Source organism: Mesorhizobium sp. L103C105A0, assembly GCF_000502215.1.
GTDB lineage: Bacteria > Pseudomonadota > Alphaproteobacteria > Rhizobiales > Rhizobiaceae > Mesorhizobium.
Genome location: NZ_AYXF01000007.1, coordinates 113,700 through 169,234, shown reverse-complemented (window position 1 = coordinate 169,234; position 55,535 = coordinate 113,700). Strand labels below are relative to the sequence as shown.

Annotated in this window: 57 protein-coding genes (1 of these 57 only partly in view); 39 read left to right on the top strand and 18 right to left on the bottom strand. The window is 63.3% G+C overall.

What is annotated here, in order from left to right; genetic code table 11:
• The 3 genes from X727_RS144325 to X727_RS144335 form a co-directional block, all read left to right on the top strand.
• A protein-coding gene (locus tag X727_RS144325; protein WP_023745432.1) for an ABC transporter permease crosses the window boundary here: on the top strand, positions 1 to 2,430 show its 3' portion. Its footprint begins 120 nt before the window's first position; 2,430 of the gene's 2,550 nt are visible here — the last part of the coding sequence; the start codon falls outside the window, past its left edge; it ends in the stop codon at positions 2,428 to 2,430.
• Positions 2,431 to 2,669: 239 nt separating this feature from the next.
• A complete protein-coding gene (locus tag X727_RS144330) occupies positions 2,670 to 3,410 on the top strand; it encodes a Bax inhibitor-1/YccA family protein (protein ID WP_023671726.1) in 741 nt (246 codons plus the stop codon).
• Positions 3,411 to 3,527: 117 nt separating this feature from the next.
• A complete protein-coding gene (locus X727_RS144335; RefSeq protein WP_023834705.1) occupies positions 3,528 to 4,118 on the top strand; it encodes a GNAT family N-acetyltransferase in 591 nt (196 codons plus the stop codon).
• Positions 4,119 to 4,227: 109 nt separating this feature from the next.
• On the opposite strand, the gene X727_RS144340 is transcribed toward X727_RS144335, so the two are convergent.
• The 3 genes from X727_RS144340 to acnA form a co-directional block, all read right to left on the bottom strand.
• Positions 4,228 to 4,614, bottom strand: coding sequence for a DUF2794 domain-containing protein (locus X727_RS144340; protein WP_023683844.1), 387 nt, complete (start codon positions 4,612 to 4,614; stop codon positions 4,228 to 4,230).
• Positions 4,615 to 5,197: 583 nt separating this feature from the next.
• Complete coding sequence (locus X727_RS144345) at positions 5,198 to 5,977, bottom strand: thioredoxin family protein (RefSeq protein ID WP_023834704.1); 780 nt, start codon at positions 5,975 to 5,977, stop codon at positions 5,198 to 5,200.
• A gap of 455 nt (positions 5,978 to 6,432) precedes the next feature.
• On the bottom strand, positions 6,433 to 9,123 hold the full coding sequence (gene acnA, locus X727_RS144350; RefSeq protein ID WP_023726027.1) for an aconitate hydratase AcnA: 2,691 nt from the start codon (positions 9,121 to 9,123) through the stop codon (positions 6,433 to 6,435).
• A gap of 285 nt (positions 9,124 to 9,408) precedes the next feature.
• On the opposite strand from acnA, the gene ccmA reads away from it, so the two are divergent.
• The 4 genes from ccmA to X727_RS144370 all read left to right on the top strand — a co-directional run bounded on the left by ccmA (position 9,409) and on the right by X727_RS144370 (position 11,813).
• Positions 9,409 to 10,014 carry a heme ABC exporter ATP-binding protein CcmA gene (gene ccmA, locus X727_RS144355; RefSeq protein WP_023834703.1) on the top strand — a complete coding sequence of 202 codons (606 nt, stop codon included), beginning with the start codon at positions 9,409 to 9,411 and terminating at the stop codon, positions 10,012 to 10,014.
• A 229-nt stretch (positions 10,015 to 10,243) separates the two neighbouring features.
• The gene (gene ccmB, locus X727_RS144360) at positions 10,244 to 10,909 is read left to right on the top strand and encodes a heme exporter protein CcmB (RefSeq protein WP_023828742.1); all 666 of its coding nucleotides are present in this window, start codon (positions 10,244 to 10,246) and stop codon (positions 10,907 to 10,909) included.
• Between the two features lie 122 nt (positions 10,910 to 11,031).
• On the top strand, positions 11,032 to 11,235 hold the full coding sequence (ccmD, locus tag X727_RS144365) for a heme exporter protein CcmD (RefSeq protein ID WP_023834702.1): 204 nt from the start codon (positions 11,032 to 11,034) through the stop codon (positions 11,233 to 11,235).
• Complete coding sequence (locus tag X727_RS144370) at positions 11,232 to 11,813, top strand: DsbE family thiol:disulfide interchange protein (RefSeq protein WP_023834701.1); 582 nt, start codon at positions 11,232 to 11,234, stop codon at positions 11,811 to 11,813. Before ccmD ends, X727_RS144370 begins: the two co-directional genes overlap by 4 nt.
• Positions 11,814 to 11,992: 179 nt before the next feature.
• Here X727_RS144370 and X727_RS1000000168590 read toward each other — a convergent pair whose 3' ends face one another.
• On the bottom strand, positions 11,993 to 12,160 hold the full coding sequence (locus X727_RS1000000168590) for a hypothetical protein (RefSeq protein WP_023742107.1): 168 nt from the start codon (positions 12,158 to 12,160) through the stop codon (positions 11,993 to 11,995).
• Positions 12,161 to 12,445: 285 nt separating this feature from the next.
• On the opposite strand from X727_RS1000000168590, the gene X727_RS144375 reads away from it, so the two are divergent.
• Both X727_RS144375 and X727_RS144380 read left to right on the top strand, forming a co-directional pair.
• Positions 12,446 to 13,366 (top strand): SMP-30/gluconolactonase/LRE family protein, encoded by a 921-nt coding sequence (locus X727_RS144375; RefSeq protein ID WP_023671738.1) that lies wholly within the window; start codon positions 12,446 to 12,448, stop codon positions 13,364 to 13,366.
• A 162-nt stretch (positions 13,367 to 13,528) separates the two neighbouring features.
• Positions 13,529 to 13,735: a 4-oxalocrotonate tautomerase family protein gene (locus tag X727_RS144380; RefSeq protein WP_023683852.1), complete on the top strand. Its 207-nt coding sequence runs from the start codon at positions 13,529 to 13,531 to the stop codon at positions 13,733 to 13,735.
• Positions 13,736 to 13,818: 83 nt separating this feature from the next.
• Here X727_RS144380 and X727_RS144385 read toward each other — a convergent pair whose 3' ends face one another.
• The 8 genes from X727_RS144385 to X727_RS144420 form a co-directional block, all read right to left on the bottom strand.
• Positions 13,819 to 14,367: an NADPH-dependent FMN reductase gene (locus X727_RS144385; RefSeq protein ID WP_023834700.1), complete on the bottom strand. Its 549-nt coding sequence runs from the start codon at positions 14,365 to 14,367 to the stop codon at positions 13,819 to 13,821.
• A 59-nt stretch (positions 14,368 to 14,426) separates the two neighbouring features.
• Positions 14,427 to 15,047, bottom strand: a complete 621-nt coding sequence (locus tag X727_RS144390; RefSeq protein WP_023834699.1) for a pyridoxamine 5'-phosphate oxidase family protein — start codon at positions 15,045 to 15,047, stop codon at positions 14,427 to 14,429.
• 67 nt (positions 15,048 to 15,114) lie between these two features.
• Complete coding sequence (locus tag X727_RS144395) at positions 15,115 to 15,786, bottom strand: septation protein A (protein ID WP_023745428.1); 672 nt, start codon at positions 15,784 to 15,786, stop codon at positions 15,115 to 15,117.
• A gap of 61 nt (positions 15,787 to 15,847) precedes the next feature.
• On the bottom strand, positions 15,848 to 17,830 hold the full coding sequence (gene ftsY, locus X727_RS144400) for a signal recognition particle-docking protein FtsY (RefSeq protein ID WP_023834698.1): 1,983 nt from the start codon (positions 17,828 to 17,830) through the stop codon (positions 15,848 to 15,850).
• Positions 17,831 to 17,842: 12 nt separating this feature from the next.
• The gene (gene mtaB, locus X727_RS144405) at positions 17,843 to 19,162 is read right to left on the bottom strand and encodes a tRNA (N(6)-L-threonylcarbamoyladenosine(37)-C(2))-methylthiotransferase MtaB (RefSeq protein ID WP_031204470.1); all 1,320 of its coding nucleotides are present in this window, start codon (positions 19,160 to 19,162) and stop codon (positions 17,843 to 17,845) included.
• On the bottom strand, positions 19,162 to 20,046 hold the full coding sequence (gene dapF, locus X727_RS144410; RefSeq protein ID WP_023834696.1) for a diaminopimelate epimerase: 885 nt from the start codon (positions 20,044 to 20,046) through the stop codon (positions 19,162 to 19,164). The genes mtaB and dapF overlap by 1 nt, the downstream gene beginning before the upstream one ends.
• A 72-nt stretch (positions 20,047 to 20,118) precedes the next feature.
• Positions 20,119 to 20,280: a DUF1328 family protein gene (locus X727_RS1000000166770; protein ID WP_023683859.1), complete on the bottom strand. Its 162-nt coding sequence runs from the start codon at positions 20,278 to 20,280 to the stop codon at positions 20,119 to 20,121.
• Between the two features lie 100 nt (positions 20,281 to 20,380).
• Positions 20,381 to 20,947 (bottom strand): hypothetical protein, encoded by a 567-nt coding sequence (locus tag X727_RS144420; RefSeq protein ID WP_023834695.1) that lies wholly within the window; start codon positions 20,945 to 20,947, stop codon positions 20,381 to 20,383.
• Positions 20,948 to 21,377: 430 nt separating this feature from the next.
• Between X727_RS144420 and X727_RS144425 the strand changes: the two genes are divergently transcribed.
• Both X727_RS144425 and zapE read left to right on the top strand, forming a co-directional pair.
• On the top strand, positions 21,378 to 21,917 hold the full coding sequence (locus X727_RS144425; protein ID WP_023687689.1) for a protease inhibitor Inh/omp19 family protein: 540 nt from the start codon (positions 21,378 to 21,380) through the stop codon (positions 21,915 to 21,917).
• Positions 21,918 to 22,105: 188 nt separating this feature from the next.
• Entirely contained in the window at positions 22,106 to 23,290 is a 1,185-nt protein-coding gene (zapE, locus tag X727_RS144430; protein ID WP_023834694.1) for a cell division protein ZapE, read from the top strand.
• A gap of 266 nt (positions 23,291 to 23,556) precedes the next feature.
• On the opposite strand, the gene X727_RS01000000164935 is transcribed toward zapE, so the two are convergent.
• Positions 23,557 to 23,925, bottom strand: a complete 369-nt coding sequence (locus tag X727_RS01000000164935) for a GNAT family N-acetyltransferase (RefSeq protein ID WP_245264522.1) — start codon at positions 23,923 to 23,925, stop codon at positions 23,557 to 23,559.
• Positions 23,926 to 24,159: 234 nt separating this feature from the next.
• Here X727_RS01000000164935 and mdh point away from each other — a divergent pair, with 234 nt between their 5' ends.
• The 12 genes from mdh to lpdA all read left to right on the top strand — a co-directional run bounded on the left by mdh (position 24,160) and on the right by lpdA (position 36,709).
• A complete protein-coding gene (gene mdh, locus X727_RS144435; RefSeq protein ID WP_023670541.1) occupies positions 24,160 to 25,128 on the top strand; it encodes a malate dehydrogenase in 969 nt (322 codons plus the stop codon).
• A gap of 33 nt (positions 25,129 to 25,161) precedes the next feature.
• Positions 25,162 to 26,355 (top strand): ADP-forming succinate--CoA ligase subunit beta, encoded by a 1,194-nt coding sequence (gene sucC, locus X727_RS144440; RefSeq protein ID WP_023834693.1) that lies wholly within the window; start codon positions 25,162 to 25,164, stop codon positions 26,353 to 26,355.
• A gap of 4 nt (positions 26,356 to 26,359) precedes the next feature.
• The gene (locus tag X727_RS1000000168045; protein WP_155923599.1) at positions 26,360 to 26,920 is read left to right on the top strand and encodes a hypothetical protein; all 561 of its coding nucleotides are present in this window, start codon (positions 26,360 to 26,362) and stop codon (positions 26,918 to 26,920) included.
• Positions 26,921 to 26,953: 33 nt separating this feature from the next.
• Positions 26,954 to 27,325: a cupin domain-containing protein gene (locus tag X727_RS144445; protein WP_023694516.1), complete on the top strand. Its 372-nt coding sequence runs from the start codon at positions 26,954 to 26,956 to the stop codon at positions 27,323 to 27,325.
• Positions 27,326 to 27,328: 3 nt separating this feature from the next.
• Entirely contained in the window at positions 27,329 to 27,820 is a 492-nt protein-coding gene (locus tag X727_RS144450; RefSeq protein ID WP_023834691.1) for a DUF1579 family protein, read from the top strand.
• Between the two features lie 12 nt (positions 27,821 to 27,832).
• Positions 27,833 to 28,738 (top strand): succinate--CoA ligase subunit alpha, encoded by a 906-nt coding sequence (gene sucD, locus X727_RS144455; RefSeq protein ID WP_023699237.1) that lies wholly within the window; start codon positions 27,833 to 27,835, stop codon positions 28,736 to 28,738.
• 128 nt (positions 28,739 to 28,866) lie between these two features.
• Entirely contained in the window at positions 28,867 to 31,929 is a 3,063-nt protein-coding gene (locus X727_RS144460) for a 2-oxoglutarate dehydrogenase E1 component (protein WP_023834690.1), read from the top strand.
• Positions 31,930 to 31,977: 48 nt separating this feature from the next.
• Complete coding sequence (odhB, locus tag X727_RS144465) at positions 31,978 to 33,270, top strand: 2-oxoglutarate dehydrogenase complex dihydrolipoyllysine-residue succinyltransferase (RefSeq protein WP_023742114.1); 1,293 nt, start codon at positions 31,978 to 31,980, stop codon at positions 33,268 to 33,270.
• A gap of 16 nt (positions 33,271 to 33,286) precedes the next feature.
• A complete protein-coding gene (locus tag X727_RS144470) occupies positions 33,287 to 34,024 on the top strand; it encodes a DUF4241 domain-containing protein (protein ID WP_031195599.1) in 738 nt (245 codons plus the stop codon).
• A complete protein-coding gene (locus X727_RS144475) occupies positions 34,021 to 34,527 on the top strand; it encodes a hypothetical protein (protein WP_023834689.1) in 507 nt (168 codons plus the stop codon). Before X727_RS144470 ends, X727_RS144475 begins: the two co-directional genes overlap by 4 nt.
• A complete protein-coding gene (locus tag X727_RS144480; RefSeq protein WP_023834688.1) occupies positions 34,524 to 35,279 on the top strand; it encodes an SDR family oxidoreductase in 756 nt (251 codons plus the stop codon). Before X727_RS144475 ends, X727_RS144480 begins: the two co-directional genes overlap by 4 nt.
• Before the next feature lie 23 nt (positions 35,280 to 35,302).
• Positions 35,303 to 36,709 (top strand): dihydrolipoyl dehydrogenase, encoded by a 1,407-nt coding sequence (lpdA, locus tag X727_RS144485; RefSeq protein WP_023702623.1) that lies wholly within the window; start codon positions 35,303 to 35,305, stop codon positions 36,707 to 36,709.
• Between the two features lie 848 nt (positions 36,710 to 37,557).
• Here lpdA and X727_RS144490 read toward each other — a convergent pair.
• On the bottom strand, positions 37,558 to 38,622 hold the full coding sequence (locus X727_RS144490; protein WP_023683873.1) for a TraB/GumN family protein: 1,065 nt from the start codon (positions 38,620 to 38,622) through the stop codon (positions 37,558 to 37,560).
• Between the two features lie 74 nt (positions 38,623 to 38,696).
• Positions 38,697 to 39,635 (bottom strand): tyrosine recombinase XerC, encoded by a 939-nt coding sequence (locus X727_RS144495; protein WP_023834687.1) that lies wholly within the window; start codon positions 39,633 to 39,635, stop codon positions 38,697 to 38,699.
• 96 nt (positions 39,636 to 39,731) lie between these two features.
• Here X727_RS144495 and rimM point away from each other — a divergent pair, with 96 nt between their 5' ends.
• Together rimM and trmD are read left to right on the top strand one after the other, a co-directional pair.
• Entirely contained in the window at positions 39,732 to 40,331 is a 600-nt protein-coding gene (gene rimM / locus X727_RS144500) for a ribosome maturation factor RimM (protein ID WP_023730247.1), read from the top strand.
• The gene (gene trmD / locus X727_RS144505; RefSeq protein WP_023698365.1) at positions 40,328 to 41,026 is read left to right on the top strand and encodes a tRNA (guanosine(37)-N1)-methyltransferase TrmD; all 699 of its coding nucleotides are present in this window, start codon (positions 40,328 to 40,330) and stop codon (positions 41,024 to 41,026) included. Before rimM ends, trmD begins: the two co-directional genes overlap by 4 nt.
• On the opposite strand, the gene X727_RS144510 is transcribed toward trmD, so the two are convergent.
• Positions 41,008 to 41,760: a sulfite exporter TauE/SafE family protein gene (locus tag X727_RS144510; RefSeq protein ID WP_023683874.1), complete on the bottom strand. Its 753-nt coding sequence runs from the start codon at positions 41,758 to 41,760 to the stop codon at positions 41,008 to 41,010. The genes trmD and X727_RS144510 overlap by 19 nt on opposite strands.
• A 326-nt stretch (positions 41,761 to 42,086) precedes the next feature.
• Here X727_RS144510 and rplS point away from each other — a divergent pair, with 326 nt between their 5' ends.
• From rplS to leuC, 7 genes are all read left to right on the top strand, one after another.
• Positions 42,087 to 42,647 (top strand): 50S ribosomal protein L19, encoded by a 561-nt coding sequence (gene rplS, locus X727_RS144515; protein ID WP_023670525.1) that lies wholly within the window; start codon positions 42,087 to 42,089, stop codon positions 42,645 to 42,647.
• 154 nt (positions 42,648 to 42,801) lie between these two features.
• Positions 42,802 to 43,230 (top strand): organic hydroperoxide resistance protein, encoded by a 429-nt coding sequence (locus X727_RS144520; protein WP_023694503.1) that lies wholly within the window; start codon positions 42,802 to 42,804, stop codon positions 43,228 to 43,230.
• Positions 43,227 to 43,724 carry a MarR family transcriptional regulator gene (locus tag X727_RS144525; protein WP_023683877.1) on the top strand — a complete coding sequence of 166 codons (498 nt, stop codon included), beginning with the start codon at positions 43,227 to 43,229 and terminating at the stop codon, positions 43,722 to 43,724. The genes X727_RS144520 and X727_RS144525 overlap by 4 nt, the downstream gene beginning before the upstream one ends.
• Before the next feature lie 237 nt (positions 43,725 to 43,961).
• Positions 43,962 to 44,762 carry a transporter substrate-binding domain-containing protein gene (locus X727_RS144530; RefSeq protein ID WP_023834686.1) on the top strand — a complete coding sequence of 267 codons (801 nt, stop codon included), beginning with the start codon at positions 43,962 to 43,964 and terminating at the stop codon, positions 44,760 to 44,762.
• A gap of 169 nt (positions 44,763 to 44,931) precedes the next feature.
• Positions 44,932 to 45,747, top strand: coding sequence for an amino acid ABC transporter permease (locus X727_RS144535; RefSeq protein WP_023698366.1), 816 nt, complete (start codon positions 44,932 to 44,934; stop codon positions 45,745 to 45,747).
• Positions 45,748 to 45,805: 58 nt separating this feature from the next.
• Positions 45,806 to 46,441 carry a class I SAM-dependent methyltransferase gene (locus X727_RS144540; protein ID WP_023730242.1) on the top strand — a complete coding sequence of 212 codons (636 nt, stop codon included), beginning with the start codon at positions 45,806 to 45,808 and terminating at the stop codon, positions 46,439 to 46,441.
• A gap of 276 nt (positions 46,442 to 46,717) precedes the next feature.
• Positions 46,718 to 48,127 carry a 3-isopropylmalate dehydratase large subunit gene (leuC, locus tag X727_RS144545; protein WP_023710214.1) on the top strand — a complete coding sequence of 470 codons (1,410 nt, stop codon included), beginning with the start codon at positions 46,718 to 46,720 and terminating at the stop codon, positions 48,125 to 48,127.
• A gap of 108 nt (positions 48,128 to 48,235) precedes the next feature.
• Here leuC and X727_RS144550 read toward each other — a convergent pair whose 3' ends face one another.
• Positions 48,236 to 48,547 (bottom strand): hypothetical protein, encoded by a 312-nt coding sequence (locus X727_RS144550; RefSeq protein WP_023670517.1) that lies wholly within the window; start codon positions 48,545 to 48,547, stop codon positions 48,236 to 48,238.
• Positions 48,548 to 48,709: 162 nt separating this feature from the next.
• Here X727_RS144550 and X727_RS144555 point away from each other — a divergent pair, with 162 nt between their 5' ends.
• Positions 48,710 to 49,906 (top strand): GGDEF domain-containing protein, encoded by a 1,197-nt coding sequence (locus X727_RS144555; RefSeq protein ID WP_023834685.1) that lies wholly within the window; start codon positions 48,710 to 48,712, stop codon positions 49,904 to 49,906.
• A 37-nt stretch (positions 49,907 to 49,943) separates the two neighbouring features.
• Here the strand turns inward: X727_RS144555 and X727_RS144560 are convergent, their stop codons facing one another.
• Positions 49,944 to 50,315 carry a hypothetical protein gene (locus X727_RS144560; protein WP_023834684.1) on the bottom strand — a complete coding sequence of 124 codons (372 nt, stop codon included), beginning with the start codon at positions 50,313 to 50,315 and terminating at the stop codon, positions 49,944 to 49,946.
• Between the two features lie 253 nt (positions 50,316 to 50,568).
• Here X727_RS144560 and X727_RS144565 point away from each other — a divergent pair, with 253 nt between their 5' ends.
• The 6 genes from X727_RS144565 to X727_RS144590 all read left to right on the top strand — a co-directional run bounded on the left by X727_RS144565 (position 50,569) and on the right by X727_RS144590 (position 55,531).
• Entirely contained in the window at positions 50,569 to 51,039 is a 471-nt protein-coding gene (locus tag X727_RS144565) for a hypothetical protein (protein ID WP_023834683.1), read from the top strand.
• A 241-nt stretch (positions 51,040 to 51,280) separates the two neighbouring features.
• Complete coding sequence (gene sdhC, locus X727_RS144570) at positions 51,281 to 51,700, top strand: succinate dehydrogenase, cytochrome b556 subunit (RefSeq protein ID WP_023747372.1); 420 nt, start codon at positions 51,281 to 51,283, stop codon at positions 51,698 to 51,700.
• A complete protein-coding gene (sdhD, locus tag X727_RS144575) occupies positions 51,700 to 52,098 on the top strand; it encodes a succinate dehydrogenase, hydrophobic membrane anchor protein (protein ID WP_023683885.1) in 399 nt (132 codons plus the stop codon). Before sdhC ends, sdhD begins: the two co-directional genes overlap by 1 nt.
• Position 52,099: 1 nt before the next feature.
• The gene (gene sdhA / locus X727_RS144580) at positions 52,100 to 53,929 is read left to right on the top strand and encodes a succinate dehydrogenase flavoprotein subunit (protein ID WP_023834682.1); all 1,830 of its coding nucleotides are present in this window, start codon (positions 52,100 to 52,102) and stop codon (positions 53,927 to 53,929) included.
• A gap of 40 nt (positions 53,930 to 53,969) precedes the next feature.
• Positions 53,970 to 54,749 carry a succinate dehydrogenase iron-sulfur subunit gene (locus X727_RS144585; RefSeq protein ID WP_023670510.1) on the top strand — a complete coding sequence of 260 codons (780 nt, stop codon included), beginning with the start codon at positions 53,970 to 53,972 and terminating at the stop codon, positions 54,747 to 54,749.
• Positions 54,750 to 54,901: 152 nt separating this feature from the next.
• Positions 54,902 to 55,531 carry a DUF480 domain-containing protein gene (locus tag X727_RS144590; protein ID WP_023683887.1) on the top strand — a complete coding sequence of 210 codons (630 nt, stop codon included), beginning with the start codon at positions 54,902 to 54,904 and terminating at the stop codon, positions 55,529 to 55,531.
• Positions 55,532 to 55,535 lie beyond the last annotated feature (4 nt).

Below are 55,535 nucleotides of genomic sequence, written 5' to 3'. Positions count from 1 at the left end.
GGGGTCAATTCGGTGGCGCAGGCGATCACCGCAGGCGTTGCCGACCAGGGCCAGACGCTGCTTGGCGGCGACTTGCGCTTCCAGCTTAACCAGCGCGATGCGACGCCAGCCGAAAGCACCTTCCTCGACCGCCTCGGCACTGTGTCGCACAGCGCCAATATGCGCTCGATGGCGCGGCTGGATGACGGCTCCGACCAGGCGCTGGTCGAGGCCAAGGCCGTCGACGACGCCTATCCGCTCTATGGCGCGATCGAGACCGCGCCGCGGCTTGGCAGAAAGGATTTGTTCGGCGAGAAATCAGGCGTCTTTGGCGCCGCCGCGCCCGACCTGTTGTTCGACCGGCTGAATGTGAAGATCGGTGACCGGCTGAAGGTCGGCAGCGCGACATTCGAATTGCGGGCCAGGCTGGTGAGCGAACCGGATGCGGTGTCGGACGGTTTCGGCTTCGCGCCGCGGCTGATGGTCTCGACCGCGGGGCTTGCCGCCTCTGGGCTGATCCAGCCAGGCAGCCTGGTCGAGAATGCCTACAAGGTTCGGCTGCCGGCCGGCGCCGGCGAGGCCGATCTCAAGACCATCCAGGATCGGGCGGCGAGCGATTTCCCTGAAGCCGGCTGGTCGATCCGCACGCGTTCCAATGCGGCGCCGGCGCTGTCGGCCAACATCGAGCGCTTCTCGCAATTCCTGACGCTGGTCGGGCTGACGGCGCTGGTCGTCGGTGGCGTCGGCGTTGCCAATGCGGTGCGCGCCTATCTCGACGGCAAGCGCGGCGTCATCGCCACCTTCAAGAGCCTTGGCGCCTCGGGCGGCTTCGTCTTCACCGTCTATCTCGTGCAGATCCTGATGATCGCCGGCCTCGGCATCGCGCTTGGCCTCATCCTCGGCGCCGCCATGCCGTTTGCTGCCAGCGCTGCGCTCCAGTCGGTCATTCCGGTGCCGGCTAAAGGCGGCTTCTATCCCGGTGCGCTGGCTCTTGCCGCGCTGTTCGGGCTGCTGGTGACGCTTGCCTTCGCGCTGTTGCCGCTCGGCCGCGCCCGCGATGTGCCGGCGACCGCTTTGTTTCGCGAAATGGGGTTCGAGGGCCGCGGCTTTCCACGCCTGCCCTATCTTGCCACGGCGGTCGGCATCGCGCTCGCTTTGGCGGCGCTCGCCATCCTGTTTTCCGGCGACCGGCGCATCGCCTTGATCTTCGTCGGCGCGACGGTCTTTGCCTTTCTGGTGTTGCGCCTGGTCGGTGCGCTGGTGCAGTGGGTGGCGCGCAAAAGCCCGCGTGTGCGCTCGGTCGCGCTCAGGCTCGCCATCGGCAACATCCACCGGCCCGGCGCGCTGACGCCGTCCGTCGTGCTGTCGCTGGGCCTCGGGCTGACGCTTTTGGTGACGCTGGCGCTGATCGACGGCAATCTCAGGCAGCAGATCTCCGGCAGTCTGCCGGAACGGGCGCCGAATTTCTTCTTCGTCGACATCCAGAATAGCGAGGTCGATGCCTTCTCGACACTGATCGGCAAAGAGGCGCCGAAGGGAACGCTGGTCAAGGTGCCGATGCTGCGCGGCCGGGTGATGGCGCTGAACGGCGTTAGTGTCGACAAGGCCAATGTGCCATCGGAAGGCGCATGGGTGCTGCGCGGCGATCGCGGCCTGACCTACGACGCCAAACAGCCGGCCAATGCGACATTGACCGAGGGCAGCTGGTGGCCGGAGAACTACAGCGGCGAACCGCTGGTCTCGTTCTCCAACGATGAAGGCAAGGCGCTCGGCCTGAAGCTCGGCGATACCGTCACCGTCAATGTGCTCGGACGCAATGTAGCGGCCAGGATCGCCAATTTCCGAGAGGTGCAATGGGAGACGATGGGCATCAATTTCGTCATGGTGTTCTCGCCCAGCACCTTTGCCGGCGCCCCGCATGGCTGGCTGGCGACGCTGACCGAAAAGGATGCCACGGCAGCAGAGGATGCCCGCCTGCTCAACGCCGTCACCCGCGCCTTCCCGGCGGTGACGACAGTTCGGGTCAAGGACGCGCTCGACGTCGTCAACCGGCTGGTCGGCCAGCTCGGCACGGCGATCCGGGCCGCGGCCGGCGTGGCGATGATCGCTTCGGTTCTGGTGCTGGCCGGCGCGCTCGCCGCGGGAAATCGCGCCCGCATCCACGATGCCGTGGTGCTGAAGACGTTGGGCGCCACGAGGCGCACGCTGATCGCGGCGTTTTCGCTGGAATACATGCTGATCGGCCTGGCCACCGCGGTGTTTGCGTTGGCTGCCGGCGGCATCGCCGCCTGGTACATCGTTGCCCGCATCATGACGTTGCCGTCGCATTTCATGCCGGAGGTGGCAGTGGCGACCTTGGTGTTTGCGCTGGTGATCACGGTCGGCATCGGCCTTGCCGGCACCTGGCGGGTGCTCGGGCACAAGGCGGCGCCGGTGCTGCGCGACCTCTAGGCCCAAAACGGCAAGGTTGGCCGAATCTGCCGTTTCCGATTAAATCTTGGTAATGTGCAGTCATGGAAGCCCAAGAAAACCGGCTTCCGGAGATTCACCAAGCGTTGCAGCCCGTTACGGTCTTGTTCTTGACGTCAAGAACCATCATATTTCGCCACAGGCATGCTGGAGCCCCGCCAGCGGCGCCCAGGTCCGAAAGGGCCTGACACCGTACGGGGCAGAAGCAACAGAGGATTCCAATGGCTGAGCCCATTCGCAACTACCAGACTTCGGCCGTGCCGGGCGCGCGCGCCGACATCGACCAAGGCCTGCGCACTTACATGCTCAAGGTCTACAATTTGATGGGGCTTGGCCTCCTCATCACCGGCGTCGCCGCCTGGGGCGCTTTCCAGCTCGCCGTCACCGGCGACGGACAGCTGACCGCTTTCGGCACGCTGATCTATGCCAGCGCCTTCCGCTGGGTGGTCATCCTGGCTCCGCTCGCCGCCGTCTTCTTCCTGTCGTTCAGGATCCAGTCGATGAGCGTGGCCGCGGCGCAAACCACCTTCTGGGTCTATTCGGGCCTGGTCGGCCTGTCGCTGTCGACCATCTTCCTGGTCTACACCGGCGCCTCGATCACTCAGACCTTCTTTGCCACGGCGGCCGCCTTCGGCGCGCTGTCGCTCTACGGCTACACGACCAAGCGCGACCTTTCGGCGTTCGGCTCGTTCCTGGTCATGGGCGTGGTCGGCCTGGTGATCGCCATGCTGATCAACATCTTCCTGCAATCGTCGGCGCTCGGCTTCGCCATCTCGGCGATCGGCGTGCTGATCTTCGCCGGGCTCACCGCCTATGACACGCAGACCATCAAGGAAATGTACTACGAAGGCGATCAGGCCGACGTTGCCGGCCGCAAGGCGATCATGGGCGCGTTGAGGCTATATCTCGACTTCATCAACCTGTTCATGTTCCTGCTGCAGTTCATGGGCGATCGCCGCTAGGCGGTCTTCCCATCAGGCAACTGGACCAGCTGATATCAAGAGGGCGGCCAACGGCCGCCCTTTTCTTTTGTGCCGGCCTTTGCTGTCATGGAGGCAGATGAATCGTCTGCATAAATCATGAGCACTATTTGCATCCGCGCGGCCTTGGAAGGCGACCTCGGCCGAATCACCGAGATCTACGGCGATGCCGTGACGCATGGCACCGCGAGCTATGAGCTGGAGCCGCCCAGCCGCACTGAGATGGGTGGGCGCTTCGACAGCCTGACGGCGGGGGGCTTTCCCTATCTGGTGGCGGAACGAGATGGCGCGCTGCTCGGCTACGCCTATGCCGGCGCGTTCCGGCCGCGCCCGGCCTACCGCTTCATCGTAGAGGATTCCGTCTATGTCGCGCCTGATGCGAAGGGCCAGGGCGTCGGGCTGCTGCTGATGCAGGCGCTGATTGAAGCCTGCCGTATGGCGGGCTTTCGCCAGATCGTCGCGGTGATCGGCGACGGCCATGCAGACAGCGCCTCGGTGCGGCTGCATGAAAAGCTCGGCTTTCGCCATTCCGGTCGCCTGGAAGGCTCCGGCTACAAGCATGGGCGCTGGCTTGACACGGTGTTCATGCAGCTGTCGCTGAATGGCGGCGTAACGGTTCCGCCCGATCCGCATTCGCTGCCGGAGCGGAAGTTTCGTGAGAGCCTGAGGAGGGGAATTGAGGAGAACTGAAGAGAACTGAAGAATTGAGGATCCGAATAGCTGAGAACAAACCCGCGGTATTTCGACCGTTACATCCTCTTTTTTCAATTCTTCAGCTCTTCAATTCCCCAATTTTCAATTAGGCCTGGACAATCTTCAGCTTAGCATCGAAGACGTTGAGCACGCGACCGAGTTCCTGGCCGCGCTTGAGGATTCGGCCGCCGGCGGCGATGACGGCGAAGGCGCCTTGCCGGCGCGCCAGTTTCGGATCCTTGACGATCTGGAACAGCGGCACTTCGCTGGCCCGGCGGAAGACTGAAAACACAGCCCGATCAGACAGATGATCGATGGCATAGTCGCGCCATTCGTTGGCGGCGACCATGCGTCCGTACAGCCTCAGGATCTCGTCGAGTTCACGCCGGTCGAAACGGACCGGCTGGTCGAGGCGTTCGCGTCGCGCCTCGTGCAGCGGGATCAATATTGCGGATGCGTCCCCATCCTCCGTCCCACCGCTGCGATCGGTCATCCCGCGATCCCTTTGAAAATGAATCTCGCTTGCAGAAGTTGGCGTGTTCGCCGTGGAATTGCAAGGCCCGGCTAACCATCCCGGGACCGCGCTGTTTTCGCAACGTCCAGTCACTTTTATAAAACGCGGTGTTTGAATTGGTGATGCCTCGCCACATTTCCGCCTTTTTTTATCCGCGCTCATGCCCCAATGTCCGACGAATTTACCGGCGTTGCCTGAGACGGTTCGGTCCGGCACCGGCTCGTAAACCCCAAGCCCCCCGCCCACGGGTCTGCGTCGGATCGAACCAACCTCGGACTTTCCTCAGGGAGAGACCGGGTGCGACGATCCCAAAACCTAAATGACCGACGTCAGAAGCAAGCTGACGTCGGTTTTTTTGTTTTTGGCTGCTTGAAGAATTTGCCGGAGGCTGCGGTGCCCAGTTTGCGGGCGCATCCCCTCACCCGGATTGCCAGCCGAATTGCAACAGCAATTCGGGCCAATCCGACCTCCCCCGAGCGGAGAGGAGTTCGCGCCAGCGCTGATTCAGCCCCTTCTCCCCTCGGGGAGAAGGTGGCCGAGAGCGGCCGGATGAGGGGGCCTCTTAAGGCTTGTGAATAAACGCCGCGCCCAGAATAGGCCCTGGCAGGCCGTCCTTGCCGACCGATTGCAGCAGCACGGCGCAGCCGCCTTTCTTGGCGATCTCGGTCATCGGCAATTCGTAGCGCTGCGCCTTGCCGTGCCACATGCCGGCGGTCTGGATGCCGGTGACGGCGTTCCAGTAGGTCATGCTGCGGCCGGTGTTCTCGCCCTTGGCGACGGTCACCGTCTGCGGTGGTTCGAAATAGACGATGACGACATGGGCGTCGCTGGGGCCGCTACCGGCGTCGCCGGCATCGATCATGACGCGATCGCTGGTGCGGCTGACCTTGACGCTGACCCGCATGCCTTCACCGGATTTCTCCATGCGGGCAAGCGCGCCGTCGACCTCCTTGCGGCTGGCGCCGTTGACATGGCTGCGACCATTGATGACGGCTTGCGGCGTGTAGACGGAGCGGGTGCCGAAGGCGCGCATATAGTCATATTGCCGGTCGGTATTGTCCTTGCTGCTCAGCGTGTCCTGCCAGCCGAGATAGTCCCAGTAATTGACGTGGTAGGCGAGCGCGACGACGTTGTCCTTGGCCGCCAGCTCGGCAAAGAAAGCGTCCGCCGGCGGGCAGGAATTGCAGCCCTGGCTGGTGAACAGCTCGACCACGCCCAAGGGCCTGTCAATCTGCGGTTTGTCGGTCTGGGTCGTTCCCGATTCCTCGGCGAACCCGGTCCCGGCAAGCGCCGAGAAGGCCAGCGCAAAAGCCGCAAGCCGGAGAGGGTGTCGAGGTGCCATGATCGTTCCGATTCCCGCCGGTGACGCCGGCCTTGTTCTGGTTGCCCAGATTTGTGGCAGAAGCGACAGTCAACGGGAAGTCACGTTGCGGTGAAATTTTTGCTGCCGCAACCATGGGTATGGCCATCACAGGGGGAGCACTTCACCGCCCGGTTCGATCGGGAGCATGGCATCAGGAGCGTGGGGCAGATCTTGCTGAGCCCAGCCGGTTTTTACTCCTGTCGTACAGGGCGGGGCTTCGATCGGGTCGGGCAATGCTTTGGAAAGACTGGGAGTAGGGAGTAGGGAGTAGGGAGTAGGGAGTAGGGAGTAGGGAGTAGGGAGTAGGGAGTAGGGAGTAGGGAGTAGGGAGTAGGGAGTAGGGAGTAGGGAGTAGGGAGTAGGGAGTAGGGAGTAGGGAGTAGGGGATGTCGTTCCCCGCTACCGCCCAATCCCTACTGCCTAAGCCCTGGCCGCTACGCGGCCAGATCGCGCAGCACGTATTGCAAAATGCCGCCATTCTTGAAGTAGTCGAGTTCGTCCAGCGTATCGATGCGGCAGATGATCGGCACGTTCTTCACGGTGCCGTCGCCATAGGTCACCTTGGCGATCATCGTCTGGCGTGGCTTGATGGTGCTTATGCCGTCGATCTCGACCAGCTCGTCACCCTTGAGGTTGAGCGAGGCCCATGAGGTGCCTTCCTCGAAGACGAAGGGGATGACGCCCATGCCGACTAGGTTGGAGCGATGGATGCGCTCGAAGGACTGGGCGATGACGGCACGGACACCGAGGAGATTCGTTCCTTTAGCTGCCCAGTCGCGCGAGGAGCCGTTGCCGTATTCGACGCCGGCGAAGATGACCAGCGGCACGCCTTCCTTTTTGTATCTCATCGCCGCGTCGTAGATCGATTCCTCTTCCTTCGACGGGTAGTGGATGGTGTAGCCGCCCTCGCGGCCGTTCTCGCCCAGCATGTGGTTGCGGATGCGGATGTTGGCGAAGGTGCCGCGCATCATCACCTCATGGTTGCCGCGCCTTGTGCCGTACTGGTTGAAGTCGGCAACGCCGACGCCATGGTCGGTGAGGTATTTGCCGGCCGGGGAAGCGGCCTTGATCGAACCCGCCGGTGAGATGTGATCGGTGGTGATCTTGTCGCCGAACAGGCCGAGCACGCGCGCGCCCTTGATGTCGCCGATCTTGCCGAAACCGGAGGTCATGCCGGCGAAATAGGGCGGGTTCTGCACATAGGTCGAGTTGTCGTCCCAGGCATAGGTCTGGCCTTCCGGCGCCTTGACGTTCTGCCAGTATTCGTCGCCCTTGAAGACGTCGGCATATTTGCGGGCGAATAGCTCACGTGTGACGTTCTTCTCGATGAACTCCTGGATCTCGGCCGAACTCGGCCAGATATCCCTGAGATAGACCGGCTTGCCGTCACGGCCTTCGCCGAGTGGCTCGGTGGTCAGGTCCTTGGTGACGGTGCCGGCCAAAGCATGGGCTACCACCAGCGGCGGCGACGCCAGATAGTTCGCCTGCACGTCAGGTGAAACACGGCCTTCGAAGTTGCGGTTGCCGGAGAGCACTGCGGCGGCGATCAGGCCCTTATCGTTGATGGTCTTGGAGATCGGCGCCGGCAGCGGGCCGGAATTGCCGATGCAGGTGGTGCAGCCGAAACCAACCAGGTTGAAGCCGATCTGGTCGAGCTCCTTCTGCAGGCCGGACTTTTCCAGATATTCGGCGACCACCTGGCTGCCCGGCGCCAGCGAGGTCTTCACCCACGGCTTCTGCTTGAGGCCGAGCCGGTTGGCGTTGCGCGCCAAGAGGCCGGCGCCGATCAGCACGCTCGGGTTGGAGGTGTTGGTGCAGGACGTGATGGCGGCAATCACGACATCGCCATGGCCGAGATCATGGTCGGTGCCTTCGACGGCATAGCGCTTGTGGATTTCGGCAGCCTTCTTGTACTCGGTCTCCATCGCCTTGGCGAAGCCGGCCGGAATGCCTTCGAGCGGAACGCGGCCTTCGGGACGCTTGGGACCTGCCATCGACGGCACGACGCTGTCGAGCTCGAGTTCGAGCAGGTCGGTGAAGACAGGGTCGGCCGAGCCGGCGTCACGCCACATGCCTTGCGCCTTGGAATAGGCTTCGACCAGGGCGATGCGGCTTTCCTCGCGGCCCGACATTGTGAGGTAGCGGATGGTCTCGCCATCGACCGGGAAGAAGCCGCAGGTGGCGCCATATTCGGGCGCCATGTTGCCGATGGTGGCGCGGTCGGCCAGCGTCATGTTGGACAGGCCCGGGCCGAAGAACTCGACGAACTTGCCGACGACGCCCTTCTTGCGCAGCATCTGGGTGACGGTCAGCACCAGGTCAGTGGCGGTGATGCCTTCCCTGAGTTTGCCGGTGAGGCGGAAGCCGATGACTTCGGGCAACAGCATGGAAACCGGCTGGCCGAGCATCGCCGCCTCGGCCTCGATGCCGCCGACGCCCCAGCCGAGCACGCCAAGGCCGTTGATCATGGTGGTGTGCGAATCGGTGCCGACGCAGGTGTCGGGATAAGCGGTGGTTTCGCCGTCTTCCGTGTTGGTCCAGACGACCTGACCGAGATATTCGAGGTTGACCTGATGGCAGATGCCGGTGCCGGGCGGCACGACGCGAAAATTGCGGAACGCCTGCTGGCCCCATTTCAGGAATTTATAGCGCTCTTCGTTGCGCTCATATTCGAGCTCGACATTCCTGGCAAAGGCCAGTGGCGTGCCGAATTCGTCGACTATGACGGAGTGGTCGATGACGAGGTCGACCGGCACCAGCGGATTGATCTTCTGCGGATCCCCGCCGAGCGCCTTGAGGCCGTCGCGCATGGCGGCAAGGTCGACCACCGCCGGGACGCCGGTGAAATCCTGCATCAGGACACGCGCCGGGCGATAGGCGATCTCGACGCCAGCGGTGCCCTTGTCGGTCAGCCAGCCGGCCACAGCCTGGATAGAGTCCTTGGTGACGGAGCGGCCGTCTTCATTGCGCAAAAGGTTTTCCAGCAGCACCTTCATCGAATAAGGCAGCTGGGCAATGCCGGTGAGGCCGTTCTTCTCGGCCTCGACCAGATTGTAATAGACATAGTCCGCGCCACCCACGGTGAGGGTGCGGCGGCAATTGAAACTGTCGAGGGATTTTGACACGTGCGGTCCGTCCTTGTCTGTTCAGCCTGAAAGGGAACGGACGCCGATGGGCATGCAATCACGCGCAAAGGTGCGGGTACGGCCATTTCCGCTGTCCGTTCCCAGCCAACCCGAGCCGTTCAAGGCGGCGCGTGCGCTGGTTCGGCGCAAATTCTGTTCCCGTGCCGACCGCTGGCACGGATGTCCCGCATATAGAGAATTTTCTGGAATAGTTCTAGACAGTTGCGGAGCAAATTTGTGCGATGCGGCAGCTATCGCGCGGTAAAGTTTTCGGGACGGGCAGGCATGCGGCTGATTGCCGAAAATCTGGGCGGCGAACGCGGCGGCGAGACGGTCTTTTCCGGCATCGGTTTTGCGCTCGACAAGGGCCAGGTGCTGGTCGTCACCGGGCCGAACGGCTCGGGCAAATCGACGCTGCTCAGGGTCATCGCCGGGCTGCTACCGAAGGCGCAAGGCGATGTGCGCATCGAGGGCGGCGAAAGGTTTCCGACGATCGCTTCGGCGGTCCACTATCTCGGCCACCTCAATGCACTGAAGACGGCGCTCAGCGTGGCGGAGAATCTGCGCTTCTGGCGCGATTTCAACGGCGATGGGCAGTTGGGTGTCGGAGAGGCGCTGGAGACGGTTGGTCTCGGCGGCATCGGCCATCTGCCTTTCGGATATTTGTCGACCGGGCAAAGGCGGCGGGCGGCGATTGCGAAATTGCTGGTCAGTCATAAGCCGCTGTGGCTGCTGGATGAGCCGACGGCTGGGCTGGATAAGGCCTCGGAGGCGCGGTTTGCGGGGCTGATGACGAGGCATTGCGCAGAAGGCGGAATCATTGTCGCGGCGACGCATTTGCCACTGGGATTGGATGGAGCACAGGCATTGAGGATGGGAGCAACAGGGTGATGTCGGCATTCCCGCCCACCCCCCTCTGCCCTGCCGGGCATCTCCCCCGCAGGGGGGGAGATCAGATGTCATGCCGGCTTTCGCCAATCACCGGCATTGAAAAAGAGGCGTCAGCAACGGAACTGCCAATCTCCCCCCTTGCGGGGGAGATGTCCGGGAGGACAGAGGGGGGTGTGAAGGAACGCCACCTTCGGCAAGATGGCGATCAAACCGCAGGCGCGGCTTGGCAATGCTAGCCCTCTTCCTGCGCGACGTCCGTCTCTCAATCCGTGCCGGGGGCGGGGCGCTCACCGGCGTCATCTTCTTCCTCGCCGTCATCGCCACCATCCCCTTCGGTGTCGGACCGGACCTGAAGCTGCTCGCCCGCATCGGTCCGGCGATCCTTTGGATCGGCGCTCTGCTCGCCTGCCTGCTCGGCCTCGACCGGCTGTTTCAGGCCGATCGCGAAGACGGTTCGCTCGATCTTCTGGTGCTGGGCAATGACCGCCACATGCTGGCGCTGACGGTGCTGGTGAAGTGCCTGGCGCATTGGGCGGGCAGCGTTCTGCCGCTGGTGGTTGCGGCACCTCTGCTGAGCCTGTTCATGAACATGGAGCCGCTCAGCATCGGCGCCACCGCGCTGACGCTGCTGGTCGGCACGCCGGCGATCACTTTCATCGGCGCGGTCGGGGCGGCGGTGGCGGTGGCGCTGCCACGTGGCGGGCTGCTGATCTCGGTGCTGGTGCTGCCGCTGACCATCCCGGTGCTGATCTTCGGGGTGTCGGCGAGCTACGGCGCGGTGGCCGATCCTGATCCGTTCCTGCAGCCCTTCCTCATTCTTGCCGCGCTGACGCTGTTTCTTGCCGTGCTGGGTCCGGTGGCGGCAGCACTGGCGCTGCGGCATGGAACGGATTGATATGACCGCTGCGGCGCGACGATCAATTGCGAAGCCCCAGCCGCAAAGCTAAGAAAGCCGCAAAGCTATGGGAAGGCCATGATCGAGCACGACGAAGTGACGGTGGAAGGGGAGCGAAGCGCATGAGTGCACACGCACTCTATGTCGCGGCCGCCTATGGCATCACGGTGATCGTGCTGGCCGGGCTGATCGGCTGGATCCTGCTCGACCAGCGGACCCGCAAGCGCGAACTGGCAGACCTCGAAGCGGCCGGCGTGCGGCGTCGCTCGGACAAAGCCGGTACTGGGGCCAGCACTGGGACCGGCACCGGGGCCAGCAAGCCATGAGCACGGAAAGCGAAACGCCGGCGTCGCCGCGCCGCCGCCTGATCGTGCTGATGCCGCTGCTGGTTTTTCTCGGCCTCGCCGGATTGTTCCTGTCGCAGCTTTTGTCGGGACGCGATGAGGCGGCAGTGCCGTCGGCGCTGATCGGCCTGCCGGCGCCGCAGACCAACCTGCCGGCGCTGGAAGGGTCAAACCTGCCCGGGCTGGATTCAAAAGCCTTCGCCGGCAAGGTAACGCTGGTCAACGTGTTTGCATCGTGGTGCGCGCCGTGCCGGGAAGAGCATCCGGTGCTCTTGGCGCTGTCGCAGGACAAGCGCTTCGTCATGGCCGCGCTAAACTACAAGGACCAAGCGCAAAACGCGCGCCGGTTCCTTGGTGATCTCGGCAATCCGTTCCAGGCGATAGGTGTCGACGAGGCCGGCCGCACGGCCATCGACTGGGGCGTCTACGGCGTGCCGGAAACCTTCGTCATCGGCAAGGACGGCAAGATTGCCTACAAGCATGTCGGGCCGCTGACAGGGGAGTCGGCGAGGGATGTTCTGTTGCCGCAGATTGAAAAGGCGCTCGCGGCACCGGGCTGACGTTGGCGCCATGCCCCCTCATCCGGCCGCTGCGCGGCCACCTTCTCCCCGAGGGGAGAAGAGGGAAGGCGTCGGCGCTGGCTCCTCTCCCCTCGGGGAGAGGTCGGATTGCCCGAATTGCTCATGCAATTCGGTTTGGCAATCCGGGTGGGGGTCGTGCCCCGCTGCCGTCTGAAAGCTCAGCCGTAGATCTGCTTGTGAACCTGGTAGAGCATTTCCGAGCGGTCGGCGCGCAGGTCGGCCAGATCGCGGCTCGTCAGGTTTTCGATTTCCGCGACGAGGCGGTTGTAGTGGCGGCGCTTGGCCATCGAGGTGCGCGCGCGGGAGAAGAGGTTGTCAAAAGCCATAGCAAGGGTCCTTTCGTACCGCATATCAGCGGTGAATTGTTCCTCCCTTGGTCGTTCGCACCATGACATAGGAATGGTGCGATGCAAAAAGAAGATGTTGCAATGCACCATTGCACAGGGCGCATAGCGGGTTAATACAGCGCTAACAGCACCATAAACGGCCGGACAGGCTGGCGGGCCATGCCGGCCGGGCACCTTTTGTCTTACAATTGCGCCTGCGCCACCTTGCCATCGCGCCCGCAGGCTGGCTTGATCCGCGCGTCACGTGATGCCCGGAGGAAATGCATGGCGACCGCAGACTATTACGAAATTCTCGATCCGCGTTTCGCGCGGCTGTTCAACGGCAACGCCCAGGTGGAAAAGCTGTTTACCGGATGTCAGTGGGCGGAAGGGCCGGCCTGGTTCGCCGCCGGCCGCTATGTCGTCTGGTCCGACATCCCCAACAACCGCATGCTGCGCTATGACGAGACCGACGGCAATGTGAGCGTCTTCCGTCAGCCCTCCGGCAATTCCAACGGCAACACCGTCGACCGCCAGGGCCGACTGGTGACGTGCGAGCATTCCGGCCGCCGCGTCAGCCGCACCGAGCATGACGGTTCCGTCACCACCATCGCGGCCGAATGGAAAGGCAAGCGGCTGAATTCGCCCAATGACGCGGTCGTGAAATCCGACGGCTCGATCTGGTTCACCGATCCGAGCTACGGCATCGACACCGACTATGAGGGCGACAAGGCCGAAAGCGAGATCGGCGCTTGCAATGTCTACCGGGTCGATCCGGATACGGGCGAGGTCGAGGCCGTGATCACCGACATGGTCCGGCCGAACGGGCTTGCCTTTTCGCTGGATGAAAGCCAGCTCTATGTCGTCGACACCGGCCGCACGCATGGCGCGCAGAACCCCGCGCATATGCGGGTCTTCAACGTCGGCAAGCACGGCAAGAAGGTGTCGGGCGGCAAGGTGTTCGCCGACTGCACGGCCGGCCTGTTCGACGGCTTCCGGCTCGACGAGGCCGGCCGCATCTGGACCAGTGCCGCCGACGGCATCCATTGCTACGATCCCGACGGCACGCTGATCGGCAAGGTCAAGGTGCCGGAAGTGACCGCCAATTGCGTGTTCGGCGGCAACAAGCTGAACTGCCTCTACATCGCCGGCACGACGTCGCTCTACATGGTGCGGCTGATGGTGAACGGGGCGAAGACGTATTGAGGCTGCTGGAAACGCTTCTCTGGCGGCCCTTGATGGCGTTTCTGCGCATGTCCGCGGCGCCTGTTGCGCGGCGGCCGCCGGAACCGCCGCCAAGCGGTTCGCCGGAGCGGATTTCGAAGCCGCGGCGCGGCGCTATCAGATACAATTCAAGGGGAGGACATCATGCCATTCGTCAACATCCGCATCGTCAAGGAAGTGATCGCCGCTGATCCCGCTGGCAAGAAGGCCGACATCGCCAAAAAGGTCACGGCGGCCATCATGGACGCCACCGGGCTTAGCAATGACGACGTCTGGGTGGTGTTCGAAGAGGTCAACGCGCGCGACTGGTATGTCGGTGTGACCGATGTCGAGACGTTGCGGAAGGGGTAGCACTGCGGCACGTTGGGGTGCGCCGCACCCTTTCGTTCGTCATCCTAGGGTCTGCGCCGCGTCGCTTCGCTCCTTGCTCCGCCCTAGGATGACGAGGCAACGTTTGCGCGTATAAAGCTCGCGAAAACCTGCACCGCTTCGCGCATGGCCCGCAGGTTCTCGTCCTCTCCCAGGATCGCTTCTATCTCCGGCGGTTTCTTGCCGAGCAAGGCAATCTCCAGAACCGCATTCTCACAAAGCGCGAACGACATGGTGCGCATGATCTCGGCCAGCGCGGCGCGGGCATAGAGCGAGCGCGCGGAGGCGTGGGCCAGCATGGCGGGCTTGCCGACTGCGGCGTCGCGCGAGACCAGCCAGTCGAGCGCGTTTTTCATGCCGCCGGGCACGCCATGGGCATATTCGGGGCAGGAGACGATGATGCCATCGGCGCTGGTGACGGCCTCGATCAGCCGCATGGCCTCGGCCGGTGTGCGCTCGCCTTCGTCATCCGGGTTGAAGATCGGCAGCAGGCCGAGCCCGTCATACACAGTTACGCGGCAATTCGAAGGCGCGTTCGCGGACAGCGCCGCCAGCAGCGCCGAATTGGTCGAGGCGGCGCGCAGGCTGCCGGAGATGGCGAGGAGTTCGATCACGGGGAAACAGGGCTAGGGAAACCGGCAAAGGACTGCAATGGCGAATCGTACCCCGAAATCTACCACAGGGTCTTGCTGTAGGCCTCGTCCAGCGAGCGGTCGAAATCATCGGCAGTTTCGGTATGCGCCATCTGATCGGACAGGATCTGACCCAGCGTCGGCAATGTCGCGCGGTTGTGCCAGCTGTCCGGCTTCCACAATTCGGAGCGCATGAAGGCCTTGGCGCAGTGCATGTAAGCGGCCTTGACGCTCACCACGACGACGCTTTGCGGTTGCTTGCCGTCGACGGTGAGGCGCTCGCGCAAACCGGCATCGACGGTTATGCGGGCGTCGCCATTGATGCGCAGCGTCTCGTTCATGCCGGGGATGAGAAAAAGCAGCCCGACCGAAGGGTTGAGCAGGATGTTTTCCAGCGTGTCCAGCCGGTTGTTGCCGGGCCGGTCGGGAATGGCGATGGTCCTGTCGTCGAGGACAAGGGCAAAGCCCGGTCTGTCGCCTTTCGGCGTCACGTCGGCATTGCCGGCGCCGTCGGAAGAACCGATCAGCACGAAAGGGCTCTTGCCGATGAAGGAGCGGCAGTGGCCGTCAAGCGCCTTGAGCTCCTTGCGCATCGATGCGTCGGTCGGCCGCGGCGTTTTGTAGATCGCCCTCAGTTCATCGCGCGTGGTAACGAATTCCATGGCCGTCTCCGTTTATTCGGACGCAATTCCGGACGGAAAACCGCTTCACACTTTTCCTGGAATTGCTCTACTTGCCGGCTTCTTCCACCTTCTCGGCCTTATCCTCGATCGAATGGTGCAGGATCAGCGGCATCTGGCTGAAGGTGAACAACAGGGTGATCGGCATGATGCCCCAGACCTTGAAGGTAACCCAGAAGTCGGTGGAAAAATTCCGCCACACCACTTCATTGGCAAGAGCCAGGAACAGGAAGAACAGGCCCCAGCGGAAAGTCAGCTTGCGCCAGCCTTCGGCATCGAGGCGAAAGGCCGAATCGAAGACATAGCCGAGCAGCGATCGGCCGAAATACAGACCGCCGAGCAGCACGCCGCCGAACAGGGTGTTGACGATGGTCGGCTTCATCTTGATGAACACGTCGTCCTGCAGATAGAGCGTCAGCGCGCCGAAGATGAAGACGACGACGCCCGAGACCATCGGCATGATCGGCAAGGTGCGCAGCAGCAGCCAGGAGGCGATCAGCGCGATCGCCGTCGCCGCCATGAACAGGCCGGTGGCGACGAAGATCGGCCCGCCGAATTCGGCCAGGACAGGAAATTTCTGCACCAGCCAGGCGCCGCGTGCATTGGCGAAGAAGAACACCATCAGCGGCCCGAGTTCCAGCACCAGCTTGAGCAGCGGATTGACGCTTTCTTTCTTCTTTCGCGGGTCGGACGGGTCGCGTTCGAGGATGGGTGAGTTCATGACTTCCTTCTGACGCATGATCTTGTCCAAAAAGCCGTCAGCTCTTCGGGATCATTGCCTGTTACGCTACGCCGGCGATCGCCCTGGCGAATTCGCCGGCCGAGAATGGTTCGAGGTCGTCGACCTGTTCGCCGACGCCGATAAAGTAGACCGGCAGTTTGTGCTTTGCCGCGATCGCGACCAGAATACCGCCGCGCGCCGTGCCGTCCAGCTTGGTCATCACCAGGCCGTTGACGCCGGCGACATTGCGGAAGATCTCGACCTGATTGAGCGCATTCTGGCCGGTGGTGGCGTCGACCGTCTGCAGAACGGTATGCGGCGCTTCCGGATCGAGCTTGCCCAGCACGCGCACGATCTTTTCCAGCTCCGCCATCAGTTCGGTCTTGTTTTGCAGCCGGCCGGCGGTGTCGATGATCAGTACGTCGGAGCCGGCCTCCTTGGCGCGTTCGAAAGCGTCGTAGGCGAGGCCGGCGGCATCCGCGCCGATCTTCGAGGCGATGACCGGAGACTTCGTCCTCTCGCCCCAGATCTTCAGTTGCTCGATGGCTGCAGCGCGAAAGGTATCGCCGGCGGCCAGCATCACCGACAGGCCACCATCGGTCAGTTTGGCGGCGAGCTTGCCGATGGTCGTGGTCTTGCCGGTGCCGTTGACGCCGACCACCAGAATGACATGCGGCTTGTGCGACAGGTCGAGCTCCAGCGGCATGGCGACATGGGCCAGCACCTTCTCCACCTCGGCCGCCATGATGGTGCGGACATCCGCGTCGGAGACATCCTTGCCATAGCGGCTGGCAGCGAGGGCATCGGTGACGCGCAAGGCTGTTTCCATGCCCAGATCGGCGCGGATCAGCACGTCTTCGAGGTCCTGTAGCGTCTCTTCGTCGAGCTTTCGCTTGGTGAAGACGCCGGCGATGTTGCCGGTGAGTTCTTTCGAGGAGCGGGCAAGCCCGTCGCGCATGCGCTGGAACCAGGAACCTCGCGGCGCCGGTTCGGGCGCCTTTTGCGGCTCGGCTTTCTGCTCGACCTTTTTGGTGACGGTGACTTTGCCGGGAGCTGGTTTTGACTGTGGCGAAGGTTGCGGGGCCGGCGCGGGCGCTAGCTCGGCAACGATGGTCTTGGCTTCGACCGGCGCGGGTACAGCTTCAATCGACGTGCGCTTTACCTCCCCCTTGATGGGGGAGGTCCCAAGCGAAGCTTGGGGGTGGGGGTGATTTGCGCTGGCGTCTGCGCCATCACCCCACCCCGCCGCTTCGCGTCGACCCTCCCCATCGAGGGGAGGGTGGGGCGCCTCGTCCTTCTCCCCGTGGCTATACGGGGAGAAGGTGCCGGCAGGCGGATGAGGGGCGGCGCTGACCTCTGAGGTAGGCTCTGCGGGAGGCGCGGACGGTTGCGGCACTTCGATCGGGGCGGCCGGTTCTGCTGGAGTCTCGGCAGGCGTCGGCACTTCGACGGGAGCGGGCTCCAGCTGCGGTTCCGGACGCGATGGTTCGATCTCCGGCTCGGCCGGCGCCGGCGGCACTTCTTGGGGCTGCGGCTCGGGAGCCGGCTCCGGAACGGCTGGCGCAGGAACTTCTTCCGGTGCAGGCGGCTCGGGTATCTCCGGCTCAGGCTGCGGTTCTTCTACCGGCGCGGGCTCCGGCAACGGTTCCGGCTCGGATGGGACGACCGGTTCCGGCGCGGGCGGGATGGTCGGCGCGGGTTCGGGCTTCGGTTCTTCTGGCGCCGACTGCGGCGCAGGCTTTACCTCCCCCTCGACGGGGGAGGTCCCAAGCGAAGCTTGGGGGTGGGGGTGAGTGGCGCCGGCGTCGGCGCTCTCGCCCCTCCCCGCCACTTCGTGGCGACCCTCCCCATCGAGGGGAGGGTGGGGCGTCGGCGGCTCGGGCTCCTCGCGCTTCAAGAACTCCGGAACGACCTGCTCGGCCGCCGGCTTCAGCGCCTCAAGCGCATCCCACTTGATCGGCGGCAGGGGAGCGGTTTCGTCGATGCGCTCCTCGACGACTTCCTTCTTGCCGAACGAAAATATGTTCTTGAAAAAACCGGCCATGCTTCAATCGTCTCAGGCGGCGCAGGCAGTGAGGGGCGAGGCTATCAGGCGCGCCCCATCATGGCCGGTGATGTCTGCCTCGACGATCTCGCCCGGCGCGCCTGTGCCGAGCGCGGCAAGCGTGAACCCTTCGGTACGGCCGAGGCCGTCGCGCTCGATAAGGATCGTTTGGCGCGTTCCCGGGAGCGACGACAGATGGCGGCGATACGCAGCCTCACCAGCGGCGCGCAGCTGGGCCGCGCGCTGCTTGACCAATTCGCGGCGGACCTGCGGCATGCGCGCGGCGGGCGTGCCTTCGCGCGGCGAAAACGGGAAGACATGCAGGTGCGTCAGCCCACATTCCTCGACGATCTTTATCGAATTCTGAAACATTTCCTCGGTCTCGGTCGGGAAGCCGGCGATGATGTCGGCGCCGAAGACGATTTCGGGGCGCAGCTTGCGCACATCCTCGCAGAAGCGGATCGACTGGTCACGCAAATGCCTGCGCTTCATGCGCTTCAAGATCATGTCGTCGCCCGACTGCAGCGACAGATGCAGATGCGGCATCAGCCTGGGCTCGGTGGCGATGGCGTCCAGCAGATCGTCGTCGGCCTCGATCGAATCGATGGAGGACAGCCGCAGCCGCCTCACATCAGGCACCTGCTTCAGGATGGTCTTCACCAGCTTTCCCAGCTTCGGCGCGCCCGGCAGGTCGGCGCCGAAAGAGGTCATGTCGACGCCGGTCAGCACGATCTCGGCGTAGCCGTTGCCGGCGAGACGCTTGACCTGCTCGACAACCGCGCCCATCGGCACCGAGCGTGAGTTGCCGCGGCCATAGGGGATGATGCAGAAGGTGCAGCGATGGTCGCAGCCGTTCTGCACCTGGACGAAAGCACGTGCCCGGCCCTCAATGGCGTCGACCATGTGGCCGGCGGTCTCGCGCACCGAGAAAATGTCGTTGACGCGCGCCTTCTCGCTGTCGTTGACGCCGAAATCCGGCAGCGCGCGGTAGGAGTTGGCCTTCAGCTTCTCTTCGTTGCCAAGCACGAGGTCGACCTCGTCCATGGCGGCAAAATTCTGCGGTTCGGTTTGCGCGGCGCAGCCGGTGACGATGATGCGCGCCGCCGGATTTTCGCGGCGGGCCTTTCTGATCGACTGCCTGGCCTGGCGCACCGCTTCGGCGGTGACGGCGCAGGTGTTGAAGATAATGGCGCCGCCTTTGAGCGCGCCGAGACCTGCGCTTTCGGCCTCGCGGCGCATCACTTCGGATTCATAGGTGTTGAGACGGCAGCCAAAGGTGACGACGTCTATGCCTTGGGAGTTGGGGCCCTTGGTATCGGCAAGTGCAGACATCAGGCCGCGCTTTCGGTGTCGCGGGCCCAGGTGCCGGTCGACGGATCGAAATTGCCGGAAAACTCCCATTCGGCAGCGCCGGTCAGGATGACGTGGTCGTCGTCGCGCCATTCCACATGCAGCGAGCCGCCGCCGGGCGTCATCAGCGTAACGCTGCGGCCGGTGCGCCGGGTGCGGGCAGCGGCGACGACGGAAGCGCAAGCGGCCGAGCCGCAAGCCCTGGTCAGGCCGGCGCCGCGCTCCCAGGTGCGGATGATCATCGTCTCCGGCGACGTTACCTGGGCGATGGTGATGTTGGCGCGCTCGGGGAAGATCGGATGGTTTTCGAGTAGCGGGCCGAAACGCTCGAGTTCATAGGACCAGACATCGTTGTCGACCCAGAAGATGGCGTGCGGGTTGCCCATCGAGAGAGCCGAAGGCGAATGCAGCACCGGCGCGTCGATGGGGCCGATCTGCAACTCGATCATGCGGGTGTCGCGGAATTCCTCGGCCAGCGGAATGTCCTGCCAGCCAAAGCGAGGCGTGCCCATGTCGACCGAGATGGTGCCGTCGGCATGTTCGACGGCGTTGAGGATGCCGGCGCGGGTCTCGAAGGTGAAAGTCTTCTGGCCGGTTTCGGCGGCCAGCGCCTGCACGACACAGCGCATGCCGTTGCCGCAGGCCTGCGCGCCCGAGCCGTCGGAATTCAAGATGTCGATGTAAAAGGCGGTGCCCGGCGTGCGCGAATCGTGGATCGCCATGATCTGGTCGAACCTGGTCGCCGCATCGGCGTTCAGCGCGACAGCCGACGCCGCCGTGACCCTATCGGCACGGCCACGCATGTCGGCGACGATGATTTCGTTGCCGGTGCCGTTCATCTTGGCGAAGGGGGCACTGCCTGCCATGATCTGAGGTAATCCTGACCGTTTCGCCGCTATATGGCGGAAACGGGCGGGAATTACCAGTGTGGGCTGCGTCTAGGTTACCGCGAAAACGCCGAGCACAATCAGCAGGAAGATGACGAGAACGATGCCGATCAGCACGCGCGCGCCGGTGGCGGCGGCACCGGCCAGCGCCGGCATGCCGAGCAGGCTGGCGGCGGCAGCAACGATGAGAAGAATGATGATCCATTTGATCATGGACAATGCCTCGCAAATTGACTGGCCTGCAGCCGGCTTAAGAACGCATCTGCCGCGCTCTGGTTCCCTCTTGCCGCGAGGCTCTCTCCGACTGGGCGCGCTATTCGGCAATCTCGAAGTCGGTCGCGAAAGGCGCCGTCTTTTGCGAGTTCTCATCATGCATGAGGAAATCCGCTCGGTATTTGCCGGGGGGAACGCCATCCAGGGAGACGTTTAATTTGAAGAACATCTCTCGGTTATGCGAGCGCGAGGCGAGCTGGACCCGGCCAAGCTTTTCGACGGTTCCCAGCTTCTCGCCCGACTGGGAAAGCACGGTAAGGTCAACGTAAAGCGCGATCTGGTTGTTGCCGAGCCCATCCGAGCCGTAGCCGTAACCGACCGGCTCCATATAAAGCACAATCTCTTCGCCCGGCTTGTAGACATGGTTCGGGCGCTCGGCGTAGGCCCCGAACCCGCTGGCCGACATGATGTGCTTCACATTTTGCACGCCAAGCGGCATCGCTTGCCACAGAGCGTCCTCGGCGCTGCGGAATTTGTCCAGCGCGCCGGCACCATCACCCGCCTGCAGTGCCTTTTCGGCTTCAGCGGCGCGATCGGTGATTTCACCCGCGAAAGCGGCCGGCGTCGAAATTACCAGCGCGATCAAAACTGCCAAGATTGATTTCATCTGTTCCCCCTGTTGCGATAGACCATCGGCTAAAATGGCAGTGCCGTAAACGGCCAGATGCAGACTTCAGCCGCGCTCGATCTCGGGAACGTCCCAAAGCTCGCCCGGACGGAAGGCGCGAAACCGCTCACCCAGGCCTTGCGCCTCAAGCGCTTCAGTCAGTTTTGCGCCGGCATTTGCGCTCGACCGCCGATGCGCCGACCTGCCGCGGGCTCCGGTGCCGCTTTCGCAACCGATGTACCGGTTGGAACCGCGCTAGAGCGAAGACATGCCTTTCGTCCGCCAGCCCTTTTGCGACAAATTTACAACAATTCGTGGTGCAAACCCTATTTTAACCATATCGGGTTGAAATTTCGCCACCTTCTCCATCTTGGTGAGGGGTGCGATTGTGCGGACGGCTTCCCCCCAGCCGGATCCGACGGAGGTTGGAATGATTTTTTCGAGAAGCGGGCTGATGGCCGTATCGCTGGCAGCGCTCGTTGCGAGCGGCTGTTCGACCTCGCGTTTTTCATCGATGGATGACCAGCAGCCCGCCCCGCTGCAGCCCGCGCCCGCCGGCACGGTGAGCGGAAGCCAACTGCCGCCCCCGGCAGCGCCGGGCACCACCGACCCATCGCAATTCCCGACCGCGCCGGCAGGTGCGCAGGTCGCCTCGCTGCCGCCGGACGGATCGGCGCCGGCCGGAGCCTCCGACCTTACCGCTGCGAGCGTTGCCGGCGTCTGGAACGCCAGCGTGTCCGGACAGAGCTGCAAGGTGGCGACGCCGCAGACCAAATTCGGCGCCGGCTTCCGCGCCGGGCCGCTGCATTGCCCGCCGCCCATCGACGGCATCAAATCGTGGAACGTCGCCGGCAAGCAGCTGACGCTCTATGACGAGAATGGCGGCACGCTGGCGCGGCTCTATTCCTCGGGCGGTTCGAAATTCGACGGCCAGACTACCAACGGCTTGCCGATATCGCTTACAAGGTAGGCAGGGTATGCTGATATTCAGGTGAGGCCGGCCTGCGAACGGCGGCTTCCTGCGCTTCCGGTGCTCACGTACTTAAGTACGCTCCGCTCCGGTTCTCGGGAGCCACCATTCTCGGCTCGGCCTGACCTGAACCTCAACACACCCTGATCTTTCCTGGAGCAATCCGCTCAAAGTAAGCGACGTGACCGATGCATCTGCGTGACGGCCTCCAGACCCATGCGACCGTCAGGCAGCGCTACGACCATCTGGTCGCAACCGGCGCCATCGAGCGCGATCCTGCGCAGGAGCGCATCGCCGCCGCGCTCGACCGGCTGACCGACGAGATCTCGGTCAAGCGGCTGGCGCACAAGTCGAGCGCGCTCGGCTGGCTGTTTGCCCGCAAGCGCGAGACGCGCGAGGTCGTCAAGGGCCTCTACATTCATGGCGGCGTCGGTCGCGGCAAGACCATGCTGATGGATATGTTCTTCGAGCTGTTGCCGGTCAGGCGCAAGCGCCGCGTTCATTTCAACGACTTCATGGCCGATGTGCAGGACCGCATCCAGAAGCACCGGCAGGCGCGCAAGAACGGCGACGTCAAGGAGGACGACCCGATCCCGCCGGTCGCGCTTCAGCTTGCCGAACAGGCCTGGGTGCTGTGCTTCGATGAGTTTTCGGTCACCGACATTGCCGATGCGATGGTGCTGTCGCGGCTGTTTTCGGCGCTGTTCGTCAATGGCGTGGTTCTGGTCGCCACCTCGAATGTCGCGCCGCAGGACCTTTATCGCGACGGGCTGAACCGCCAGCTCTTCCTGCCCTTCATCAGCATTCTCGAGCGCCACGCCCATGTGCTGACGCTCGATGCCGACAAGGACTACAGGCTGGAAAAGCTCGCCCGCACGCCGGTTTATGTCACCCCGGCGGATGCCGAAGCCGACCGTGTGCTCGACGAGGCCTGGCAGGCGATGACGCGTGGAGCGCCGACGGCCGAGACCTCGCTGACGCTCAAGGGGCGGCAGGTGAGAATACCGGCTGCTGCCGGCAATGCGGCGCGGTTTTCCTTCGCCGACCTCTGCGAAAAGCCGCTCGGCGCACGCGATTTCCTGGCCATTGCCGGCCGCTTCTCGACCGTCTTCATCGATCACGTGCCGGTGCTGGGCGAAGGCAAGCGCAACGAGGCCAAGCGCTTCATCCTGTTGATCGACACGCTCTACGATCATCACACGCGGCTGGTGGTGAGCGCTGAGGCTCCCCCGCCTGAGCTTTACACGGCCAGGCGCGGCGTCGAGGTGTTCGAATTCGAACGCACCGCCTCGCGGCTGATCGAGATGCAAAGCCGCGACTGGCTGGAGGACTGGGCGGAACGGCAGAAGGACAACGCGGAAGCGCAGGTCTGAGGGTTCCAAGAGGTCATTATGTAGTGATCCTTCGCGCCCCTCTGTCCTGCCGGACATCTCCCCCACACGGGGGGAGATTGGCGGTTTCGGCGCTCCGCTCATTCCTGCGGCCATTGGAGATTGGCGAAAGGTCGCGTGACGTCCGATCTCCCCCCTCGTGGGGGAGATGCCTGGCAAGGCAGAGGGGGCGCTGTCCCGCCGACGCCTAAAGCTCGTACACATACATCACAAACGACTCCGCCTGCCCATGCTCCTCCCTGCGTTTTTCATAAAGCCCGCGCGATGGAACATTGTCCGGCTCGGTTCCAACACAGGCTTCGCCGCAACCTTTGCTCGCGGCCGAGCGCGAACATCGCGTCGAGCATTTTTCGCGCGATGCCTTGGCGCTGGTAGGCGGGTGAGACGCCGACTTCGTCGATGTAGAGTCCGTTGACCTTGTCGGGATGGCGGTGGATGATTGTGGGGCATTGGTCGACGACGCCGTCGGCCAATGCCACGATCATGAGATGACCTGATGATGAGGCGAGGTAGGCAGCAAGCCTGTCTGCCCGGACCGGCTCGTCGAACACGTCCTCGGCGATGCGCTTCACAAGGGCGTCATCGCCTGGATATAGTCTTCTGATTTCCACGCTCATTGTGTAAAATCTCCTAAGCTGGCCTACAAACTTTGACGTTTACGTAAGTCCCAATGTTTCTAACCGATTGAAATCATTCACTCGAAAATAATCGATTGAATATATTTTCCACCGGGGCTACTGGATGCGGCGAAATCTAGCTGAGACCATAGCATTCCGGCCTCTTCCTCGACGCCGTCAACAGATCGCCAGGGATTTTGGGCGTCGTCACAGACAAAGGGAAAATTTCCTCACATGGCACGCAACAAGATAGCGCTCATCGGCTCCGGCATGATCGGCGGCACGCTCGCTCACATGATCGGCCTCAAGGACCTCGGCGACGTGGTGCTGTTCGATATTGCCGAGGGCATTCCGCAAGGCAAGGGGCTCGATATCGCGCAGTCTTCGCCGGTCGACGGTTTTGATTCCCGGCTGACCGGCGTCAATGATTATGCCGGGATCGAGGGCGCCGATGTCTGCATCGTCACTGCCGGCGTGCCGCGCAAGCCGGGTATGAGCCGCGACGATCTGCTGGGCATCAACCTCAAGGTCATGGAACAGGTCGGCGCAGGGCTGAAGAAATACGCGCCCAAGGCTTTCGTCATCTGCATCACCAACCCGCTCGACGCCATGGTCTGGGCGCTGCAGAAGTTTTCCGGCCTGCCCAAGACCCATGTCGTCGGCATGGCCGGCGTGCTCGACAGCGCGCGCTTCCGCTATTTCCTGGCCGAGGAGTTCAAGGTCTCGGTCGAGGACGTCACCGCCTTCGTGCTCGGCGGCCACGGTGATTCCATGGTGCCGATGATCCGCTACTCCACGGTTTCGGGCATTCCGTTGCCGGACCTCATCAAGATGGGCTGGACCTCGAAGGAAAAGCTCGACCAGATCGTGCAGCGCACCCGCGACGGCGGCGCCGAGATCGTCGGCCTCTTGAAGACCGGCTCGGCCTTCTACGCCCCGGCAGCCTCGGCCATCTCGATGGCCGAATCCTACCTCAAGGACAAGAAGCGCGTGCTGCCTTGCGCTGCGCATCTCTCGGGCCAGTATGGCGTCAAGGGCACCTATGTCGGCGTTCCCGTTGTCATCGGCGCCGGCGGCGTCGAGCGCATCATCGAGATCGACCTCAACAAGGCCGAGCAGAAGATGTTCGACGCTTCGGTGGCGACGGTGCAGGGCCTGACCGAGGCCTGCGTCAAGATCGCCCCGCACCTCGCCTCGAAGTAATCCCCCAAAGCAGCCGATCCGGAGACCGTCCAGATGAACATCCATGAATATCAAGGCAAGGCGCTGCTGAAGTCGTTTGGCGCGCCGGTGGCCGAAGGCGTGCCGGTGTTCAAGGCAAGCGAAGCGGAAGCCGCGGCACAAGCGCTTCCCGGTCCGCTCTATGTGGTGAAGAGCCAAATCCATGCCGGCGGCCGCGGCAAGGGGAAGTTCAAGGAGCTTGGCCCGGACGCCAAGGGCGGCGTGCGGTTGGCGAAATCGGTGGCCGAAGTCGTTGCCAACGCCAATGAGATGCTCGGCCACACGCTGGTCACCAAACAGACCGGCCCGGCCGGCAAGCAGGTCAACCGGCTTTACATCGAGGACGGCGCCGACATCGAGCGTGAACTCTATCTGTCGATCCTGGTCGACCGCTCGGTCGGCCGCATCGCTTTCGTCGTCTCGACCGAGGGCGGCATGGACATTGAAGGCGTCGCCCACGACACACCGGAAAAGATCATCACCCGCGCCATCGATCCGCTGGCCGGCGTGACGACCATCGACGTCGACATATTGGTGGAAGCGCTGGGCCTCACCGGCGATGCCGCCAAGGATGCCGGCACGCTGTTCCCGATCCTCTACAAGGCCTTTGTCGAGAAGGACATGAGCCTGCTCGAGGTCAACCCGCTGATCGTGATGAAAAACGGCCGCCTGCGCGTGCTGGACGCCAAGGTGTCGTTCGACAACAACGCTCTCTTCCGCCACCCCGAACTGATGGAACTGCGCGACACCACCGAAGAGGACGAGAAGGAGATCGAGGCGTCGAAATACGACCTCGCCTATGTCGCGCTCGACGGCAATATCGGCTGCATGGTCAATGGCGCCGGCCTCGCCATGGCGACTATGGACATCATCAAGCTCTACGGCGCCGAGCCCGCCAACTTCCTCGATGTCGGCGGCGGCGCGTCGAAGGAGAAGGTGACGGCGGCGTTCAAGATCATCACCAAGGATCCGGCCGTCAAAGGCATACTGATCAACATCTTCGGCGGCATCATGAAGTGCGACATCATCGCCGAGGGCGTCATTGCCGCAGTCAAGGAAGTCGGCCTGGAAGTGCCGCTGGTGGTGCGTCTTGAAGGCACCAATGCCGAGCTCGGCAAGAAGATCATCAACGACAGCGGCCTGAACGTGGTGTCGGCCGATGATCTCGATGACGCAGCCAAGAAGATCGTGGCGGCGGTGAAGGGCTGAGCGGATGCAACCCAGCCGCCTTCTGTGTGCAATCGGGTTCGGCTGTCTGGCCGTTCCGTCGCAGGCAGAAGAGATTTCGGATGCAGTCGTACTCTATGAGAAAATTTGCATCGCGTCTGACGGCGATTTGATGAGAAGCGAGCAATTGGCTCTGGAGAATGGGTTTTCGATCAGTTCGAACGATTTTGGCATAAAGACTTATAATCGGGACCGACCCGGAAACCTCTCCAAGCCTTTTGTGACCTTAAAATCTGCGAGAACAGATGGAAATTATCCTGTGATGGATGTTTGCGAGGTTTTTGGAAATACGACTCGGATATCCGACCTTGATAATTATGTCCGATTGCAGGGTTTGATCGAAATACCAAAAGAACAGATTTTTGATGATCTACCGGAACAAACACTGGTACGGCTCTTTGTAAGCAAAGATTGCAAGACTTCTGGCAAAGACGATGGAAAGTGCCGTTTTGTCGGAACTATAAGCGACCAACCGCTAGATGGTAAGCTGACTGGGGTTTTCCGTTTTGGGACGAATTCTCCGCATCATCAGGGCACGTCAGAATGATCCGCATCGCAAGTTGCAAGGAGGAATGATCCCGTGCCTCCGCGCAAGATAAACCTCGTCGAGGCGGCGGACGCGAAGATCAAGAAGGTCTTCGATCCGCATATTGCCGGCGACGTCAATGACAGCCAGGCCAAGGTCGCCAAGTTCGGCGAGACCTTCGACTGGCATGCGCACGAGCATGAGGACGAGGCTTTTCTCGTGCTGCGGGGCAAGATCGCCATCGATTTTCGCGACGGCCCGGTCGAGCTCGGCGAGGGCGATTTCATTGTCGTGCCGAAGGGCGTCGAGCACCGGCCGCGGTCGCTGACCGCCGAGCCGGTCGTGCTGATGTTCGAGCCGGCAACGACGCTCAACACCGGCAATGCCAAGAGCGACCTCACCGTCTCCGACCTGAAGCGGCTCTGACCCATGAACGCGTTCTCCTCGCTCTCGGCCGATCACCAGCGCCTGCAGGCGCTGGTCGGCGCGTGGCGCGGCGAGGAAGAGGTGGCGGAAACACAATGGGCCGATGGTGGACCGGCGACGTCGGAAGTGCTGGCGGAGGCACCGTTCGGCGGCCTGTTCGTGGTGCAGCGCTATCGCCAGCGCCGCGACGGCACGGTCTCGTTCGGCTCGCACTCAGTGTTCGGATTCGATCAGCAAAACAGCCTCGTCACCATGCACCAGTTCGATTCCATAGGCTTTGTGCCGGCCTCGCCGGCCACAGGCGCATGGAACGGCAGCGAGCTCACTCTTGATCGGTCGTCGCCGCGCGGTTCCGCGCGGGTCACATATATTTTCGACAATGCCGATACCTACCGCATGCGATTGCATTTCAAACCTGCCGGCAGCGACAGCTGGCAAGACATGGTGAGCGGCGTCTACCGGCGCGTCTCGCCTTCCTCGATCAACGGCTTTTAGAAAAGGGCTCCGATGTCCATTCTCATCGACAAGAACACCAAGGTGCTGGTGCAGGGCCTGACCGGCAAGACCGGCACGTTCCACACCGAACAGGCGCTGGCCTATCACGGCACCAGGATGGTGGGCGGTATCCATCCCAAGAAGGGTGGCGAGACCTGGACCGGCGCCAAGGGCGAAAACCTGCCGATCTTCGCCTCGGTCGCCGAGGGCAAGGAAAAGACCGGCGCCAACGCCTCGGTCGTCTATGTGCCGCCGGCGGGCGCCGCCGAAGCCATCCTCGAAGCCATCGAAGCCGAGATCCCGCTGATCGTCTGCATCACCGAAGGCATTCCGGTGATGGACATGGTCAGGGTCAAGGCGCGGCTCGACCGCTCGACCTCGCGGCTGATCGGCCCGAACTGCCCTGGTGTGCTCACCCCCGACGAATGCAAGATCGGCATCATGCCCGGCAACATCTTCCGCAAAGGCTCGGTCGGCGTTGTTTCGCGCTCGGGAACGCTTACCTATGAGGCAGTGTTCCAGACCACAAATGTCGGCCTCGGCCAGACGACCGCGGTCGGTATCGGCGGCGACCCCGTCAAAGGCACCGAGTTCATCGACGTGCTCGAGATGTTCCTCGCCGACGACGAGACCAAGTCGATCATCATGATCGGCGAGATCGGCGGTTCGGCCGAGGAAGACGCCGCGCAGTTCCTCAAGGACGAGGCCAAACGCGGCCGCAAAAAGCCGATGGCGGGCTTCATCGCCGGGCGCACCGCGCCGGCCGGCCGCACGATGGGCCATGCCGGCGCGGTCATCTCCGGCGGCAAAGGCGGCGCGGAAGACAAGATCGCGGCCATGGAATCGGCCGGCATCAAGGTATCGCCATCGCCGGCACGACTGGGCACGACGCTGGTCGAGGCGATCAAGGCTAAGTGAGTAGCGAGTAGTGAATAGCGAATAGGGAAAAGAGAGTAACGGCGCGACCCGGGAAAAATCCCTACTCGCTATTCGCTACTCACTATTCGCTTTTGAAAAGGAGACGGAGCCAGGCTCCGCGGACAAAAATGGCAAGACAAGATCAGGCCAACGACCAATTTTCGCTCACCTCTTTCCTCTATGGCGGCAATGCCGACTATATCGACGCGCTGTACGCCTCCTATGAGGATGATCCGGAGTCGGTNTCTTTCCTCTATGGCGGCAATGCCGACTATATCGACGCGCTGTACGCCTCCTATGAGGATGATCCGGAGTCGGTAAACCCCGAATGGCAGGACTTTTTCGCCGGGCTGAAGGACGACGCCGGCGATGTGCGCAAGAACGCCAAGGGCGCTTCCTGGGCAAAGCCGTCCTGGCCGCTGCAGGCCAATGGCGAACTGGTGTCGGCGCTGGACGGCAATTGGGGCATCGTCGAGAAGCATCTGGAAAAGAAGGTCAAGGATAAGGCGGTCACCAATGGCGTCGTGCTGTCGGATGCCGACGTGCATCAGGCGACGCGCGATTCGGTGCGCGCCATCATGATGATCCGCGCCTTCCGCATGCGCGGCCATCTGCACGCCAATCTCGACCCGCTCGGCATCGCCAAGCCGCTTGAGGACTATAACGAGCTGTCGCCGGAAAATTACGGTTTTACCGCAGCCGACTACGACCGGCCGATCTTCCTCGACAATGTGCTCGGCCTCGAATTCGGCACCATCCGGCAGATGCTGGAGATCCTGACCCGCACCTATTGCTCGACGCTCGGTGTCGAGTTCATGCACATTTCCGACCCCGAGGAGAAGGCCTGGATCCAGGCGCGCATCGAGGGTGCCGACAAAGAGATTTCCTTCACCGCTACGGGAAAAAAGGCGATCCTGCAGAAGCTGGTCGAGGCCGAAGGCTTCGAGCAGTTCATCGATGTCAAGTACAAGGGTACCAAGCGCTTCGGCCTCGATGGCAGCGAAGGCCTGATCCCGGCGCTGGAGCAGATCATCAAGCGCGGCGGCCAGCTCGGCATGAAGGAGATCGTGCTCGGCATGGCGCATCGCGGCCGGCTGAACGTGCTGTCCCAGGTGATGGCCAAACCGCATCGCGCCATCTTCCACGAATTCAAGGGCGGCTCGGCCGCTCCTGACGAGGTCGAGGGCTCGGGCGACGTCAAGTACCATCTCGGCGCCTCGTCGGACCGCGAATTCGACGGCAACAAGGTGCATCTGTCGCTGACCGCCAATCCTTCGCATCTGGAAATCGTCGATCCGGTTGTGATGGGCAAGGCGCGCGCCAAGCAGGACTATCTGTTCGGCCGCAGCCGCGAGGAGATCGTGCCGCTGGAAGAGCGCGCCAAGGTGCTGCCGCTGCTTCTGCATGGCGACGCCGCCTTTGCTGGCCAGGGCGTAATCGCCGAAATCCTCGGCCTGTCGGGCCTGCGCGGCCACCGCGTCGCCGGCACGCTGCATTTCATCATCAACAACCAGATCGGCTTCACCACCAATCCGCGCTTCTCGCGCTCGTCGCCCTATCCGTCCGACGTCGCCAAGATGATCGAGGCGCCGATCTTCCACGTCAATGGCGACGACCCGGAAGCGGTGGTGCATGCCACGAAGGTGGCGATCGAATTTCGCATGAAGTTCCACAAGCCGGTGGTGGTGGACATGTTCTGCTATCGCCGCTTCGGCCACAATGAGGGTGACGAGCCGGCTTTCACCCAGCCGATCATGTACGCCAACATCCGCAACCACAAGACGACGGTGCAGATCTATGGCGAGCGGCTGATCGCCGAGGGCCATATCAGCCAGGCCGAACTCGACAAGATGAAGGCCGACTGGCGCGCCCATCTGGAGTCCGAATGGGAAGTCGGCCAGCACTACAAGCCCAACAAGGCCGACTGGCTGGACGGCGCCTGGTCTGGTCTGCGCACCGCCGACAACCAGGACGAACAGCGCCGCGGCAAGACCGCCGTGCCGGTCAAGGTGCTGAAGGACATCGGCAAGAAACTGACCGAGGTGCCGAAAGGTTTCGAGGCGCACAAGACCATCATCCGCTTCCTCGAAAACCGCCGCCAGGCGATCGACTCCGGCGAAGGCATCGACTGGTCGACGGCCGAGGCGCTGGCCTTCGGCGCCATCCTGCTCGACGGCAATCCGATCCGGCTCTCCGGCCAGGATTCAGAACGCGGCACCTTCTCGCAGCGCCATTCCGTGCTCTACGACCAGAAGGACGAGACCCGCTACATCCCGCTCAACAATCTGTCGGCGGCACAGGCCGGCTACGAAGTCATCAACTCGATGCTGTCGGAAGAGGCGGTGCTTGGCTTCGAATATGGCTACAGCCTGGCCGAGCCGAAGGCGCTGACGCTCTGGGAAGCGCAGTTCGGCGATTTCGCCAACGGCGCCCAGGTGGTGTTCGACCAGTTCATCTCGTCGGGCGAGCGCAAGTGGCTCAGAATGTCAGGCCTGGTCTGCCTGCTGCCGCATGGCTATGAAGGCCAGGGTCCAGAGCATTCTTCGGCCCGGCTCGAGCGCTTTCTGCAGCTTTGCGCCGAAGACAATATGCAAGTCGCCAACTGCACCACGCCGGCCAACTACTTCCACATATTGCGCCGGCAGCTGAAGCGCGACTTCCGCAAGCCGCTGATCCTGATGACGCCGAAGTCGCTGCTGCGCCACAAGCGGGCAGTGTCGACGCTGCCGGAGATTTCGGGCGAAAGCTCGTTCCACCGGCTGTTGTGGGACGATGCCCAGCTGTTGCAGAACCAGGCGATCAAGCTCACCAAGGATTCCAAGATCCGCCGCGTCGTGCTTTGCTCGGGCAAGGTCTATTATGACCTCTACGAGGAGCGCGAGAAGCGCGGCATCAACGACATCTACCTGCTGCGCGTCGAACAGCTCTATCCGTTCCCGGCCAAGGCGCTGATCACCGAACTGTCGCGTTTCCGCAATGCGGAGATGGTGTGGTGCCAGGAAGAACCCAAGAACATGGGCGCATGGTCGTTCATCGACCCTTATCTGGAATGGGTGCTGGCGCATATCGACGCCAAGCATCAGCGGGTGCGCTACACCGGCAGGCCGGCGGCGGCGTCGCCGGCGACCGGGCTGATGTCGAAGCATCTGGCACAGCTCGCCGCCCTGCTCGAAGACGCGCTCGGCGAATAGAACAAACCCGGCGAATAGAACAGACAGAGAAGAAACGGAACAGGCACAATGGCTACCGAAATCCGCGTTCCCACTCTCGGCGAATCCGTCACCGAGGCGACCATCGGCAAGTGGTTCAAGAAGGTCGGCGATGCCATTGCCGTCGACGAGCCGCTGGTCGAGCTCGAAACCGACAAGGTGACGGTGGAGGTGCCTGCCGCCGCCGCCGGCACGCTGGGCGAGATCACCGCCAAGGAAGGCGAGACCGTCGGCGTCGGTGCGCTGCTCGGTTCGATCTCGGCTGGAGGCGCTGCCGCCGCCCCGGCGTCCAAGCAGGAGACCAAGCCGCAAGCTGTGTCGCAGGCGTCGAGCCCCGACGCGGCACATACGACCAAGCAGGCCGCGGCCGAGACCGCCAAGATCGCCGGCGATGCCGGGCCGGTCGAGCCGCGCACAATGCCGCCGGCGCCAGCTGCCGCAAAGCTGATCGCCGAGAACAATCTGTCGGTCGACCAGGTTTCTGGCTCGGGCAAGCGCGGCCAGGTGCTGAAGGGCGACGTGCTCGACGCGATTTCCAAGGGCGCGCCGTCGCAGCCGGCCGAAATTCCGAAGGCCGCACCGGCTCCGGTCGCCGTGCGTGCGCCGTCCTCGGGCGACGATGCGTCGCGCGAGGAGCGCGTGCGCATGACCAAGCTGCGCCAGACCATTGCGCGCCGGCTCAAGGAAGCGCAGTCGACCGCCGCCATGCTGACCACCTTCAACGAGGTCGACATGTCGGCGGTGATGGCGCTCAGGACCAAGTACAAGGACATCTTCGAGAAGAAGCATGGCGTGAAGCTCGGCTTCATGGGCTTCTTCACCAAGGCGGTTACGCACGCATTGAAGGAAATCCCCTCGGTCAATGCCGAGATCGACGGCACCGACATCATCTTCAAGAACTATGCCCATATCGGCGTTGCCGTCGGCACCGAAAAGGGTCTCGTCGTGCCGGTGGTGCGCAATGCCGACCAAATGTCGATTGCCGAGATCGAGAAGGATATCGGCCGGCTGGGCATCGCCGCGCGGGACGGCAAGCTGTCGGTCGCCGACATGCAGGGTGGTACGTTCACGATTTCCAACGGTGGCGTCTACGGTTCGCTGATGTCGACGCCGATCCTCAATGCGCCGCAGTCGGGCATTCTTGGCATGCACAAGATCCAGGACCGGCCCGTCGTGGTCGGCGGCCAGATCGTGATTCGGCCGATGATGTACCTGGCGCTCAGCTACGATCACCGTATCGTCGACGGCAAGGAAGCCGTGACCTTCCTGGTCCGCGTCAAGGATAGCCTGGAGGATCCCGAACGGCTGGTGCTTGATTTGTGATCGGAGCTGATCCGTCATGAGCGGCTGGCTGGCGCGGTTTGGGTTCAAGCTGGGTCGAGTAGCGGGTAGCGTATTGAGGCGTTCCCGGCCGGCGGCTTCCGCCGCCATCTCTCCGCCGGCGACATCGACTGAATGGGATTCGGCGCCGGCGAGCAGCAATCTCGGTGTCTTCGCTCTCAGCGAAGCCGAAATGGCGGAGCGGAAGATCATCGTCACGGCGATCGGTGAGCTTGAGCTACCGACCGGCGAAATCATCGCTTGCGATCCACTGATTACCGGGCTGGAACGGCCTGTGTTTAGCCGTAAGGTCAGGCCGGGATGCTATCCAGTCACGTTGCTTGAGGCGCAAGGCCGTGTTGCTGCAGCGGTATTGCGGTTTGGCACTGGCTTGCCGGTGCGGTGGGAGTTGGCTGCCTTCGTCCGCGACGTCGGCACATCGTCCTGGAAGTCTGGATTTATTGTCGATGATAATGTTGCTTCGTTCATGGACAAGTCGGTTCTGACGCTGATGTCCGACCAGGAGGAACTCGACAGCTATCTTGCTGACGTTGCATGCTCGTTCGACAAGTTCCGCATGGATAATCCGGTTGATGGAAATCCGCTTAATATAGCCATGTTCGACACTGGCTTCGGTGATGGGAACTATTATTCCTTCTGGGGACTGGATGCGGCCGGCGAGCCGCTGGTCTTGATGACCGATTTCGAGGTGCTCGAAAACGCCGACGGCCGCGAGAGCAGCCAGAGCAATTCATGACAAACATCGCTTCGCCAATGATCGGATTTATGGCCGGGCTGGCTGTTCTCGCAGCGGGTTACGAGGCGCATGCCGCCTGCCCGCTGGCGCTTGCTGTCTATGGCGATGCCGAAAGCGAGGCCGGCATTGATTTCCGGCCGACGACGGATGCGGTCACCGTCACCAATACCTTCAAGATTGTGCTCGACAAGGGCATCGTGCTCGACGGCATTGTGATGTGGACCTCCGGTGTTTCGCGACCGCATGGCTCGCTGATGTACAAATGCCCGACCGGCGACGTCACCGGTGACGAGCTTGCCGCCTGCACGGTCTGGCATGGCGTCATCTACAGCGCCGACGATAAGGGCAACATCGCGCTCCTGGCGGCGGAAGGCACGGACGCGCCGCAGAGCCTGATCTTCCCCGATCTGGGTCCATCGTTGCAGATGTCGTCCGCCTTTGGCTCCATCGGTTTTTCGAAACTGCCGTGGGATGTGTTTTTGCTGAAAGGTTGCCAGGAATGAGCGCGGCGAAGAAAGTTCTTCTGGTCACCGGCGGCGGCCGCGGCATTGGTGCGGCCACTTGCCGGCTTGCGGCGAAGGCCGGCTACCGCGTCGCGGTCAACTATGCCGCAAACGAGGCCGCGGCCCAGGCGCTGGTTGCCGAAATCGAGGCAGCGGGCGGTGAAGCCTTTGCGGTCAAGGGTGACGTCGGCAACGAAGCCGACATCGTGGCAATGTTCGAAGCGGTCGACCGCCGCTTCGGTCGGCTCGACGCCCTGGTCAACAATGCCGGAATCGTCGACGTCAAGGCGCGCGTCGATGAGATGAGCCTGGCGCGGCTGGAGCGCATGATGCGCATCAACGTCATCGGCTCGTTCCTGTGCGCGCGCGAAGCGGTTAAACGCATGTCGAGCAAGCATGGCGGCCAGGGCGGCGCCATCGTCAACATCTCGTCGGCGGCGTCGCTACACGGCTCGCCCGGCGAATATGTCGACTATGCAGCGTCCAAGGCGGCGATCGACACTTTTACGCTCGGCCTGGCGCGCGAAGTCGCGACCGAAGGCGTGCGCGTCAACGCGATACGGCCGGGCATCATCGACACCGAGATCCACGCTTCGGGCGGCCAGCCGGACCGGGTCGAGCGGTTCCGCGACATGCTGCCGATGAAACGAGCCGGCACGGCGGATGAAGTCGCGCGTGCCGTTCTCTATTTTTTGTCGGATGAAGCGTCCTACACGACGGGCGCAATCCTGAATGTAAGCGGCGGCCGCTGAGCCCCAAGCTAAGGGAAACGAACATGGCTTATGATGTCGTTATCATCGGGTCGGGACCGGGCGGCTATGTCTGTGCCATCAAGGCGGCACAGCTCGGGCTCAAGGTCGCGGTGGTCGAGAAGAACGCCACTTTCGGCGGCACCTGCCTGAACATCGGCTGCATCCCATCCAAGGCGCTGCTTTATGCCTCGGAGATGTTCGCCGAGGCCGGCCATTCCTTCGATGCGCTGGGCGTCGAGATACCGGCGCCGAAACTCAATCTGAAGAAGATGATGGCGCACAAGGACGCGACCGTTTCGGCAAACGTCAATGGCGTCGCCTTCCTGTTCAAGAAAAACAAGATCGATAGTTTCCGTGGCACCGGGAAGGTGGTTGCGGCCGGCAAGGTGTTGGTGACGGCTGAGGACGGCAAGGTCGAGGAGATCGAGACGAAAAACATCGTTATTGCCACGGGCTCCGATGTCGCCGGCATTCCCGGCGTCAAGGTCGACATCGACGAGAAGGTGATCGTATCGTCGACCGGCGCGCTGTCGCTGGAGAAAGTGCCGGGACATCTGGTGGTGGTCGGCGGTGGGGTCATCGGTCTGGAGCTCGGCTCGGTCTGGGCACGGCTCGGCGCCAAGGTCACCGTGGTCGAATTCCTCGACACCATCCTGGGCGGCATGGACGGCGAGGTCTCCAAGCAGTTCCAGCGCCTGCTTTCCAAGCAGGGTTTCGAGTTCAAGCTCGGCGCCAAGGTGACAGGGGTGACCAAGGCCAAAAAGGGCGCCGCCGTTGCGTTCGAACCGGTCAAGGGTGGTGCGGCCGAGACCATCGAGGCCGACGCGGTGCTGATCTCGACCGGACGCCGGGCCTATTCCGACAGCCTCGGGTTGAAAGAAGCCGGCGTCGAGGTCGACGAGCGCGGCCGGGTCAAGACCGACGGGCATCTCAGGACCAACGTGGCCGGCATCTACGCCATTGGCGACGTCATCGCCGGGCCGATGCTGGCGCACAAGGCCGAGGATGAAGGCGTGGCGGTGGCCGAGACCATTGCCGGCCAGGCCGGCCATGTGAATTACGACGTCATTCCGAGCGTCGTCTACACCAGCCCGGAAATCGCTTCGGTCGGCAAGACAGAGGAAGAGCTGAGGAAGGCCGGCATCGACTACAAAAGCGGCAAATTCCCGTTCACCGCCAACGGCCGCGCGCGCGCCATGCTGCACACGGACGGCTTCGTGAAGATCCTCGCCGACAAAGCCAGCGACCGCGTGCTCGGCGTCCACATTGTCGGCTTCGGCGCCGGCGAGATGATTCATGAGGCGGCGGTGCTGATGGAATTCGGCGGCTCATCCGAAGACCTCGCCCGCACCTGCCACGCGCATCCGACAATGTCGGAAGCGGTGAAGGAAGCAGCGCTGGCGACGTTCTTCAAGCCGATCCATATTTAAGGAAACGCTGGAGGGACAGCACCCCCCTGTGGCCTGCCGGCCATCTCCCCCTCAAGGGGGGAGATTGGACTTCACCGCCGCGTCGCGAGCTTTCAAGTTTCTCACGTTTCTAACCTGGCGCTGTTCGTGAACTGCCGATCTCCCCTCTCGAGGGGGAGATGTCCGGCAGGACAGAGGGGGCGGTGAAGAATCGCGACGCTCGCCGATAGGTGCCCCAAACAAAACGGCCCGCTTTTCAGCGGGCCGTTCTTGGCTGGAATCAAGATGCCAGATCAGTTGGCCAGATTACGGGCTCGGCGCCGGAGCGGGCGCGGGTGCCGGGGCTGGCGCAGGAGCCGGTGCGGGAGCAGGGGCTGGTGCGGGAGCCGGTTCGGCGCGCTTCATCGGCTCAGCCGGTGCAGGTGCGGGCGCCGGTGTGCTGGCTGCCGGCGGCTCTGCGGGNGCAGGATGTTCGCCGCTTCTGCCGAAAACATAGTACGCGACAATCGCAAGGATGACGACGACCAGCGCAATCAGCCAGCCGCTGCCACCACCCGACCTGGGCGCTGGATCGTTAGGGTTCGCCATAAAAGTGTCCTCCGTGGATGAAAAGCATCAATCAACACCCCTCAACGCGCAACCGTTGAACGGGTTCATACTAGGCCTTCAAATTGACGAACGCAGGAAAATTCTGATTCGCAACCGCTCGTTGGCCTGTATTTCCCCCGCAAAATCAATCACGAACGAGGTAGAACGAGCTTAGCTGGCCTTTTCCGCCAAAAATAGGGCCAACCGCCTCCGCTTTGCGAATCAGTTGCGCACCGCACAGAGCCGGGCTTACGTGATTCGGTATTCAAGACGGGCGCTGCTCAGTCGACGGCGGTGACGGTATAGCCGGCCTTGCGAAAATCCTCGACCAGGCCTTCGGGGCCGGGAAGATGCATGGCGCCGACGGCCATGAAGGCATTGCCCTTGGCCAGGATCGGTGCGGCATGGTCGGCCATGACCTTGTTGCGGCCGGTGATCATCGTCCGGTCGAATTCGGCGTAACCTGCGTCGTCGTCTTCGTCGGGCGAGATCGAACGCAACAGCGGCCAGAAGGTGCCGGTGTCGCCGCGCTGGTAAAGCACGATCATGGTTTCGTTGATGTCGTTTATCTTGTCGCCGAGCTTCAGGGTCTCGACCAGCCCTTTGATGTGGAACGCAATCGGCAGCGAGGCCATGGCGCGCAGCTGGCTGGCAGCGGTCTCCAACCCTTCCACCGGCTTCCCCAAGGCCTTGGCGTCCTGCGCCAGCTTGACGTCCAGAACCGGTGCGCCGCCTGCCTGACGGGCGACCTCACAGACCGGCAGCGCGACCATGGCCGACAGCAGCCACGGCTTCATCTTGGAGACGCTCGCCGGCGGAATGCCGCGCGCATCGAGCCCTTTGTTCACCACCGCCGCATCCTCCGGCGACAACAGCGACGACAACGTCGTGTTGTCGGTGAACATCATCAGCTCGGGTTCCTTGAGCATGGCCTCCATCATCTTCTGCTTGTCGAGCACGTCGGTGGTCTCGATGATGATGGTGCCGGCGGCGTCATAGGCTTTCCTGGCTGCCGGCGGCAGAGTGGTCACGCGCGGGTCGGTCATGTGCATGGTGCCGAACAGGAAGGATGCCTTTTCGCCTGATTTCTCCAGCTTCCACAACAGGCCCTTGCCGTTCAGCGTCGCTGCTGCTTCCGTCTCGATCCTGGAATAGGTGGCGGGGTCTTCCTTCTGCAGGGCCGACAGCAGATCGGCGCCGGCGCAGGCCGGGGCTTCGGCATGCGCCCTGCCCATGGCAAGCAGCAGCACGACGAGAAAAGACAGGCAAAACACGGCGTTGAGCGCGACGAGCAGCTTCAGCGACACAAGGGCCGCGCGATCGGCAATGGCAAGGGCGCGTTTCATGGTGCGGTTCTAGGACTGAAAAGCGGCGAAACGGTTAACCGGCGTGGGGAAATTGTCCTGGACTTATACAGTGGTCACGCGCGGGGATGCGCGGATTCGTAAATCTCGAGCAGTCTTGCGGTGTCGACGCCGGTATAGACCTGCGTCGTTGACAGGCTGGCGTGGCCGAGCAGTTCCTGGATGGTGCGCAGGTCGCCGCCGCGCCCGAGCAGATGGGTGGCGAAGGAATGGCGCAACGCGTGCGGCGTCGCGGTGTCAGGCAGGTTCAGCGCCGAGCGCAGCCTGGCCATGTCGCGCTGGACGATGGCCGGGTTGAGCGGCCCGCCGCGGGCGCCGCGAAACAGCAGGCCCTTGGGATCGAGATGGTAGGGACACAGTTTTCGGTATTCGGCGATTGCCCTGAGCGCCACCGGCAGCACCGGCACCAGCCGTGTCTTGCCACCCTTGCCGGTGACGCGCAGCACGGTGTCGGCTTCCGATGCCAGGTCGGCGGCGCTGAGGCCCAGCGCTTCGGAAATGCGCAGGCCCGATCCATAAAGCAGCGTCAGCACGGCGGCGTTGCGGGCGGCGATCCAGGGCTCTTCAGCCAGTTGGCCTTCCACCGACACGACATGTTTGGCATCGCTGGCGGTCAGCGGCTTGGGCAGCGATTTCGGCTGGCGCGGCGCGCGCAACGCAGCGGCACCGGCGGCATTGGCGAGACCGCGCAGTTCGAGGAAGCGCAGCAGCGAGCGGATGCCGGCGAGGCCGCGTCCGAGCGTGCGGGCGCCGGCGCCGGCGTTGCGCCGCGCGGCAAGAAAGCCGCGCAGATCGGCCGGGCGGAGAGTGGCGATGTCGGAAAGACCAGGCGAGCCGCCGCAATGCCCTGTGAGGAAATGCAGGAACTGGCGCGTGTCGCGCTCATAGGCTTCGACGGTCGCCGGCGACAGCCGGCGCTCGCGCGCCAGCATCTTCAGCCAGCTTTCGCGCGCTGCCTGGAGGTCGGGTTTTGCCGGGATGAGAAATTCCTGCATGCCGCCATTGTCAGGCAGCCGGGTTAGGAAGCGGTGAAGAACCTGTCATTGAAATGACGCCGGTAGGGCGTTAGAGCAGGGCAAAGGATATCAGCCATGTCGAAGCCCCAGAACCCCGTGCAAATGGCCGTGATCGGCGCCGCCCACGGCATCAAGGGCGAATTGCGGGTGAAGACTTTCACTGGCGAGCCGATGGCGCTGGCCGATTATGGGCCGCTCTATGCCAAGGACGGCCGCGTTTTCCAGATCACCGACATAAGGCCCGCCAACACCGTCGTGGTGGTGCGCTTCAAGGGCATTGCCGACCGCAACGCCGCCGAGGCGCTGGCCGGAACCGAGCTGTTCGTCGACCGCTCGATGCTGCCCGACGATGGCGAGGAGGACGAATTCTACCACGCCGATCTCGTCGGACTTGAAGTCCGCGACGATAAGGGCGCGGTCATCGGCAAGGTGGTGGCGGTGCATAATTTCGGCGGCGGCGACATTCTCGACGTTACCCTCGGCGGGCGCAAAGGCGTGCTGATCCCGTTCACCCAGGCCGCCGTGCCTCAGGTTTCGATCGCCGAAGGTTTTCTCCGCGTCGACCCGGCAGCCGCCGGCCTTGTCGAGGATGAGGATGGCGACGCGCCGCGCGAAGAAGATTTCGACGCGAAGGGCCGACCGCGCGGGCCGCGCGAAGCCGGAGGCAACCGGTGACGTTCAAGGCGTCGGTGCTGACGCTCTATCCCGAGATGTTTCCGGGCGGGCTAGGCCTGTCGCTGGCCGGACGGGCGCTCGCAGTCGGGACATGGTCGCTGGAAGCTATCCAGATCCGCGACTTCGCCAGCGATCGCCATCACACCGTCGACGACACGCCGGCCGGCGGTGGCGCCGGCATGGTGATGCGCGCCGATGTGCTGGCCAAGGCGATCGACCACACGTCGCCGGCGGGCGATCCGCGGCCGCGTTTGCTGATGAGCCCGCGTGGAAAGCCGCTGACGCAGGCGCACGTGCGCGAACTGGCTGGCGGGCCAGGCGCCGTCATCGTTTGCGGCCGGTTCGAGGGCGTCGACCAGCGGCTGATCGAGGCGCGTGGACTGGAAGAGGTCTCCATCGGCGATTTCATCCTGTCGGGCGGCGAGCCGGCGGCGCTCGTGCTGCTCGACGCCGTTGTGCGGCTGTTGCCCGGCGTCATGGGCAATGCGGTGTCGGGCGAGGAAGAAAGTTTCGAGAACGGCCTGCTCGAACACCCGCATTACACGCGGCCACAGGAGTTCGAAGGCCGCCCCATCCCCGACGTGCTGGTCTCCGGTAATCACAAGAAGATCGCCGCGTGGCGGCGCGCCGAGTCCGAGAAGCTGACCAGGGAGCGCCGGCCGGATTTGCTCGCCGCTCAGCCCTTGGCAAAATAGTAGACGGCGAGAAACAGGCCGACGGCGATGACGAAGCCGCGTACTGCGTTTTGCGGCACGCGCTTGGCGATCCAGACGCCGGCATAGCCGCCGAGCGCGCCGCCGGGGATCATGACGATTGCCTGAGGCCAGGCAACAACGCCGCCGGAAACGAAGACCAGTATGGCAACGGCGGCGATGACCACGGCCAGCATGTTCTTCAGCGCGTTCAGCCGGTGATAGTCGCCGGATTGCGTCAGGCCGAGCGTCGCCAGCATCATGACGCCCATGCCGGCGCCGAAGAAGCCGCCATAGATGGCGGTAGCGAACTGCGCCAGCGAACCGGCCAGAGAGCCGACCGTGGCTTCATGCCCAGGCTTCGGCGTTGGTTTCAGCCACGGCCCGGCGGCGAACAAGGCGGTTGCGGCCAGCAGCAGCCACGGCACGAGGGCGCGGAACGACGGATTTGAGAGCGCCAGCAGGATGAGCGCACCAGCCAGCGCGCCCAAAGCCGAGATCAGGCAAAGCAGCAGCGCGCCGCGCCAGAAATGCTTGATGTCGGTCCAGTAAGCCAGCGTCGAGGTGATGTAACCGGGAAACTGCGTTACCGAGGACGTGGCGTTGGCGACGATCGGCGGCAGGCCGGCCAGCGTCATGGCGCCGAAGGTTATGAAGGTGCCGCCGCCGGCAACGGCGTTGACGGCGCCTGACAGAAAACCCGCGAGGAAGAGCAGGACTGCGTCGAAAACAGACATTGTGAGGCCGCCGGACAAGTGTGCTGCTCCCGGATTAGGAAGCTTGAAGGGCCGGCGCAACCCTGCACTGGACGATTGCGTGGTGGCATGCGACCAAAAAAGACAGGGCCAAGGCGTGACAAGTCAGTGAAATAGCTGTATGTGCCCGCCCGTACTGGCGAGAAAAATCTCCCGGACCCGTCAACAATGACGGTGTAGTCGCCCCTGCCCAATGTTTCGAAGACAAGATGTCTCGGGGACAAAGGGCATAGCCGAGCGGTCAATGGAACTGCAAGGCGAGTGTCGGACGCTCTGACTGTCGGAAGAACAAGAAGTGGACTATTGAGATGGATATCATCCGTCAGCTCGAGGCCGAACAGGCCGCCAAGATCGAAGCCAAGCGCAAGCTTCCCGAGTTTCAGCCCGGCGACACCGTGCGCGTCCAGGTCCGCGTGACCGAAGGCACCCGCACCCGCGTCCAGGCCTATGAGGGCGTCGTCATCGCCCGCGCCGGCGCCGGCTTCCAGGAAAATTTCACCGTCCGCAAGATCTCCTACGGCGAAGGCGTCGAGCGCGTTTTCCCGGTCTACTCGCCGATGGTCGAAGGCGTCGAGATCGTGCGCCGCGGCAAGGTGCGCCGCGCCAAGCTCTATTATTTGCGCGACCGTCGCGGCAAGTCGGCCCGTATTTCGGAAAACACCGGCGTGCGCGCCCGCAAGCTGAACGATGAGGAGCGCGACGCGCTGAACGCTGAGAAGGCCCGCATCGAGGCCGAGAAGATCGCCGCCGTGCAGGCGCTGGCAGCCGAGAAGGCCGCGCAGGAAGCCGCCGAGAAGAAGGCCGCCGACGAAGCCGCCAAGGCCGCCGACGAGGCTGCAAAGGCCGCGGAAGCGACCCCGGCCGAATAAGATCTCGACCAAGGATTTTGAAAAGGCGGCTTCGGCCGCCTTTTTTCGTTTCACCAGACTGTGAACGATTGCCGGCCGAGAGTTGCGCCACGGCTGTTGACTCGAATTATCTTGTACACTAAATGATCGTATACAAAGCAAATGGAGAACTGACATGGCACTCTACACCACACAGGCTCGCGTCACCGGCGGCCGCGCCGGCCACGGCGAGACCAGCGACGGCCTGCTGAAGGTCGACCTCGCTTTGCCGAAGGAGCTCGGCGGACAGGGTGGCGCCACCAATCCCGAGCAGCTGTTCGCGGTCGGCTATGCCGCCTGCTTCGAAAGCGCCATCCGCTTCGTCGCGCGCAAGCAGAAGCTGCCGCTGGACGATGCGGCGGTGAGCGCCACCGTCAGCCTGCTTCCCAATGGTGAAGGCTTCAAACTTGGTGTCGCACTGGCCGCGGAGACCAAAGGCCTTGATCAGGCGGCGGCGGAAGCGCTTGTATCGGCAGCGCACCAGATTTGCCCCTATTCCAATGCGATCAAAGGCAATATCGAGGTGGCGCTTTCGACCGTGGCGCTTCCGGCAAAGGCAGCATGACGACGAAGACCGAAACCAGGGCCAGCGAAGTCCCGGCGGACACCGCCGGGAGGATCGCCGTTCCGCGCCTCGACCAGCAGCTCTGCTTCGCGCTCTATTCGGCGAGCGGGCTGATGACCAAGCTCTATCGGCCGCTGCTTGACCCGCTCGGCCTGACCTATCCGCAATATTTGGCGATGCTGGCGCTGTGGCAGCATGCGCCGAGCACGGTCGGCGAACTCGGCGAGGCGCTGGGGCTGGATTCGGCGACATTGACGCCTCTGCTCAAGCGGATGGAAGCGGCTGGTCTCGTCACCCGCCGTCGCGATCCGGCCGACGAGCGCCGCGTGCTGGTCGAACCGACTGCCAAGGGCCAGGCGCTGCGCGCCCGCATCAAGGACGTATCCGCAGGCCTTGCCTGCGCCATGCCGCTGGAAGTCGAGGAGCTGAAGTCGCTGCACCGGACCTTGACCGGATTTGTCGCCAAGCTGCGTGAGGCTACGTCACCATCCTGATCCGTCATCTGACGGGTTCCCGTGTCCAGGAGGGGCCTGGTTTGCCGGCGGCGCAATCACGGAATAAATTCCGACCACGGGGCGTTCTAAAACCGCGTTGGTTGAAGGCATTGGAATCCGCTTTCACCGGACGCTGAGCACCGGACCGGCTTGCAAGCCGTCTGCGGACGGCTAAAGTCGCGCCTGGATTTTCATGCGAGCCCGGCTGCAAGCGGGCTTCTCATCCTGGAGCGTGTCATGACCAAATCGAAGCTGCTGCTGGCCGCCCTCGCGGCCTGTTTCCTCGCGCCCGTCGTTGCATGGGCGGCCGATGCACTGCCCGATCTCGGCGGCAAGAAGGTCGTGGTGGTGACGGAAAACGCCTATCCGCCGCTGCAGTTCATCGACGCCAAGACCGGCAAGCAGATCGGCTGGGAGTATGACGCGATGGACGAAATCGCCAAGCGGCTGAACTTCAAGGTGGAGTACCAGAACACCTCCTGGGACGCGATGATCCAGGCGGTTTCCGACAACCAGTACAACATTGGCATGACCGGCATCACCATCAAGGACGACCGAAAGGAGAAGGTCGATTTCTCCGACCCCTATATGCGTTCGGAGCAGTTCATGCTGGTGCGCGCCGATGAAAGCCGCTTCACCGACGCCAAGACCTTCGCCGCCTTCAAGGACGGGTTGATCGGCGCGCAGGCCGGAACGACGCCGTTCTACACCGCCGTCTACAGCGTGCTCGACGGCAATGAGCAGAACCCGCGCATCAAGCAGTTCGAGACCTTCGGCGCTTCGGTGCAGGCACTGAAATCCGGCGACGTCGATGTCGTCCTGACCGACGGCACCGCCGGCAAAGGCTATGTCGATGCCTCCGGCGGCAAGCTCAAGCTGATCGGCGGCCCGCTCGGCACCGAGGATTTTGGCTTCATCTTCCCGAAGGGCTCGGACCTGGTGAAGCCGGTCAACGCGGCGATCGCGGCGCTGAAGGCCGACGGCACGATCGAGGCGCTGAACAAGAAGTGGTTTCTCGACTACAAGATGGGGCAGTGATGTCCGACTCCTTACCCTCCCCCTTGTGGGGAGGGTCGATCCGCGAAGCGGAGCGGGGTGGGGGTGCCAGCGCCGGCGCTTTGTCACGACCCCCACCCCGGCTCACCAGCTTTGCGATGCAAAGCTTGTTCGCCGACCCTCCCCACAAGGGGGAGGGTGAAGCGCCCTGATGGCCACGCCCCCCGCTTCGACTCTCAAATCCGATTTCCCCTGGTGGCTTGCCGCCGCGATCGCGCTCGCCGTCGTCGCTGCGCTCTCCATTGCCGCCAGCGATCTCTACGCCCAGGTTTTTGCCACCGTCGCCAAAGGCATCGGCATCACCATTCTTGTCACCGTGGTCGCCTTCGCGCTGGCTTCCGCCGTCGGGCTCGGCATTGCGCTGATGGGGCTGTCGGGGTCGCGTTGGCTCAAGCAGATCGCTCGTTTCTATGTCGAGATCATCCGCGGCGTGCCGATCCTGGTGCTGTTGTTCTGGATCGCCTTCGCCGGCGCGCCGGCCTTCGTGGCTGCGTGGAATGCGCTGACCGCGCCGCTGCAAAACGCCGGCTATCTCGGCGAGCTTTTGGTGCGCGACGTGTCGCTGTTGTGGCGTGCGATCATGGCGCTGACCATCGGTTATTCCGCCTTCATCTCCGAGGTCTTCCGCGCCGGCATCCAGTCAGTCGAGAAAGGCCAGATCGAGGCTGCCAAGGCGCTCGGGCTGACGCGCACGCAGCGCTTCCGGCTGATCGTGTTCCCACAGGCGATCCGCACCATCCTGCCGCCGCTCGGCAATGACTTCGTCGCCATGGTCAAGGATTCCTCGCTGGTCTCGGTGCTCGGCGTCGCCGACATCACGCAGATGGGCAAGATCTACGCCGCCGGCTCGTTCCGCTTCTTCGAGACCTATTCGATCGTCGCCTATATCTATCTCATCCTCACTGTCAGCCTGTCGCTGGCACTGCGGGGGCTGGAGCAACGACTGCGGCGGGCGCAGCAGGAATAGAAGTCCGACGCGGGCACGGCTACGATGGCGGAGGACAGGATTCCGGAGGATGCAGGCGATGACGATCGACAAGGCCAATGCGGCGCTGGGCACCGTCTATTCGGCCGACACGCCGGAAGGGCTGGCCAAGGCCTATGCGGACTGGGCCGCGACCTATGACGGCGAAACCGCTTCGCTAGGCTATCTGCTGCCGTTCCTGATCACCGCCTGGGTGGCGCGCCATGTGAAGGTGGGTGAAGGACCGCTGCTCGACGCCGGCTGCGGCACCGGCCTGTCGGGCCCGTCATTGAAGGCGCTGGGTTATCACGACATTGCCGGGCTCGACCTCTCCGACGACATGCTGAAGATCGCCGGCAGCCGCAATGCCTATGGCGATCTGAAGCAGGCAATGCTCGGCGGGCCGCTGCCCTGGCCAGACGGGCATTTCCGCGCCTTCTTCTCGACTGGCGTGTTCACCATCAGCCATGCGCCGGCGTCCGGCCTGCACGAGCTTGTCCGCATCACCAGAAAAGGCGGCCACGCCATCTTCACCGTGCGCGACCAGGTGTTTGACAGCGGCGGCTTCCAGGCCGTGTTCGACGGGCTGGAGCGGGCCGGGAAATGGCGGCCGGCCGAGCAAAGCCCATGGTTCCGCTGCTATGCGATCGCCGAGCCGGACGCGCTGGTGAAGACTTTTGTGTTCGAGGTGCTTTGAGCGCCGCCCTCTTCGCCTTCTCACAAGGGGAGAAGCGAAAACACGCCGCAATTGCCGAAAACCGAAAACATTGGTATGAGCCACGCCATGGAAGAGCTTTTTGGCGATCCGGCCTATAAGGGTTTCGTGCTGCAGGACCGAAAACGCCTGCCGTCGCGTTTCTCTTCGCGCATTTCCGGCGCGCTCACCAGCCGACTTAGCTAAGCCGCTTTCGCCGGGCCGAAGGCTTCGGCGCGTCTGCCCTTCCCCTTTTTGCAAATCGACGGATTTACGCACATGAGCGCACCGCGCACCCTCTACGACAAGATTTTTGACGACCATGTCGTCGACCGCCAGGATGATGGCACCTGTCTGCTCTACATCGACCGCCATCTCGTCCATGAAGTGACCAGTCCGCAGGCCTTCGAAGGTCTGCGCATGACCGGCAGAAAAGTCCGGCATCCGGAAAAGACGCTGGCCGTGGTCGATCATAATGTCTCGACCTCGCCGGAGCGCAAATTCGGCATCAAGAACGAGGAAAGCCGCATCCAGGTCGAGGCGCTGGCCAGGAACGCTAGGGATTTCGGCGTCGAATATTATTCCGAGAACGATATCCGCCAGGGCATCGTCCACATCATCGGGCCGGAGCAGGGCTTCACGCTGCCTGGCATGACGATCGTCTGCGGCGACAGCCACACCTCGACGCATGGCGCCTTCGGCGCATTGGCGCATGGCATCGGCACCTCCGAGGTCGAGCATGTGCTGGCGACGCAGACGCTGATCCAACGCAAGGCCAAGAACATGCTGGTGCGCGTCGATGGCCAGTTGCCGGAAGGCGTCACCGCCAAGGACATTATCCTCGCCATCGTCGGCGAGATCGGCACCGCCGGCGGCACCGGCTATGTCATCGAATATGCCGGCGAGGCGATCCGCGCGCTGTCGATGGAAGGCCGCATGACGATCTGCAACATGTCGATCGAGGGCGGCGCGCGCGCCGGCCTGATCGCGGCCGACGAAACCACCTTCGCCTATGTCAAGGGCAAGCCGCGCGCGCCGAAGGGCGCGTCGTGGGACGCCGCGCTCGAATACTGGAAGACGCTGCAGTCCGACGAGGGCGCGCATTTCGACAAGGTGATCGTGCTCGACGCGGCCAAGCTGCCGCCGATCGTCTCCTGGGGTTCCTCGCCCGAGGACGTCGTTTCGGTGCAGGGCGTCGTTCCCAATCCGGAAGAGATCACGGACGAGAACAAGCGGACGTCAAAGATCCGCGCGCTCGACTATATGGGGCTGACGCCGGGCACGAAGATCACCGACATCACGCTCGACCGCGTCTTCATCGGCTCCTGCACCAATGGCCGCATCGAGGATCTGCGTGCGGTGGCCAAGGTGGTCGAAGGCAAGACGGTGAGTGCGCATGTCGATGCGATGATCGTGCCGGGCTCCGGTCTGGTCAAGGAACAGGCGGAGGCCGAGGGTCTCGACAAGATCTTCATTGCCGCCGGTTTCGACTGGCGCGAGCCGGGCTGCTCGATGTGCCTGGCCATGAACGACGACCGGCTGAAGCCGCATGAGCGCTGCGCCTCGACCTCGAACCGCAATTTCGAAGGCCGGCAGGGCTTCAAGGGCCGCACCCATCTGGTATCGCCGGCCATGGCGGCGGCGGCGGCGATCGCCGGCCATTTCGTCGACATCCGCGACTGGAAATAGCGCAGACTGGTTCAAGCCTGATCTGAGCGTATGCAAAACCCCGAACGGCAACACCGTTCGGGGTTTTGTTTAAAGCGCGCCGCTCTAAGACCCTTGGGGTATTATGCCCTAGCCGGCACGCCGGATGATTTCATGAAATTCCTCCCGGCTGCCGGGTTCGTCGGCCGCGACCACCAGCGCCAGTTCGCGCTCGTCGAAGATCTTGAACCACTCGTCCCATTCGACCAGCTCGTAGCCGCCTGCGTTGACCGGGCGTTCAGGCTGATCCTGGTCCTGATAGGCGTGCTGGCCGAAGACGAGCCTCAGCAACGGCTGCGTTCCGGTTTCGGGCGATACATCGACGATCGCCGGAAATCCGGCGCGCCCTGCGGCCCATGAGCGAATTGCTTCGTGATCGGTCAGCGTGATCGTGTCGGCCATGAACAACTTCTCCTTGATTGCTGTCAGGAAACGCCGGCCTCAGGTCCCGGTTCCGTGCACCAGCTTCATGAGTGGCGACTTGCATATTCGTCCCGGCTTAACCGCTTGTTGGGGCTTGCGCTCTAAGGTCTTCCCGGACGTCAAGCGGGAAGTCACCGTCCTTTGGACACCGGCCTGTTCATAGCGCTGCTCAATCCGACGATCGCGCTGGCGCTCGGCGCGGCGTTCCTCGTGCTATGGTTCTATCAGCGCCACCGGCCCTATCTGGCTGTGCTCGGCACGAGCTATTGCGTGTCCGCGCCCGGCTTCCTGCTGCAGTATTTCACGCTGCCCGGCGGCATGGTGCTGACCAAGCTGGTCTCCAACCTCTGCTTCACGCTCGCCGCCTGCTGCCTCGTCGGTGCGATCATCTCGCGCTACGGCAGGCGCGTGCCCTATATCGCGATCGGCATTCTGGCGGGTGGCGGGATGGTCGCATTCTGCTGGTTCCTGTTCGTCCAGCCGGACTTGACTTGGCGCATCCTGTCGATCAATTTCGGCTTTGGCGGCCTCAGCCTGCTGGTCGCCGCCGAGCTGCGCGCCGTGCGCAAGAACGGCCCGACGGAAAAAATCCTGTTCGTACTGTCGCTGCTGTCCGGGCTGAACTTCATCGGCCGCACGCTGCTCGTCGTCATCTCGCACGGGCCGTTCACCAGCTATGACGGGTTTTATGGCTCGTCCTACTGGACGACGGCGCTTTTGACGCACGCGCTGCTGTCGTTGCTGATCGCGCTCTGCCTGTTCTCGGCAGCTGCGCTCGACGTGATGAAGGCGCTGAAGACCGAGACGCACACCGATCCGCTGTCTGCCCTGCTCAACCGCAGGGGTTTCGAGGAGCGCGCCTTGCTGGTGCTGCAGCATTGCGCTGTTACCAAGGTGCCGGTCGCGCTGGTGCTGGCCGATCTCGATCACTTCAAGGCGCTCAACGACAAATACGGACATGCCGCGGGCGACCAGGTGATCGCCGACTTCGCCGCCAAGCTTCGCGCGGCCGCCGGCACGCGTGCGGTTGCCGGCCGCATCGGCGGCGAGGAGTTCGCTGTGCTTCTGTCGCTGAGCGATCTTGCCACGGCGCGGCTGTTTGCCGAAGCCGTGCGCACGCACTATTCGGCCGGCAGTGTCGACGGGTTGCCGCCGGGCACCAGGGTGACCGCGAGCTTCGGCGTCGCGGCGCGCACCGGCGACGAAGGGCTGGAGCCGCTGATGCGGCGCGCCGACGAAGCGCTCTACAAGGCCAAGAAGAACGGCCGCGACAGCGTGCGATTGTCCTATGAGCGGGCGGAAACGGTGTTCATCCCGGATACAGGCAGCGTCGGTTAGCGTCTCGCTTAAACGGCCTCTCGGCCGTGCCGGATCATCAGCGGCAAGGGCTGAGGTTGGGCATTTCGCCGTCGGAGAGGCCGTACATATAGGAGCGGCCCTTCACGAACACCGGCGGCTGGTAGCAGCCACGCCTAGAGATGTGATCCGCCTCGTCTTCATAAAGGACTTCCGGTTCCGCTTCCGGCTGCCCGGCGCTGGTGTAGTCGGACAATTTCTTGGCCAGCCTGCCTTGGCCGACAATGATGCGCTTGTAGCCGGCGGCGCTGTCGATGACGAGATTGCCTAGGGAATCGGCATAGACGCGGTCATGATGGCGCGACAAGGCCATTGCCGGGGCGGCGAAGCCGAGACTGGCTGTCGCCAGCACAAGCGCCGCAAGGCGCGCTCTTCCTGAGTTCGATAGCATGGTGTCCTCTCTGCTGTGGACCCGATCGAATCGGAAATTAACCTTTTCTTAACCTTTGTTAAGAGGGCAGGCGCATCCGGCGGCGATCTCTCGCCAAACATGGTTAATATCCGACGGGATGGAAAACCCGGGCGTCATCATTCGGCCATGCTTGCCCGCACCATCGGCCGCGACGCACACAACTACGCTGACGTCGGGTGAGCTTGATCTTGGTGGAACATCGCGGCTAGTTAGCCGCGCAGGAGGACAGCATATGGCGTTACGCCGGACGTTTCGGGTGACGCTGTTGTCGATCCCCTTGCTGACTGCCGCAGCCTGCGTGCCGCAGAACGGCGCGCCGACGGCGGTGAATACCGTACCACCCACTGTCGCGCCCGCGCCGGCTCAGCAGTCCGCCCCACCTGTGGCGCCCCCGGCTTCCGCAACGGCTCCGACAGCGCCTGCCGCACCGCCAGCCAAGATTGTCACCGACCTTACGGCCCCGCGGTCTGCTGTCGGCACGGCGACTTACAGATGCGGCAATGGCGGTGTGATCACCATCCAGAACCTCGGCACGGCGCTGCGCGTTGTCAGGCCAGACGGCACGACCGAGGAGTTTGCCGCATCACCCGCCAACCAGTCCAGCCGCTACCAGGAAGCCGCGTCGCATAACGCAATCGTGATCGACGCGCGCGAGGCGCTGGTGATGAAGAGGGGCTCGACACCACAGACCTGCAAACGATAGCCCGGAGTCGATTGCAAACGGAAATGCCGCACTGCAGCGAACGGTGCGCCGGCTTTCGACGGTGGCCAAATCGATTGAAGAGAAACAGCAGCCTTTTGTCAGACTAAATGACGTTTTCAAAACGATTTTCCGGCTTTGACGCGGTGCAAAAAGAGCATTAGAAACCGGCTGTCTGAAGTCATATATCGAGGCGGTAAGTGCCGCTTTCCACCGCGGCTCCGGACATCGAACTGGGGCAGCCATGAGCAAATCACCAGCCACCCGAACCGCCAGACGTGAACGGCCGCTCTCGCCGCACCTGACGATTTACCGCCCACCGATCACCATGACGATGTCGATCATTCATCGCATCACTGGCGGGGCGCTGTATTTCGGCACGCTGCTGGTCGCCGCGTGGCTGATGGCGGCGGCGAGTTCGCAAGGCGCTTTCGATTGGATCAACTGGGCCTTCGGCACATGGCTCGGCCGGCTCATCCTGTTCGGCTACACCTGGGCGCTGATGCACCACATGCTGGGCGGCGTGCGCCATCTCGTCTGGGACACCGGCGCCGGGCTGGAGAAAAACACGGCATCGAAGATCGCCTGGGCGACGCTCGCCGGTTCCATCCTGCTCACGCTGCTGATCTGGGTCGCCGGCTACATGGCGCGGGGAACCTTGTGATGAGCGGCACGAACAACAACGATATGCGCACGCCGCTGGCCAAGGTCCGCGGTCTGGGCTCGGCCCGCGAAGGCACCGGGCATTTCTGGCGACAGCGGCTGACGGCCATTGCCAACATCCCCCTGATACTGTTCTTCGTCGGGTTCCTGATCGCGCTCAATGGCGCCGGCTTCGCCGAGGTGCGGGCGGCGCTCGCCAGTCCGTTCGTGGCGCTGGTGTTGGCGCTGGTGCTCGTTTCCGGTCTCACCCATATGCGTGTCGGCATGCAGGTCATTATCGAGGATTACGTGCATGCCGAAGGCATGAAGCTGGCGCTGATCGCACTCAGCACGTTTTTCACCATAGCGGTCGGCGTCGCCTCGATCTTCGCCCTGCTCAAACTGGCATTCGGAGGCTGATTTGGCCAAGGACGCGAAATCGGCCACCGGCTATACCTTTGTCGACCACAAGTTCGACGTGGTGGTCGTCGGCGCCGGCGGCGCCGGCCTGCGCGCCACGCTCGGCATGGCCGAGCAGGGCCTGCGCACGGCCTGCATCACCAAAGTGTTCCCGACCCGCTCGCACACGGTGGCGGCACAAGGCGGCATTGCCGCGTCGCTGTCCAACATGGGTCCGGACTCCTGGCAGTGGCACATGTACGACACCGTCAAGGGTTCGGACTGGCTGGGCGACGTCGACGCCATGGAATATCTGGTGCGCGAGGCACCGGCGGCGGTCTACGAGCTCGAGCATTACGGCGTGCCGTTCTCGCGCACCGAAGAGGGCAAGATCTACCAGCGGCCGTTCGGCGGACACATGATGAATTATGGCGACGGCCCGCCGGTGCAGCGCACCTGTGCTGCCGCCGACCGCACCGGTCACGCCATCCTGCACACGCTCTACGGCCAGTCGCTGAGGAACAATGCACAGTTCTTCATCGAGTATTTTGCGCTCGACCTGATCATGGAACCGGACGGCACCTGCACCGGCGTCGTCGCCTGGAACCTCGACGACGGCACCATCCATCGCTTCTCCGCCAAGATGGTGGTGCTGGCGACCGGCGGATATGGCCGCGCCTATTTCTCGGCGACGTCGGCGCACACCTGTACAGGCGACGGCGGCGGCATGGCGGCACGGGCCGGCTTCCCGTTGCAGGATATGGAGTTCGTGCAGTTTCATCCGACCGGCATCTACGGCGCCGGCTGCCTGATCACCGAAGGCGCGCGCGGCGAGGGCGGCTATCTCGTCAATTCCGAGGGCGAGCGCTTCATGGAACGCTACGCGCCGTCGGCCAAGGACCTGGCCTCGCGCGACGTCGTCTCGCGTTGCATGACGCTGGAGATCCGCGAAGGCCGCGGGGTCGGCAAGAACAAGGACCATATTTTCCTGCATCTCGACCATCTCGATCCGGCCGTGCTGCATGAGCGGCTGCCGGGCATTTCGGAATCGGCCAGGATTTTCGCCGGCGTCGACCTGACCAAGGAGCCGATCCCCGTGCTGCCGACGGTGCACTACAATATGGGCGGCGTGCCGACCAATTACTGGGGCGAGGTGCTGAACCCGACTGTCGAGAATCCTGACCGGGTGTCACCCGGGCTGATGGCGGTCGGCGAGGCCGGCTGTGCCTCCGTGCACGGCGCCAACCGGCTGGGCTCGAACTCGCTGATCGATCTGGTGGTGTTCGGCCGCGCCGCCGCAATCCGCGCCGGCCAGGTCATCGACCGTAATTCGGCGATCCCTTCGCCCAACGAAGCCTCGGTCGAAAACATCATGGACCGCTTCGACCGGCTGCGCCACGCCAATGGCTCGACGCCAACCGCTGTTCTGCGTGAGAAAATGCAGAAGGCGATGCAGGAAGACGCCGCCGTGTTCCGCACACAGGAGTCGCTCGAAAACGGCTGCAAGCGCATTTCGCAGATATGGACCGAGCTCAAGGACCTGAAAGTCTCCGACCGCTCGATGATCTGGAATTCCGACCTGGTCGAGACGCTGGAGCTGGAAAATCTGATGGCCAACGCCATCACCACGGTCTACGGCGCCGAGGCGCGCAAGGAGAGCCGCGGCGCGCATGCGCGCGAAGATTTCTCGGCCCGCGACGACACTATCTGGCGCAAGCATACGCTGGCCCGGCTAAGCGAGGACGGCCAGGTGAGCCTCAGCTATCGTCCCGTGCACACCGAGCCGCTGGTGGCGGAAAAGGACGGCGGCATCAGTCTTGCCAAGATCGCGCCGAAGGCCAGGGTATACTAACCATGGTGCCGAAGCCCGTCATCCGAAAGGATCTGAGGTAATGGTCGAACTCACGCTTCCCAAGAACTCCAAGGTGCAGCCGGGCAAGACCTGGCCGAAGCCGGAGGGCGCCACCAACCTGCGGGAATACCGCATCTACCGCTGGTCGCCCGACGATGACGAGAACCCGCGCATCGACACCTATTTCGTCGACATGGACGATTGCGGGCCGATGGTGCTCGACGCGCTGCTCTGGATCAAGAACAAGATCGATCCGACGCTTGCCTTGCGCCGCTCATGCCGCGAAGGCATTTGCGGCTCCTGCGCCATGAACATCGATGGCTCCAACACGCTGGCCTGCACCAAGGGCTGCGACGACATTTCCGGCGCCGTCAAGGTCTACCCGCTGCCGCATATGCAGGTGGTCAAGGATCTGGTGCCCGACCTCACCAATTTCTACGCCCAGCACGCCTCGATCCAGCCATGGCTGAAGACAGTGTCGCCAGAGCCGGCCAAGGAATGGCTGCAGAGCCATGAGGATCGCGAAAAGCTCGACGGGCTCTACGAGTGCATCCTGTGCGCCTGCTGCTCGACCTCGTGCCCGAGCTATTGGTGGAACGGCGACCGCTATCTCGGCCCGGCGACGTTGCTGCAGGCCTATCGCTGGCTGATCGACAGCCGCGACGAAGCCACGGGCGAACGGCTCGACGATCTCGAAGACCCGTTCCGGCTCTACCGCTGCCACACCATCATGAACTGCGCCCAGACCTGCCCGAAGGGGCTCAACCCGGCCAAGGCGATTGCCGAGATCAAGAAGATGATGGTGGAGCGGCGGGTTTAGTTGAGGCGAGTTCGCTCGCGGCAATCTCGAACGCGGCGATCCTTCGCGCGCCCCTCTGTCCTGCCGGACATCTCCCCCACGGGTGGGGAGATATCCGGTAGGACAGAGAGGTGGGCGCTGTCTCGCCGGCGCTAGAAAGGATACTCAACCCAATGAGCGAAGAGCTTCCAATCCTTAATCCGATCGAAGTCCGTGTGCTCGGCTGCCTGATCGAGAAGAAGGAGCTGACGCCGGATGTCTATCCGCTGACGCTGAATGCAGCACTTGCAGCCGCCAACCAGAAGACGGCGCGCGAGCCTGTGATGGCGCTCGAGCCGACAGAGGTGCATCGGACGCTGAAGCTGCTCGAGCAGAAGGGGCTGGTGCGTCAGATGTTCGGCTCGCGCGTCGAGCGCTATGAGCATCAGATGGCGCAGCGCTTCTCGCTGACGAGGCCGCAGACTGCGGTGATCGGCCTGCTTTTGCTGCGCGGGCCGCAGACGGCGCATGAGTTGCTGGCGCGAGCTGAGCGCATGGCGCGGTTTTCGTCGATCGAAGACCTGCGCGCTGAACTCGACATGCTGATCGGCCGCCGACCGCCGCTGATCCAGGAAATACCGCGCGGGCCAGGCCAGCGCGAGGACCGCTACGTGCATCTGCTCGCAGGACCGGTGGACGTCGCGGCGTTATCGGTGCAGCGGAGCGCGCCGGCCTTGCCTGCTTCCGACCTGGAAGCGAGATTGGAGGCTCTGGAGCAGGAAGTCGCAGCCCTTCGCGCCCGGCTTGATGCGCTGGGCGCCTAATAGT

Bases quoted from the DNA above. Each gene is read 5' to 3' on its own strand.
- X727_RS144590 (WP_023683887.1), top strand. From the start codon at position 54,902: ATGAGCGAAGAGCTTCCAATCCTTAATCCGATCGAAGTCCGTGTGCTC.
- X727_RS01000000164935 (WP_245264522.1), bottom strand. From the start codon at position 23,925: ATGAGCGTGGAAATCAGAAGACTATATCCAGGCGATGACGCCCTTGTG.
- rplS (WP_023670525.1), top strand. From the start codon at position 42,087: ATGGATATCATCCGTCAGCTCGAGGCCGAACAGGCCGCCAAGATCGAA.
- X727_RS144480 (WP_023834688.1), top strand. From the start codon at position 34,524: ATGAGCGCGGCGAAGAAAGTTCTTCTGGTCACCGGCGGCGGCCGCGGC.
- X727_RS144490 (WP_023683873.1), bottom strand. From the start codon at position 38,622: ATGAAACGCGCCCTTGCCATTGCCGATCGCGCGGCCCTTGTGTCGCTG.
- X727_RS144510 (WP_023683874.1), bottom strand. From the start codon at position 41,760: ATGTCTGTTTTCGACGCAGTCCTGCTCTTCCTCGCGGGTTTTCTGTCA.
- X727_RS144585 (WP_023670510.1), top strand. From the start codon at position 53,970: ATGGTCGAACTCACGCTTCCCAAGAACTCCAAGGTGCAGCCGGGCAAG.
- ftsY (WP_023834698.1), bottom strand. From the start codon at position 17,830: ATGGCCGGTTTTTTCAAGAACATATTTTCGTTCGGCAAGAAGGAAGTC.
- mdh (WP_023670541.1), top strand. From the start codon at position 24,160: ATGGCACGCAACAAGATAGCGCTCATCGGCTCCGGCATGATCGGCGGC.
- X727_RS144330 (WP_023671726.1), top strand. From the start codon at position 2,670: ATGGCTGAGCCCATTCGCAACTACCAGACTTCGGCCGTGCCGGGCGCG.
- X727_RS1000000168045 (WP_155923599.1), top strand. From the start codon at position 26,360: ATGCAACCCAGCCGCCTTCTGTGTGCAATCGGGTTCGGCTGTCTGGCC.
- X727_RS144470 (WP_031195599.1), top strand. From the start codon at position 33,287: ATGAGCGGCTGGCTGGCGCGGTTTGGGTTCAAGCTGGGTCGAGTAGCG.
- X727_RS144380 (WP_023683852.1), top strand. From the start codon at position 13,529: ATGCCATTCGTCAACATCCGCATCGTCAAGGAAGTGATCGCCGCTGAT.
- sdhD (WP_023683885.1), top strand. From the start codon at position 51,700: ATGAGCGGCACGAACAACAACGATATGCGCACGCCGCTGGCCAAGGTC.
- X727_RS144375 (WP_023671738.1), top strand. From the start codon at position 12,446: ATGGCGACCGCAGACTATTACGAAATTCTCGATCCGCGTTTCGCGCGG.
- X727_RS144525 (WP_023683877.1), top strand. From the start codon at position 43,227: ATGACGACGAAGACCGAAACCAGGGCCAGCGAAGTCCCGGCGGACACC.
- X727_RS144390 (WP_023834699.1), bottom strand. From the start codon at position 15,047: ATGGAATTCGTTACCACGCGCGATGAACTGAGGGCGATCTACAAAACG.
- leuC (WP_023710214.1), top strand. From the start codon at position 46,718: ATGAGCGCACCGCGCACCCTCTACGACAAGATTTTTGACGACCATGTC.
- X727_RS144565 (WP_023834683.1), top strand. From the start codon at position 50,569: ATGGCGTTACGCCGGACGTTTCGGGTGACGCTGTTGTCGATCCCCTTG.
- odhB (WP_023742114.1), top strand. From the start codon at position 31,978: ATGGCTACCGAAATCCGCGTTCCCACTCTCGGCGAATCCGTCACCGAG.
- X727_RS144560 (WP_023834684.1), bottom strand. From the start codon at position 50,315: ATGCTATCGAACTCAGGAAGAGCGCGCCTTGCGGCGCTTGTGCTGGCG.
- dapF (WP_023834696.1), bottom strand. From the start codon at position 20,046: ATGGCAGGCAGTGCCCCCTTCGCCAAGATGAACGGCACCGGCAACGAA.
- X727_RS144495 (WP_023834687.1), bottom strand. From the start codon at position 39,635: ATGCAGGAATTTCTCATCCCGGCAAAACCCGACCTCCAGGCAGCGCGC.
- sucD (WP_023699237.1), top strand. From the start codon at position 27,833: ATGTCCATTCTCATCGACAAGAACACCAAGGTGCTGGTGCAGGGCCTG.
- ccmB (WP_023828742.1), top strand. From the start codon at position 10,244: ATGCTAGCCCTCTTCCTGCGCGACGTCCGTCTCTCAATCCGTGCCGGG.
- X727_RS144450 (WP_023834691.1), top strand. From the start codon at position 27,329: ATGAACGCGTTCTCCTCGCTCTCGGCCGATCACCAGCGCCTGCAGGCG.
- X727_RS144475 (WP_023834689.1), top strand. From the start codon at position 34,021: ATGACAAACATCGCTTCGCCAATGATCGGATTTATGGCCGGGCTGGCT.
- X727_RS144420 (WP_023834695.1), bottom strand. From the start codon at position 20,947: ATGAAATCAATCTTGGCAGTTTTGATCGCGCTGGTAATTTCGACGCCG.
- X727_RS144425 (WP_023687689.1), top strand. From the start codon at position 21,378: ATGATTTTTTCGAGAAGCGGGCTGATGGCCGTATCGCTGGCAGCGCTC.
- X727_RS144535 (WP_023698366.1), top strand. From the start codon at position 44,932: ATGGCCACGCCCCCCGCTTCGACTCTCAAATCCGATTTCCCCTGGTGG.
- X727_RS144540 (WP_023730242.1), top strand. From the start codon at position 45,806: ATGACGATCGACAAGGCCAATGCGGCGCTGGGCACCGTCTATTCGGCC.
- ccmD (WP_023834702.1), top strand. From the start codon at position 11,032: ATGAGTGCACACGCACTCTATGTCGCGGCCGCCTATGGCATCACGGTG.
- rimM (WP_023730247.1), top strand. From the start codon at position 39,732: ATGTCGAAGCCCCAGAACCCCGTGCAAATGGCCGTGATCGGCGCCGCC.
- X727_RS144530 (WP_023834686.1), top strand. From the start codon at position 43,962: ATGACCAAATCGAAGCTGCTGCTGGCCGCCCTCGCGGCCTGTTTCCTC.
- X727_RS144520 (WP_023694503.1), top strand. From the start codon at position 42,802: ATGGCACTCTACACCACACAGGCTCGCGTCACCGGCGGCCGCGCCGGC.
- X727_RS144550 (WP_023670517.1), bottom strand. From the start codon at position 48,547: ATGGCCGACACGATCACGCTGACCGATCACGAAGCAATTCGCTCATGG.
- X727_RS144340 (WP_023683844.1), bottom strand. From the start codon at position 4,614: ATGACCGATCGCAGCGGTGGGACGGAGGATGGGGACGCATCCGCAATA.
- X727_RS144370 (WP_023834701.1), top strand. From the start codon at position 11,232: ATGAGCACGGAAAGCGAAACGCCGGCGTCGCCGCGCCGCCGCCTGATC.
- ccmA (WP_023834703.1), top strand. From the start codon at position 9,409: ATGCGGCTGATTGCCGAAAATCTGGGCGGCGAACGCGGCGGCGAGACG.
- mtaB (WP_031204470.1), bottom strand. From the start codon at position 19,162: ATGTCTGCACTTGCCGATACCAAGGGCCCCAACTCCCAAGGCATAGAC.
- X727_RS144345 (WP_023834704.1), bottom strand. From the start codon at position 5,977: ATGGCACCTCGACACCCTCTCCGGCTTGCGGCTTTTGCGCTGGCCTTC.
- sdhC (WP_023747372.1), top strand. From the start codon at position 51,281: ATGAGCAAATCACCAGCCACCCGAACCGCCAGACGTGAACGGCCGCTC.
- zapE (WP_023834694.1), top strand. From the start codon at position 22,106: ATGCATCTGCGTGACGGCCTCCAGACCCATGCGACCGTCAGGCAGCGC.
- sucC (WP_023834693.1), top strand. From the start codon at position 25,162: ATGAACATCCATGAATATCAAGGCAAGGCGCTGCTGAAGTCGTTTGGC.
- X727_RS1000000168590 (WP_023742107.1), bottom strand. From the start codon at position 12,160: ATGGCTTTTGACAACCTCTTCTCCCGCGCGCGCACCTCGATGGCCAAG.
- X727_RS144395 (WP_023745428.1), bottom strand. From the start codon at position 15,786: ATGAACTCACCCATCCTCGAACGCGACCCGTCCGACCCGCGAAAGAAG.
- X727_RS144335 (WP_023834705.1), top strand. From the start codon at position 3,528: ATGAGCACTATTTGCATCCGCGCGGCCTTGGAAGGCGACCTCGGCCGA.
- X727_RS1000000166770 (WP_023683859.1), bottom strand. From the start codon at position 20,280: ATGATCAAATGGATCATCATTCTTCTCATCGTTGCTGCCGCCGCCAGC.
- lpdA (WP_023702623.1), top strand. From the start codon at position 35,303: ATGGCTTATGATGTCGTTATCATCGGGTCGGGACCGGGCGGCTATGTC.